The 55,768-nt window shown below is 70.4% G+C and carries 53 protein-coding genes (1 of these 53 cut by a window edge); 28 read left to right on the top strand and 25 right to left on the bottom strand.

What is annotated here, in order from left to right; translation table 11 throughout:
- Together ABIA32_RS24960 and ABIA32_RS24955 are read left to right on the top strand one after the other, a co-directional pair.
- Window positions 1-634: the end of a tetratricopeptide repeat protein gene (locus tag ABIA32_RS24960; protein WP_370099613.1), read on the top strand. Its footprint begins 1,823 nt before the window's first position; only the last 634 of its 2,457 coding nucleotides appear in the window; its start codon lies beyond the left edge, outside the window; its stop codon occupies window positions 632-634.
- Between the two features lie 62 nt (window positions 635-696).
- Window positions 697-2,691 (top strand): thioredoxin domain-containing protein, encoded by a 1,995-nt coding sequence (locus ABIA32_RS24955; protein WP_370099610.1) that lies wholly within the window; start codon window positions 697-699, stop codon window positions 2,689-2,691.
- A 15-nt stretch (window positions 2,692-2,706) separates the two neighbouring features.
- On the opposite strand, the gene ABIA32_RS24950 is transcribed toward ABIA32_RS24955, so the two are convergent.
- The 3 genes from ABIA32_RS24950 to ABIA32_RS24940 all read right to left on the bottom strand — a co-directional run bounded on the left by ABIA32_RS24950 (window position 2,707) and on the right by ABIA32_RS24940 (window position 5,678).
- Window positions 2,707-3,327, bottom strand: coding sequence for a TetR family transcriptional regulator (locus tag ABIA32_RS24950; protein ID WP_370099607.1), 621 nt, complete (start codon window positions 3,325-3,327; stop codon window positions 2,707-2,709).
- Complete coding sequence (locus tag ABIA32_RS24945; RefSeq protein ID WP_370099605.1) at window positions 3,324-4,949, bottom strand: MFS transporter; 1,626 nt, start codon at window positions 4,947-4,949, stop codon at window positions 3,324-3,326. Before ABIA32_RS24945 ends, ABIA32_RS24950 begins: the two co-directional genes overlap by 4 nt.
- Window positions 4,950-5,015: 66 nt before the next feature.
- On the bottom strand, window positions 5,016-5,678 hold the full coding sequence (locus ABIA32_RS24940) for a hemolysin III family protein (RefSeq protein WP_370099602.1): 663 nt from the start codon (window positions 5,676-5,678) through the stop codon (window positions 5,016-5,018).
- A gap of 200 nt (window positions 5,679-5,878) precedes the next feature.
- Between ABIA32_RS24940 and ABIA32_RS24935 the strand changes: the two genes are divergently transcribed.
- Entirely contained in the window at window positions 5,879-7,699 is a 1,821-nt protein-coding gene (locus ABIA32_RS24935; protein ID WP_370099599.1) for a phosphoenolpyruvate carboxykinase (GTP), read from the top strand.
- A gap of 33 nt (window positions 7,700-7,732) precedes the next feature.
- Here ABIA32_RS24935 and ABIA32_RS24930 read toward each other — a convergent pair whose 3' ends face one another.
- The 3 genes from ABIA32_RS24930 to ABIA32_RS24920 all read right to left on the bottom strand — a co-directional run bounded on the left by ABIA32_RS24930 (window position 7,733) and on the right by ABIA32_RS24920 (window position 10,162).
- Complete coding sequence (locus ABIA32_RS24930; RefSeq protein WP_370099597.1) at window positions 7,733-8,143, bottom strand: hypothetical protein; 411 nt, start codon at window positions 8,141-8,143, stop codon at window positions 7,733-7,735.
- An 82-nt stretch (window positions 8,144-8,225) separates the two neighbouring features.
- The gene (locus ABIA32_RS24925; protein WP_370099594.1) at window positions 8,226-9,440 is read right to left on the bottom strand and encodes a pyridoxal phosphate-dependent aminotransferase; all 1,215 of its coding nucleotides are present in this window, start codon (window positions 9,438-9,440) and stop codon (window positions 8,226-8,228) included.
- An 11-nt stretch (window positions 9,441-9,451) separates the two neighbouring features.
- Window positions 9,452-10,162: a hypothetical protein gene (locus tag ABIA32_RS24920; RefSeq protein ID WP_370099592.1), complete on the bottom strand. Its 711-nt coding sequence runs from the start codon at window positions 10,160-10,162 to the stop codon at window positions 9,452-9,454.
- A 131-nt stretch (window positions 10,163-10,293) separates the two neighbouring features.
- Between ABIA32_RS24920 and ABIA32_RS24915 the strand changes: the two genes are divergently transcribed.
- Window positions 10,294-11,685 (top strand): cellulase family glycosylhydrolase, encoded by a 1,392-nt coding sequence (locus ABIA32_RS24915; protein WP_370099589.1) that lies wholly within the window; start codon window positions 10,294-10,296, stop codon window positions 11,683-11,685.
- 129 nt (window positions 11,686-11,814) lie between these two features.
- Here ABIA32_RS24915 and ABIA32_RS24910 read toward each other — a convergent pair whose 3' ends face one another.
- On the bottom strand, window positions 11,815-13,428 hold the full coding sequence (locus tag ABIA32_RS24910; protein ID WP_370099586.1) for an amidohydrolase family protein: 1,614 nt from the start codon (window positions 13,426-13,428) through the stop codon (window positions 11,815-11,817).
- Window positions 13,428-14,687, bottom strand: a complete 1,260-nt coding sequence (locus ABIA32_RS24905) for an amino acid deaminase (protein WP_370099584.1) — start codon at window positions 14,685-14,687, stop codon at window positions 13,428-13,430. The genes ABIA32_RS24910 and ABIA32_RS24905 overlap by 1 nt, the downstream gene beginning before the upstream one ends.
- A gap of 111 nt (window positions 14,688-14,798) precedes the next feature.
- Between ABIA32_RS24905 and ABIA32_RS24900 the strand changes: the two genes are divergently transcribed.
- On the top strand, window positions 14,799-15,197 hold the full coding sequence (locus ABIA32_RS24900; protein ID WP_370099581.1) for a RidA family protein: 399 nt from the start codon (window positions 14,799-14,801) through the stop codon (window positions 15,195-15,197).
- A 63-nt stretch (window positions 15,198-15,260) separates the two neighbouring features.
- Here the strand turns inward: ABIA32_RS24900 and ABIA32_RS24895 are convergent, their stop codons facing one another.
- Together ABIA32_RS24895 and mgrA are read right to left on the bottom strand one after the other, a co-directional pair.
- The gene (locus tag ABIA32_RS24895; protein ID WP_370099578.1) at window positions 15,261-16,820 is read right to left on the bottom strand and encodes a chitinase; all 1,560 of its coding nucleotides are present in this window, start codon (window positions 16,818-16,820) and stop codon (window positions 15,261-15,263) included.
- Window positions 16,821-17,069: 249 nt separating this feature from the next.
- Window positions 17,070-18,110, bottom strand: a complete 1,041-nt coding sequence (mgrA, locus tag ABIA32_RS24890; RefSeq protein ID WP_370099576.1) for an L-glyceraldehyde 3-phosphate reductase — start codon at window positions 18,108-18,110, stop codon at window positions 17,070-17,072.
- A gap of 97 nt (window positions 18,111-18,207) precedes the next feature.
- Here mgrA and ABIA32_RS24885 point away from each other — a divergent pair, with 97 nt between their 5' ends.
- The 4 genes from ABIA32_RS24885 to ABIA32_RS24870 all read left to right on the top strand — a co-directional run bounded on the left by ABIA32_RS24885 (window position 18,208) and on the right by ABIA32_RS24870 (window position 23,336).
- Entirely contained in the window at window positions 18,208-18,999 is a 792-nt protein-coding gene (locus ABIA32_RS24885; protein ID WP_370099573.1) for an isoprenyl transferase, read from the top strand.
- Between the two features lie 394 nt (window positions 19,000-19,393).
- On the top strand, window positions 19,394-20,689 hold the full coding sequence (locus ABIA32_RS24880; RefSeq protein WP_370099570.1) for a PhoH family protein: 1,296 nt from the start codon (window positions 19,394-19,396) through the stop codon (window positions 20,687-20,689).
- A 405-nt stretch (window positions 20,690-21,094) separates the two neighbouring features.
- A complete protein-coding gene (locus ABIA32_RS24875; protein WP_370099568.1) occupies window positions 21,095-21,754 on the top strand; it encodes a transglycosylase SLT domain-containing protein in 660 nt (219 codons plus the stop codon).
- A 310-nt stretch (window positions 21,755-22,064) separates the two neighbouring features.
- Window positions 22,065-23,336: an AI-2E family transporter gene (locus tag ABIA32_RS24870; RefSeq protein WP_370099565.1), complete on the top strand. Its 1,272-nt coding sequence runs from the start codon at window positions 22,065-22,067 to the stop codon at window positions 23,334-23,336.
- Window positions 23,337-23,394: 58 nt separating this feature from the next.
- Here ABIA32_RS24870 and ABIA32_RS24865 read toward each other — a convergent pair whose 3' ends face one another.
- From ABIA32_RS24865 to ABIA32_RS24850, 4 genes are all read right to left on the bottom strand, one after another.
- Window positions 23,395-23,925 (bottom strand): alkyl hydroperoxide reductase, encoded by a 531-nt coding sequence (locus tag ABIA32_RS24865; protein WP_370099562.1) that lies wholly within the window; start codon window positions 23,923-23,925, stop codon window positions 23,395-23,397.
- 4 nt (window positions 23,926-23,929) lie between these two features.
- Window positions 23,930-24,484, bottom strand: coding sequence for a peroxiredoxin (locus ABIA32_RS24860; RefSeq protein ID WP_370099560.1), 555 nt, complete (start codon window positions 24,482-24,484; stop codon window positions 23,930-23,932).
- A 113-nt stretch (window positions 24,485-24,597) separates the two neighbouring features.
- Window positions 24,598-27,045, bottom strand: coding sequence for a hypothetical protein (locus tag ABIA32_RS24855; protein ID WP_370099557.1), 2,448 nt, complete (start codon window positions 27,043-27,045; stop codon window positions 24,598-24,600).
- A gap of 363 nt (window positions 27,046-27,408) precedes the next feature.
- Window positions 27,409-27,930, bottom strand: coding sequence for an acyltransferase family protein (locus tag ABIA32_RS24850; protein WP_370099555.1), 522 nt, complete (start codon window positions 27,928-27,930; stop codon window positions 27,409-27,411).
- 240 nt (window positions 27,931-28,170) lie between these two features.
- Between ABIA32_RS24850 and ABIA32_RS24845 the strand changes: the two genes are divergently transcribed.
- Window positions 28,171-29,106, top strand: coding sequence for a LysR substrate-binding domain-containing protein (locus tag ABIA32_RS24845; protein ID WP_370099838.1), 936 nt, complete (start codon window positions 28,171-28,173; stop codon window positions 29,104-29,106).
- Window positions 29,107-29,131: 25 nt separating this feature from the next.
- Complete coding sequence (locus ABIA32_RS24840; RefSeq protein ID WP_370099552.1) at window positions 29,132-30,100, top strand: pirin family protein; 969 nt, start codon at window positions 29,132-29,134, stop codon at window positions 30,098-30,100.
- A 156-nt stretch (window positions 30,101-30,256) separates the two neighbouring features.
- Here the strand turns inward: ABIA32_RS24840 and ABIA32_RS24835 are convergent, their stop codons facing one another.
- Window positions 30,257-31,264 (bottom strand): isopenicillin N synthase family dioxygenase, encoded by a 1,008-nt coding sequence (locus ABIA32_RS24835; protein WP_370099549.1) that lies wholly within the window; start codon window positions 31,262-31,264, stop codon window positions 30,257-30,259.
- Between the two features lie 250 nt (window positions 31,265-31,514).
- On the opposite strand from ABIA32_RS24835, the gene ABIA32_RS24830 reads away from it, so the two are divergent.
- Entirely contained in the window at window positions 31,515-31,844 is a 330-nt protein-coding gene (locus ABIA32_RS24830; RefSeq protein ID WP_370099546.1) for a tetratricopeptide repeat protein, read from the top strand.
- Between the two features lie 135 nt (window positions 31,845-31,979).
- Window positions 31,980-34,010 (top strand): glycosyl hydrolase family 18 protein, encoded by a 2,031-nt coding sequence (locus ABIA32_RS24825; protein ID WP_370099544.1) that lies wholly within the window; start codon window positions 31,980-31,982, stop codon window positions 34,008-34,010.
- A 7-nt stretch (window positions 34,011-34,017) separates the two neighbouring features.
- Here ABIA32_RS24825 and ABIA32_RS24820 read toward each other — a convergent pair whose 3' ends face one another.
- Together ABIA32_RS24820 and ABIA32_RS24815 are read right to left on the bottom strand one after the other, a co-directional pair.
- Window positions 34,018-35,445 carry a class II fumarate hydratase gene (locus ABIA32_RS24820; protein ID WP_370099836.1) on the bottom strand — a complete coding sequence of 476 codons (1,428 nt, stop codon included), beginning with the start codon at window positions 35,443-35,445 and terminating at the stop codon, window positions 34,018-34,020.
- Between the two features lie 165 nt (window positions 35,446-35,610).
- Window positions 35,611-37,269, bottom strand: coding sequence for a fumarate hydratase (locus tag ABIA32_RS24815; RefSeq protein WP_370099541.1), 1,659 nt, complete (start codon window positions 37,267-37,269; stop codon window positions 35,611-35,613).
- A gap of 196 nt (window positions 37,270-37,465) precedes the next feature.
- Between ABIA32_RS24815 and ABIA32_RS24810 the strand changes: the two genes are divergently transcribed.
- Complete coding sequence (locus ABIA32_RS24810; protein ID WP_370099539.1) at window positions 37,466-38,206, top strand: DUF1707 domain-containing protein; 741 nt, start codon at window positions 37,466-37,468, stop codon at window positions 38,204-38,206.
- 204 nt (window positions 38,207-38,410) lie between these two features.
- Window positions 38,411-38,770: a WhiB family transcriptional regulator gene (locus tag ABIA32_RS24805; RefSeq protein WP_370099536.1), complete on the top strand. Its 360-nt coding sequence runs from the start codon at window positions 38,411-38,413 to the stop codon at window positions 38,768-38,770.
- Window positions 38,771-38,914: 144 nt separating this feature from the next.
- Here the strand turns inward: ABIA32_RS24805 and glpX are convergent, their stop codons facing one another.
- Window positions 38,915-39,955 carry a class II fructose-bisphosphatase gene (glpX, locus tag ABIA32_RS24800; protein ID WP_370099533.1) on the bottom strand — a complete coding sequence of 347 codons (1,041 nt, stop codon included), beginning with the start codon at window positions 39,953-39,955 and terminating at the stop codon, window positions 38,915-38,917.
- A 152-nt stretch (window positions 39,956-40,107) separates the two neighbouring features.
- On the opposite strand from glpX, the gene ABIA32_RS24795 reads away from it, so the two are divergent.
- The gene (locus tag ABIA32_RS24795) at window positions 40,108-40,650 is read left to right on the top strand and encodes a DUF4245 domain-containing protein (protein ID WP_370099531.1); all 543 of its coding nucleotides are present in this window, start codon (window positions 40,108-40,110) and stop codon (window positions 40,648-40,650) included.
- 92 nt (window positions 40,651-40,742) lie between these two features.
- On the opposite strand, the gene ABIA32_RS24790 is transcribed toward ABIA32_RS24795, so the two are convergent.
- Together ABIA32_RS24790 and ABIA32_RS24785 are read right to left on the bottom strand one after the other, a co-directional pair.
- Window positions 40,743-41,345 carry a malonic semialdehyde reductase gene (locus ABIA32_RS24790; protein WP_370099528.1) on the bottom strand — a complete coding sequence of 201 codons (603 nt, stop codon included), beginning with the start codon at window positions 41,343-41,345 and terminating at the stop codon, window positions 40,743-40,745.
- 116 nt (window positions 41,346-41,461) lie between these two features.
- On the bottom strand, window positions 41,462-41,734 hold the full coding sequence (locus ABIA32_RS24785; protein ID WP_370099525.1) for an exodeoxyribonuclease VII small subunit: 273 nt from the start codon (window positions 41,732-41,734) through the stop codon (window positions 41,462-41,464).
- 58 nt (window positions 41,735-41,792) lie between these two features.
- On the opposite strand from ABIA32_RS24785, the gene ABIA32_RS24780 reads away from it, so the two are divergent.
- Entirely contained in the window at window positions 41,793-42,287 is a 495-nt protein-coding gene (locus ABIA32_RS24780; protein ID WP_370099522.1) for a GNAT family N-acetyltransferase, read from the top strand.
- Window positions 42,288-42,363: 76 nt separating this feature from the next.
- On the opposite strand, the gene xseA is transcribed toward ABIA32_RS24780, so the two are convergent.
- Window positions 42,364-43,578, bottom strand: coding sequence for an exodeoxyribonuclease VII large subunit (xseA, locus tag ABIA32_RS24775; RefSeq protein WP_370099518.1), 1,215 nt, complete (start codon window positions 43,576-43,578; stop codon window positions 42,364-42,366).
- Window positions 43,579-43,726: 148 nt separating this feature from the next.
- Window positions 43,727-45,106 carry an APC family permease gene (locus tag ABIA32_RS24770; RefSeq protein ID WP_370099515.1) on the bottom strand — a complete coding sequence of 460 codons (1,380 nt, stop codon included), beginning with the start codon at window positions 45,104-45,106 and terminating at the stop codon, window positions 43,727-43,729.
- Window positions 45,107-45,209: 103 nt separating this feature from the next.
- Here ABIA32_RS24770 and ABIA32_RS24765 point away from each other — a divergent pair, with 103 nt between their 5' ends.
- Window positions 45,210-46,199, top strand: a complete 990-nt coding sequence (locus ABIA32_RS24765) for a 4-hydroxy-3-methylbut-2-enyl diphosphate reductase (protein ID WP_370099512.1) — start codon at window positions 45,210-45,212, stop codon at window positions 46,197-46,199.
- Between the two features lie 37 nt (window positions 46,200-46,236).
- Entirely contained in the window at window positions 46,237-46,983 is a 747-nt protein-coding gene (gene ppgK, locus ABIA32_RS24760) for a polyphosphate--glucose phosphotransferase (RefSeq protein WP_370099509.1), read from the top strand.
- Window positions 46,984-47,035: 52 nt separating this feature from the next.
- On the opposite strand, the gene ABIA32_RS24755 is transcribed toward ppgK, so the two are convergent.
- Window positions 47,036-47,539: a DUF6542 domain-containing protein gene (locus ABIA32_RS24755; RefSeq protein ID WP_370099506.1), complete on the bottom strand. Its 504-nt coding sequence runs from the start codon at window positions 47,537-47,539 to the stop codon at window positions 47,036-47,038.
- Window positions 47,540-47,691: 152 nt separating this feature from the next.
- On the opposite strand from ABIA32_RS24755, the gene ychF reads away from it, so the two are divergent.
- Window positions 47,692-48,765 (top strand): redox-regulated ATPase YchF, encoded by a 1,074-nt coding sequence (ychF, locus tag ABIA32_RS24750; protein ID WP_370099503.1) that lies wholly within the window; start codon window positions 47,692-47,694, stop codon window positions 48,763-48,765.
- Between the two features lie 64 nt (window positions 48,766-48,829).
- On the opposite strand, the gene ABIA32_RS24745 is transcribed toward ychF, so the two are convergent.
- Entirely contained in the window at window positions 48,830-49,279 is a 450-nt protein-coding gene (locus ABIA32_RS24745) for an SRPBCC family protein (RefSeq protein ID WP_370099501.1), read from the bottom strand.
- Between the two features lie 51 nt (window positions 49,280-49,330).
- A complete protein-coding gene (locus tag ABIA32_RS24740; protein WP_370099498.1) occupies window positions 49,331-49,945 on the bottom strand; it encodes a TetR/AcrR family transcriptional regulator in 615 nt (204 codons plus the stop codon).
- A 122-nt stretch (window positions 49,946-50,067) separates the two neighbouring features.
- On the opposite strand from ABIA32_RS24740, the gene ABIA32_RS24735 reads away from it, so the two are divergent.
- The 8 genes from ABIA32_RS24735 to ABIA32_RS24700 form a co-directional block, all read left to right on the top strand.
- Window positions 50,068-50,532, top strand: a complete 465-nt coding sequence (locus tag ABIA32_RS24735) for a nuclear transport factor 2 family protein (protein ID WP_370099495.1) — start codon at window positions 50,068-50,070, stop codon at window positions 50,530-50,532.
- Window positions 50,533-50,573: 41 nt separating this feature from the next.
- Window positions 50,574-51,017 carry an RpiB/LacA/LacB family sugar-phosphate isomerase gene (locus ABIA32_RS24730; protein ID WP_370099492.1) on the top strand — a complete coding sequence of 148 codons (444 nt, stop codon included), beginning with the start codon at window positions 50,574-50,576 and terminating at the stop codon, window positions 51,015-51,017.
- The gene (locus ABIA32_RS24725; protein WP_370099489.1) at window positions 51,014-51,217 is read left to right on the top strand and encodes an SPOR domain-containing protein; all 204 of its coding nucleotides are present in this window, start codon (window positions 51,014-51,016) and stop codon (window positions 51,215-51,217) included. The genes ABIA32_RS24730 and ABIA32_RS24725 overlap by 4 nt, the downstream gene beginning before the upstream one ends.
- Before the next feature lie 93 nt (window positions 51,218-51,310).
- A complete protein-coding gene (locus ABIA32_RS24720; protein ID WP_370099487.1) occupies window positions 51,311-51,883 on the top strand; it encodes an RNA polymerase sigma factor in 573 nt (190 codons plus the stop codon).
- 1 nt (window position 51,884) lies between these two features.
- Entirely contained in the window at window positions 51,885-52,496 is a 612-nt protein-coding gene (locus ABIA32_RS24715) for a hypothetical protein (protein ID WP_370099484.1), read from the top strand.
- Between the two features lie 36 nt (window positions 52,497-52,532).
- Entirely contained in the window at window positions 52,533-53,039 is a 507-nt protein-coding gene (locus ABIA32_RS24710; protein ID WP_370099482.1) for a winged helix-turn-helix domain-containing protein, read from the top strand.
- Window positions 53,040-53,135: 96 nt separating this feature from the next.
- Window positions 53,136-53,576, top strand: coding sequence for a (deoxy)nucleoside triphosphate pyrophosphohydrolase (locus ABIA32_RS24705; RefSeq protein ID WP_370099480.1), 441 nt, complete (start codon window positions 53,136-53,138; stop codon window positions 53,574-53,576).
- 203 nt (window positions 53,577-53,779) lie between these two features.
- A partial coding sequence (locus tag ABIA32_RS24700) for a PAS domain-containing protein (RefSeq protein ID WP_370099477.1) occupies window positions 53,780-55,768 on the top strand: 1,989 nt, incomplete at its 3' end.

Here is a 55,768-nt window from a genome sequence, read left to right as displayed (position 1 = left end):
GGGGAAGCTGTACGAGGCGGGCGGTTGCCCGACGGGCGTGGCCCACGCGGCCGCGTCGGAGGCATGGGCCATGCTTCAGCTGGGACACCGCGAGGAGGCGGCGCAGCGGGCCCGCGAGGTGCTGGGCTTCCCGCACGCCGACCCCTCATGGCCGCCCACGCTGACAGCTCGGATCACCCTCGGCGTGGCGATCGCCCACGAGGCGCCCGACGAGGCGGTTGCGCACCTGAACCAGGCGCTGGCACTGGCCCGCGAGGACGGGCACGTGAACAACGAGGCGTGGTGCCTCAACTGTCTGGGCGTCGCGCTTCGGCAGATGGGCAGGTACGAGGAGGCGCTGGCCAGCCATCGGCAGGCGTTCGTGCTGCTGGACGAGCTGTTCGAGGAACACTGGAAGATTCGTTTCCTCAACGCTTACGCCGAGACCTGCCGGCTCGCCGGCCTGCCCGACGAGGCCCTCCGGCTGTACCGACAGGCGCTGGAGCTGGCCCCGAAGCTGGGATACCGGAACGAGGAGGCGCTGGCTCACGAGGGCATCGCGGTCGTCCTCGCCGAGACGGACCCGACCGCGGCCGCCGTGCACCGCGCGGCGGGCCAGACCCTCCTGCACGAGCTCAACCCCGTGGCGCCCTGATCCCGCTGTACGGTGTGCGGCGGTTTCGGGGCGGGGGTGTGCCGTGTGAGAAGCTGGAGGGCGTGAACCGGTTGGCTGGTGTGACCTCTCCCTATCTGCTTCAGCACGCCGACAATCCGGTCGACTGGTGGCCCTGGAGGCCGGATGCCTTCGAGGAAGCCCGGCGTCGGGACGTGCCGGTCCTGCTGTCCGTCGGGTATGCCGCGTGCCACTGGTGCCACGTCATGGCCCACGAGAGCTTCGAGGACGCCGAGCTCGCCGCGTATCTGAACGAGCACTTCGTCGCGGTGAAGGTGGACCGCGAGGAGCGGCCGGACGTGGACGCCGTCTATATGGAGGCGGTGCAGGCGGCCACCGGGCAGGGCGGGTGGCCGATGACGGTGTTCCTGACGCCCGAGGGCGAGCCCTTCTACTTCGGGACGTACTTCCCGCCGGAGGCGCGGCACGGACTCCCGTCGTTCCGGCAGGTGCTGGAGGGCGTGGCCGAGGCGTGGCGGGGTCGGCGCGGCGAGGTTGCCGAGGTCGCCGCACGGATCGTCCGGGAGCTCGAGGGTCGCGCGGGTGTGTACGCCGGACTGGCCGGGGCGGAGGTGCCCGGGGCGGAGGCGACGCGGCGGGCGGTCGCGCAGCTCGCGCGCGAGTACGACGAGCGGCGGGGCGGGTTCGGCGGGGCGCCGAAGTTCCCTCCGTCGATGGTGCTGGAGTTCCTGCTGCGTCACCACGCCGCGACCGGTTCGCGCGCGGCGCTCGGAATGGCCGAGCACGCCTGCGAGGCGATGGCACGCGGCGGGATCCACGACCAGCTCGGCGGAGGCTTCGCCCGCTACTCGGTCGACGCCGCCTGGGTGGTGCCGCACTTCGAGAAGATGCTCTACGACAACGCGCTGCTGCTGCGCGTGTACCTGCACCTGTGGCGGGCCACGGGCAGTCCCCTCGCGCGCCGGGTCGCGGAGCGGACCGGTGACTTCCTGCTGCGTGAACTGCGCACGCCCGAAGGTGGTTTCGCCTCCGCGCTGGACGCGGACAGTGAGGGGCGCGAGGGCGCCTTCTACGTCTGGACGCCGGAGCAGCTTCGCGAGGTGCTCGGCGAGGATGACGCGGCGCGGGCGGCCGAGCTCTACGGGGTGACCGAGGGCGGCACCTTCGAGGAGAGAGCCTCAGTCCTGCAACTGCCAGGCGAGGGGCAGGGGGACGAGGAGATCCGGACCCGACTCTTCGCGGCCCGCGAGGCGCGGCCGCGTCCGGCCCGCGACGAGAAGGTGGTCGCCGCGTGGAACGGGCTGGCCGTCGCCGCGCTCGCGGAGGCGGGCGCACTGCTGGAGCGTCCCGACTTCCTCGACGCCGCGGTCGTCGCCGCGGCGCTGCTGCTGAGCGTTCACCGCGACGAGGACGGCCGTCTGCTGCGGACCTCCCGTGACGGCACGGCCGGGCCGAACGCCGGTGTGTTGGAGGACTACGGGGACGTTGCGGAAGGTCTGCTGACCCTGCACTGTGTCACCGGTGACGAGCGCTGGCTGGACGCGGCCGGTCAACTGCTCGACGTTGTGTTGACCCAGTTCACGGACGATTCGTCAGGAGCGCTGTACGACACCGCCGCCGACGCGGAACGCCTGATCCGTCGCCCGCAGGACCCGACCGACAACGCCGCGCCCTCGGGCTGGACCGCCGCCGCGGGCGCGTTGCTCTCGTTCGCCGCGCTCACCGACTCCGAACTGCATCGCACCGCCGCCGAGCGCGCGTTGACCGTGGTGACGCCGCTCGCCGGTCAGGCGCCCCGCTTCATCGGCTGGGGCCTGGCGGCGGCGGAAGCCCTCGTCGACGGTCCGCGCAAGGTCGCCCTCGCGGGCGCGCCCGACGATCCGGCCACGCTCGCCCTGCGTGCCGCCGCCCTGGCGGCCACCGCGCCCGCCCTCGTGGTCACGCCCGACGCCGAGAAGCCGCTGGTGGAAGGCGCGCCCGCCGCGTACGTCTGCCGCCGGTTCAGCTGCGACGCCCCGGTCACGGATCCCGAGTGGCTGCGCGAAGGGCTGAGCACGCCACCCGACGACAAGGACTGACGCACCCCCATACCCCTATCGGAGGGATGTCGCCAGCGCGGTGAGGGCCGCGTCGAGCAGGTCCGCGACGTCGTCCACGCCGTCCCGTTCCGCCCAGTAGATGACGGTCTCCGACGAGGCGGCCAGGATGCCCGCCACCACGGCGCGAAGCTCCAGGCTGCGGGGATCGTGGCCGGTCCGCTCCGCGAGGAGCCCGCACATCATGTCGGAAGTGCGCTGCTGCTCCGTCATCGCCCGCGAGCGGATCGCCGGGACCTCGCGGTACAGGCGCATGCGCAGCAGCATGTCGTCGCGCTCGGCCGCGAGGATCTCCCGCAGCGGCTTGATCATCGCCGCGCGGAGGGAGTCGATCAGCGGCTCGTCCTGCGGGCGGGCCCGGAAGGCGGCCTCCAGCAGCGGGTCGTAGTCGTCGCTGATGACCAGGTCTTCCTTGGTGGGGAAGTAGCGGAAGAAGGTGCTCGGCGACACCTCCGCCGCCGCGGCGATCTGGTCCACCGTGGTGGCCTCGTAGCCCTGGTCCGCGAAAAGGCCGAAGGCCGCCGCGCGGATCGCGCGGCGGGTCTTCAGCTTCTTGCGTTCCCGCAGGCCGAGGGGGGCGGCGAGGAGCTCTTCCAGAGCGGAACCGGTGGCACTCATGCCTCGGATTGTCCCTCACCGACCTGCACCGGCGCCGAACCGCCCGACTCGACGACGGTCGCATCGGCGATCGCACGGGCACGCTCGGCGCTCGCTCCGCGTGTCGTCGACCCGGGCATCCGCCAGGCGATCAGCACCGCGGACAGCGCCGAACCGATGCCGCAGACCAGCAGCACGAGATCCATCGCGTGCACGAACGCGCCGTGCGCGGACGCGGCCAGCGCCGCGTCGTGGAGCCGGTCGGCGACGGCCTGCGCCGCCGAGACCGAACCGCGGGCGGTGTGCGCGAGCGGCTCGGGGAGTCGGCCGGTGTCCAGCCGTCCCGTGTACGCGCCGGCCAGCAGGCTGCCCAGCAGCGCGACGCCGATCGCGCTGGCGGACTGACGCAGCGTCTGCAGCAGTCCGGAGCCGACGCCGGCCCGGTCGTCCGGCAGCGCGCTCATCGCCGCGCCCATGGCCGGGACCATGGTGAACCCCATGCCGACGCCGAGCAGGCTCAGCCAGACCGCCGTCCGGCCGTAGCCGTCACCGGTGCCCGTCGTGGCGCCCAGCAGCATCGACGTCGCGACGACCAGCATCCCGCCGGCCACCACCCAGCGCACCGACAGCTTCGCGACCAGCCGCTCCGCCACCCGCGCGGCCACCAGCAGGCCGCCCATCAGCGGCATCAAGCGGATGCCCGTGCCGAACGCGTCGTGGCCGAGCACGGACTGCAGGTACTGCGGCAGCACGAAGAGTGCGCCCATGAGCGAGAAGGAGACCAGGACCGCGGCGATCGTGCTCCACCGGTAGATCCGGTCGGCCAGCAGGGTGAAGTCGACCATCGGGTGCGGCTGCGTGCGCTCCCGCCGGACCAGGCCGCCGAGCAGCAGCACCGAGGCGACCAGTGAGGAGACGACGACGGCCGAGCCCCAGCCATCGGTCGGGCCCTGGATGATGCCGAAGGTCAGCGCGGCCAGGCCGAGGACGCCGATCGTCGCGCTGAGCAGATCGATCCGCGGCACCGAGGGGTCGCGGGACTCGGGCACCAGCCACAGGCAGGCCGCGATGCCGATGACGATCAGCGGGATGTTGATGAGGAAGATCGATCCCCACCAGAAGTGGTTCAGCAGCAGCCCGCCCAGCATCGGGCCGAGCGGCATGCCGATCGCCATGCCCGCCGTCATCACGGCGACGGCGCGCGGACGTTCGGCGGGTGTGAACAGGCTCGGCAGGATCGCGATGCCGAGCGGCATGATGAAGGCGCCGCCCAGACCCATCACCGCGCGCACCGCGATCAGCGTGTCCGCCGAGTTCGCCAGCGTGCCGACGAGTGAGGCGAGACCGAAGAGGACCAGGCCGCCGATCAGCAGTCGGCGCCGGCCGAAGCGGTCGCCCAGCAGTCCTGCCGGGAGCATCGCGGCGGCGAAGACCACGAGGTAGGCGTCGACGATCCACTGCAACTGGCCGGTGGTGGCGTGCAGTTGCACCGCCAGGTCGGGCAGGGCGACGTTGAGGATCGTGCCGTCGAAGCCGAGCACGAGCACGCTCAGGCAGACGGCGGCCAGCGCCCACCAGCGGCGCTTGCCGGGTGGCGGCGAGTCGATCAGTGCGGTGGTGCTCACGGATGCGTCCGTGGTCATGGCAGCCCCCTAGAGAGTTACTGTCTTATGACAGTAACTCTCAAAATCTAGGAGCTGTCAATATCCTTACATCGCGACCAGCGACACCCCGACGAACTGAACCGTGAACGCGGCCAGCGTGCAGGCGTGGAAGACCTCGTGGAAGCCGAACCAGCGCGGCGAGGGGTTGGGTCGCTTCAGGCCGTAGATCACGCCGCCGACGCTGTAGAGCAGGCCGCCGATGATGATCAGAACGGTCACGGCGACGCCGCCGGTGTGCAGGAAATCGGGCAGGAAGAAGACCGCGGCCCAGCCGAGCGCCAGGTAGCAGGGGGTGTAGAGCCAGCGCGGCGCGCCCACCCAGAAGACCCGGAAGGCGATCCCGGCCAACGCCCCGGCCCAGACCAGCCAGAGCAGCAGCTCCCTGCGCGCGCCCTGGAGCAGCAGGATCGTGATGGGCGTGTAGGTGCCGGCGATGATCAGGAAGATATTGCTGTGGTCCAGCCGACGCAGCACCGCCTCGCCGCGCGGGCCCCAGTTGAAGCGGTGGTAGAGCGCGCTGATGCCGAAGAGCATCCAGGCGCTCGCGGCGTAGATCGCGCAGGCGATGCGCGCCGAGGTCGTGGTGGCGAGACAGATCAGCACGATGCCGGCGGCGACCGTCGCGGGGAACATCCCCGCGTGTAGCCACCCTCTCAGCGCCGGCTTGCGAGGGGTTTCCTGGTCCGTCTGTGCCACCTGAGCGCTCATGAAGCGAAGCATAGCTACGGAACCGTAGGTTACCTACTGGTAGGTCTGTCTGATTTCTCGTCACTATGACGCTGACCTGCGTTGTTGTCGTTCTCACAGAGGGGGCGGTATGTCGCTCCGGTGGCTTCCGGGTTACGCTGCCAGAACCCTCAACCCCTCACCATCCGGTCAAGGACGATCGGATGTGAAACGGAGCGATCGTGCCGTACGAGAACTCTGCCCTGGTCAGTGCTGCCCCGACCCGGCACAAGAAGTTGCTGGCGTGGGTCCAGGAGATCGCAGAGCTCACCCAGCCGGATCGGATCGAGTGGTGCGACGGCTCTGACGCCGAGTACCAGCGTCTGTGCGACCTTCTGGTCGAGAAGGGCACCTTCCGGAAGCTGAACCCCGAGAAGCGTCCCAACTCCTACTACGCTGCATCCGACCCGCGCGACGTCGCGCGCGTCGAGGACCGGACCTACATCTGCTCCGAGAAGGAGCAGGACGCCGGTCCGACCAACAACTGGAAGGCTCCGGCCGAGATGCGCGCCCTGTTCGGCGACATCTTCCAGGGCTCCATGAAGGGCCGCACCATGTACGTGGTGCCGTTCTCCATGGGTCCTGTGGGCTCCCCGCTCGCCGCCTACGGCGTCGAGATCACCGACTCCGCCTACGTCGCCGTGTCGATGCGCACCATGACCCGCATGGGTCAGGCCGTGCTCGACTACCTCGGCGAGGACGGCGAGTTCGTCAAGGCCGTGCACACCCTCGGAGCGCCCCTTGCGGAGGGCGAGGCCGATGTCGCGTGGCCGTGCAACGACACCAAGTACATCTCGCACTTCCCGGAGACCAAGGAGATCTGGTCCTACGGCTCCGGCTACGGCGGCAACGCGCTGCTGGGCAAGAAGTGCTACGCGCTGCGTATCGCCTCGACGATGGCGCGGGACGAGGGCTGGCTGGCGGAGCACATGCTGGTGCTCAAGCTGACCCCGCCGAGCGGCGAGGCCAAGTACGTCACCGCGGCGTTCCCCAGCGCCTGCGGCAAGACCAACCTGGCCATGCTCCAGCCGACCATTCCGGGCTGGAAGGTCGAGACCATCGGCGACGACATCGCCTGGATGCGGTTCGGTGCGGACGGCCGCCTCTACGCGATCAACCCTGAGGCCGGCTTCTTCGGCGTCGCGCCCGGTACCGGCCGCGACACCAACGCGAACGCCATCGACTCGATGTACGCCAACACGGTCTTCACCAACGTGGCGCTCACCGACGACGGCGACGTGTGGTGGGAGGGCATGACCGAGGAGAAGCCCGCGCACCTGATCGACTGGAAGGGCAACGACTGGACCCCCGAGTCGGAGACCCCGGCGGCGCACCCCAACGCCCGGTTCACCGTCCCGGCCGCCCAGTGCCCGACCATCGCTCCCGAGTGGGAGGACCCGGCGGGTGTGCCGATCTCGGCCATCCTCTTCGGCGGTCGCCGCGCCAGCGCGGTTCCGCTGGTGACCGAGTCCTTCGACTGGCAGCACGGCGTCTTCCTGGGCGCGAACGTCGCCTCGGAGCAGACCGCCGCGGCCGAGGGCACGGTCGGCAAGCTGCGTCGCGACCCCTTCGCGATGCTGCCGTTCTGCGGCTACAACATGGGTGACTACTTCGCCCATTGGCTGGAGGTCGGCGAGAAGGCGGCCGACGCGTCCAAGCTGCCGAAGATCTACTACGTCAACTGGTTCCGGAAGAACGCCGACGGCAAGTTCGTCTGGCCGGGCTTCGGTGAGAACAGCCGGGTGCTGAAGTGGATCGTCGAACGCCTGGTCGGCGAGGCCGAGGGCGTCGAGACGCCGATCGGCACGCTGCCGACCCAGGACGCGCTGGACCTGGACGGCCTCAGCATCGACCAGGCCGACCTGGACCTGCTGCTGAGCGTCGACCCGGCGATCTGGAAGCAGGAGGCGGCGCTCATTCCCGAGCACCTGGAGCTGTTCGGCGAGCACACGCCGAAGGCGCTGTGGGACGAGTACGAGAAGCTGACCGGCCGCCTGGGCTGAGCTGCTCCTCGCTGACGAACAGCTGATCAGGCCTCAGGCCTGGATCGCCTCGCGTGCCGCCGTGTGGAAGTCCATACGGCGGCACGCGAGCATCGCCGTCCGGGTGTCCTGCTGCGCGGCGGCGACCACGAGCACGCGCCCCGCCAGGTCGAAGGCGAGCGAGTGGAGCGCGGCGAGGTCGTTCGTGTAGGGGATGGCGGCGCGCGGCGGCAGGCCCGCGCCGAGCTCGGCTATCCGCGCTGTGAGCGCGGCGGCGGCGTCCTGCAGAGCGGGGTCGCCGGTGCGCGCCTGCAGCTCGCGGGTGACATCGAGCAGCGCGGTGAGGTGACCGGCCAGCTGGCCGAGTTGGCCGCTGCGGGCACGCGGGGGCAGGGCGGCGTCGGTGCGCGGACGTGCGGCGTAGGCGCGCCGCGGCACGGGTCGGGTCTTCGGCTGCTCGTACATGGGAACAGCCTAGCTTGGACTTTGTCTAAAACACGTTTCCGTCTCGCACTGCGAGCGTTCCGGATCGGTTACGGCCGGCCGGTCACGGCTGTGAGTAGCCGTCCAGGAAGACGCCGATCTTGTGGATCGCCTCGGTCAGGTCCTCTGCGTGCGGGAGGGTGACCAGGCGGAAGTGGTCAGGGTCGGGCCAGTTGAAGCCGGTGCCCTGGACCACGTAGATGTGCTGCTGCTTGAGCAGGTCCAGCACCATCTGGGCGTCGTCCTTGATCTTGTAGACCTTCGGATCGAGCCGCGGGAAGGCGTAGAGCGCGCCCTTCGGCTTGACGCAGGAGACGCCGGGAATCTCGTTCAGCAGCTTCCAGGCGATGTCGCGCTGCTCGCGCAGCCGGCCGCCGGGGAGGATCAGGTCCTTGATGCTCTGCCGCCCGCCGAGCGCCGCGGCGATCGCGTGCTGCGAGGGCATGTTGGCGCACAGCCGCATGGTGGCCAGCGTGGTCAGGCCCTCGATGTAGCTGCGGGCGTCCTCGCGCGGGCCGGAGATCGTCATCCAGCCGGAGCGGAAGCCCGCGACGCGGTAGGCCTTGGACAGGCCGTTGAAGGTCAGGCAGAGCAGGTCCGGCGCGAGCGTGGCCGTGGAGGTGTGCTCGGCCTCGTCGTAGAGGATCTTGTCGTAGATCTCGTCGGAGTAGACGATCAGATCGTGCCGGCGGGCGATCTCGACCAGGCCTTCGAGCAGCTCGACCGGGTAGACGGCACCGGTCGGGTTGTTCGGGTTGATGATCACGATGCCGCGGGTCCGGTCGGTGATCTTCGCCTCGATGTCGGCGAGATCCGGATACCAGTCGGACTGCTCGTCGCAGCGGTAGTGCACGGCCGTCCCGCCGGAGAGGCTGATCGACGCCGTCCAGAGCGGGTAGTCCGGGGAGGGGACCAGGATCTCGTCCCCGTCGTCCAGCAGGGCCTGCATGGCCATCTGGATCAGCTCGGAGACGCCGTTGCCGATGTAGACGTCCTCGACGGACAGACCGGGCAGGCCGCGCTCCTCGTAGTGCATCACCACGGCGCGGCGGGCGGAGAGCAGGCCCTTGGAGTCGCCGTAGCCGTGAGCGCCGGCGAGGTTGCGCAGGATGTCCTGGAGGATCTCCGGGGGTGCCTCGAAGCCGAAGGGCGCCGGGTTGCCGGTGTTCAGCTTGAGGATGCGATGCCCCTCGTCCTCCAGGCGCATGGCCTCGTCGAGGATCGGGCCGCGGATGTCATAACAGACATTGGCGAGCTTGGAAGACTGGATCACCTGCATACCGATGCACCCTAACGCCTTGCCATCCAGCCCGCCCGGTGATTTTCGCCATGCCGGACATTGACGAGGGCCAGCGTGAGGCCGACCGTCCAGCCCAGCACCAGGCCCCAGCCCGCCCCGGCGAGCGCCCCGGTCACCGGATAGCCGGTCCAGCCCAGCGGCCCGGCCGCCACCATGCGCGCCTCCGTCAGCCCACGGAACACCCCGGCGACCGCCCCGCCGAGCACCACGGCCCGCCAGCCGGTGAAGAGGCGGTGGGCCCGGGAGGAGGAGGGGTGATACAGCACGTGCTTGCGCAGGACGAGGGCGACGGTGGCCAGTAGCAGCAGCGCGGCGAAGTCCTCGCACCAGGTGTAGGCCCAGGTCGTCTCCCCACGCGGGTTCGGCCGCAGCCCCGGCAGGAAGAGTGGTGCGCCCAACGCGGCGGGCCGCAGCGTCCCGCCGAACGCGGCCGTCAGTCGGAGCCACACGCTGTCCGTGCCGAGTGCCAGCACCAGCAGCGAGGCCGCGGTGACGCCGGCCGGCAGGACGGCGCGGAGACGGCCGAGGCCGAGCCGGCCGAGGCTGGAGCGGACAAGGCTGAGGCGAGTGAGGTTGAAGCGATCGAGGGTGAGGCGATCGAGACGGAGGGCGTCTGGCCGGAGGGCGTCGAGCCGGGGGCGCGGGAGGCGGTCGAGGCGGAGGCTGTCGAGTCGCGGACGGGAGGCATCGGGAGCGGCCATGGGCGGACTGTAGTCGCGCTGCTGAACGGGCGTTCCAGCTCGGTGATGTTGATACAGAATCAGGACATCACCCCTCTGTGTACGCCCGCGTCGACGATCTACGATCGGCAGGGTCTCAGGGGGAGGGCCTAGTGCGGCGTCGTCTACGTCGGTGGCTGGTGGGTCTGGTGGTGCTCGCGTGTGCGGCGGGACTGCTGGTGAAGGTCGGCACTCCGGCGGCGCACGGGGTGACCGGGCAGCGCTTCCTGACGGACGCGCAGGGCCGGGCGCTGATGCTCTACGGCCTGGACGCGGACGGCACCAGCGCGGTCTCCTCCCCACGCGCCGCGTCGGCGGAGTACGGGCTACTGGGCGACAACCTCACTCGCATCACGCTGAGCTGGAGCCGGGTCGAGCCGAAGCCGGGACGGTACGACGACGCGTATCTGGCCGGCGTCGCGCAGCGGATCGCCTGGTACGCCGGGCAGGGCTTCCACGTCGTGCTCGCGATGCAGCAGGACGCCGTCGGTCCGCCGGGCACCCCGATCGCGGCAGCACCGACGAACGAGGCGCGCACCCGCGCGACGGACGAGTTCTGGCGCACCCGAGGCGACGACCCCGGCCTGCAGGACCGCTTCACGGCGGCGTGGGCGCATGTCGCACGCTACTTCGGGACCTACGTCTCGCGGCACGGGCTGAAGCCGGACCCGATCCTCGGCTTCGACCTGCTGGACCGCCCGTGGGGCGGCTCGGTCGAGGGCGCGGCCTTCGAAACGGGCCCGCTGGCGCGGCTCTACGAGCGGCTGATCAACGGACTGCGGACTGTTGACTCGGTTCACTGGCTCTTTGTGGAGCCGGAGGCTGTCACAGCGGAATGGGGCCTGCCGAGTTCACTCCCGTACTTGGTCGATCCGCGGCGCGGCGAGGCGAGGATCGGCTACGCGCCGCAGCTCTACCCGGCGCCGCTGGATCCCGGCGGCCGGTACACAGGCGGGAGCGTCTTCCCGACGGACCGCGCGCTCGCCTCCTGGGCGATCCAGGTCAGGCGCACGGCGAAGCGGCTGGACGCGCCGGTCCTGCTGGGTGGCTGGGGCCTGGACACCACCGCCCCCGGCGCGCACCTGTACGTGGACCACGTCCAGCAGTTGATCGACCAGCTGATGATCGGCGCGGCGTTCTACAGCGCGGCGCCGGGCGCGTGGTCGCCCTGGGAGCACGCCGGAAAGCCGGCGGAGATCGCCGGAGTCCTGGAGACCGCGTACCCGCGGGCGGTGGCGGGAGTCCCGGTGGAGTTCGACTACGACAAGGGCACGCTGGTCTTCACCCTGCAGTTCCGCGACGCGGCGGGCGTGAGCGGCCCGACCGAGATCTACCTCCCTCCGTCGGACTTCCCGCGCGGCCCACAGGTCGACTTCGACGCGGAGATCACCAGCTCCTGGGACCCTGTCCGCCACGTGCTCTCCCTGACGGTGAACCACCCCCAGCCAGGCACGGTCCACACGCTCCACCTGACACCAGCGGTGCCGGCCCGAACGTTCGCTTGAGACAGCTGCCGCAGGTAGTTGCACCACCAGGGGCGCGGGGAACTGCGCGACAAGCCACCCTGTGCGGATGGCCCTGCGCGTTCGGGGCTCTACCTCGCAGGGTGGCTTGTCGCGCAGTTCCTCGCGCCCCTATGGTTCCCGTCGGATCGAGTGGCCAGGGACGGCGTCGGTGCGCTTGCCGTCGTCGATCACCGGCACACCGTTCACGAAGACGTACGGAATCCCGCGCGGCAAGCGTCTCGGCTCGGTGAACGTCGCCTCGTCCGTCACGGACGCGGGGTCGAAGAGGACCACGTCCGCGTGCCAGCCGACACGGATCTGACCGCGGTCGCGCAGACGCAGGCGGCGGGCCGGCGTCGCGGAGAGGTGCCGGACGCACTCCGCCAGGCCGAGGACGCCCTGCTCGCGTAGGTACCTGCCGAGGTAGCGCGGGAACGTGCCGTACGCGCGTGGGTGCGGGCGGTCGCCCGTCAGCAGGCCGTCGCTGCCGCCGCAGTGCGCGTCGTGGCGCATGATCGCGCGGACGTTCTCCTCGTGGCCGACGTGCTGCAGGATCGTCGTGCCGAGCCCGTCCCGCGTCAGCAGCCCCGTGAACGCGGCGAAGGGATCGACGCCGTCCCCTGCCGCGACCTGGCGGACCGTCAGCCCCACGGTCCACCGTAGGGTCGGCTCGCGTACGCCGCTGATCTGCACGGTGTCCCAGTCGGCGACCACGCCGTGGCAGCCGTCGGAGCCGTGCACCTCCAAGTCCTCGCGGATGCGAGCCAGCGCGGCCGGGTCGGACAGCCGGCGCAGCGTCTCCTCCGGGCCGCCGGCCGCCGCCCAGCCGGGCAGCAGCGCGGCGAGCGTCGTGGAGCCGGGGAGGTAGGGGTAGCTGTCCAGGGTGAGGTCGACGCCGGCGGCTGCCGCCGCGTCCAGCAGTGCCAGCAACTCGCCTGCACGGCCCCGGTTGACCTCGAAGTTCATCGTCGCGTGCGCCAGGTGCAGCGCGCAGCCCGAGGCCCGAGCCACCGCGATCATCTCCGCGTAGGCCTCCAGCGCACCCGCGCCGTAGGAGCGGTGGTGCGGGCAGTAGTAGGCGTCGTGTGCGGCCAGTACCTCGCAGAGCGCGATGAGTTCGGCGGTGTCGGCGTACATCCCCGGTGTGTACGTCAGCCCGGAGGACATGCCGACCGCGCCCTCGGCCAGGCCCTGCGCGAGCAGCCGCCGCATCCGCTCCAGCTCGTCCGGTGTCGCGGCGCGGTCCTCCCAGCCCAGGACGAGGGCGCGCAGCGTGCCCTGCGGGACCAGGTAGGCGGCGTTCACGGCGATGCCCTGGTCCAGCCGGTCGAGGTACTCGCCGACGCTGCGCCAGTTCCAGTCGAAGTCCCCGCCGCCAGGTCCACCCGGGTCGCCGTTCCAGCCGGCGATCTGGCGGCGCAGACCGGCGAGCGTCGCGTCGTCGACCGGCGCGTAGGAGAGACCGTCCTGGCCGAGCACCTCCAGCGTGACACCCTGCGCGACCTTGGCTTCGTGTGACGGGTCGGTCAACAGGGCCAGGTCGGAGTGCGCGTGCATGTCGATGAAGCCCGGCGCGAGCGCCAGCCCGTCGGCGTCGACGACGCGTCCGCCGCCGGGCCGCGGCCCGCCGGACGTCTCCTCGTGCAGTGCCGTGACCCTCCCGCCGTCGAGGACCACGTCCGCGCGGTACGGTTCGCCACCGCTGCCGTCGACGACGAGCGCGCCGCGCAGGACCGTGCGCATCAGAAGAAGGTGCGGATGTAGTCGACGACCGTGCCGTCGTCGCTGACCTCGGGGATCAACTGCCACTTCTCGAAGGCCGTGCACGGGTGCGAAAGACCGAGGCAGACCCAGTCGCCGACCTCCACCCGCGCGTCGGGACCGACCGTCACGAACGCGTGCTGGTCCGACAGCTTGCTGACGCTGAGGTTCCCCGCGTCGCGGACGACGCCGGTCCTGGCCTCGCGGATCTGCAGCGGCAGCGGCAGGCCCAGGTCGTAGGGGACGTCCCGCTTGCCCGCGTTCACGAGGGCCAGGCCAGGCTCGGGGCGGGAGACGACCTGCGTCCACAGCTCCAGGGCGGGGACGAAGTGTTCGGCCTCGTCGGTCAGCGGCGTGATCCGGGCGTAGTGCAGGTGGTCGTGGGTGACGTAGGCGCCGGATCGGAGCTGCCGCAGGACCGGGCGGGAGAGCTCCAGCGCCTCCTCGGTCAGCGCGGCCGCCACCAGGTCGAAGTGCTCGCTGCCGCCCGCGCTCACGATGATCTCGTCCGCACGGTCGAAGTAGCCCAGGGTGTCGAAGAGGTGGGCGGTTTTCACCAGCTCGGAGAGCCAGCCCTTCACGGCCGTCCGCGCCGCGTCGACGTCCGGCAGTGTGCCCTCGTAGCCGGCGACGCCGACCAGACGCAGCTGGGTCGAGGCCAGGACGGCCTGGGCGACCTCGTCGGCCTCGGCCCAGGAACGCACGCCGGTGCGGGAACCGACCGCGCCCAGTTCCACCACGACGTCGACCCGGTGGGTCAGCGCCGCGTCCATCAGCTCGACGCCGCGCACCGAGTCGACGTAGCAGACGAAGCGGAAGTCGGGGTCCGCCGCCAGCTCGGTGCCGAGCCAGCGCAGCGCGGGCGCGTCGACCAGCTCGTTGGCGAGGAAGATCCGCTGGACCCCGAAGTGCCGGTACATCCGGACATGGCTCGGCGTGGCCGCGGTAATACCCCAGGCGCCCAGCTCCAGCTGGCGCTGGAACAGCTGCGGCGCCAGCGGCGTCTTGCCGTGCGGGGCGTGGGCGAGGCCGTGGCGTCGGGCCCAGGCAGCCATCAGTTCGAGGTTGTGCGCGAGCGCCCGCGAGCCCAGGGTGAGCAGGGGAGTGGAGAAGCCGTCCTCGAAGAGGTTCAGCTTCGCGGCGCGCATCGCGCTGACGGTCGCGTCGGTCGCGGGCGGCATGCCCTTGAAACGCCAGTCGACGGCGGTCTTGTCCAGCGCGTCGAGCGCGGCCCGGTCCATGGACGGACTCCTCTGCTCACGTGAGCTCTTCTGCAATTGCACGGCTTGCAACGCTGATTGCATATCCTGCCCGACGGCAGCACGTCGGAGAACCCCAAGGAGCGAGCAACCGTGAGCAAGAACGTGATCCGCACCGATCAGGCACCCACTCCTGTGGCCAGCTTCTCGCAGGGCGTCGCCAAGGGCGGGCTGCTGCAGGTCGCCGGGCAGGTCGGCTTCGACCCGGCCACCGGAACCCCTGTCGGCCCCGGCCTCACGGAGCAGATCGAGCAGACGCTGCGCAACGTCGAGGCCGTGCTGACGGCGGGCGGCGCCGGCTGGGGGGACGTGCTGATGATGCGGGTCTACCTGACCGACACCGCGCACTTCCCCGAGCTGAACGCGGCCTACGACGCCTGGTTCGCGAAGGCGCTGCCGGAGGGCGGCTTCCCGGCCCGCACCACTGTGTACGTCGGTCTGCCGGCCGGCCTGCTCGTCGAGATCGACGCCCTGGCCGTCACCGCAGGCTGACATGCCGTCGCCCGCCGCCTCCCTCGAAGGGAAGCGGCGGGCGAGGCGCTTTCGAGGTGCCGACTACGGCATGGCGTTCGTGAACGCGCCCTCGTTGTTGGCGAACTCGTTGCCGTTGCTCGCGTCCCAAGCGGTCGACCAGGTCATCACACCGCCGATGGTGGGCCAGGTGGTGCTGGGCTTGAAGGTGCCGCAGCCCGTTCCCTTGGCGAGGCAGTTCAGCGCGTTCTCCACGACGGAGGGGGAGACGTAGCCGCTGCCCGCCGCCCGGCTGGACGCCGGGACGCCGATGCCGACCTGGTTCGGGCTGAGGCCCGCCTGGATGGCGGTGCAGGCGAGGCTGGTGATGAAGTCGACGTTGCCCTCGGAGTAGACGCCGCCGTCACACCCGTTCATCGAACCCGAGTTGTAGTACTGGGTGTTCATGATGGTGAGGATGTCCTTCACCTGCAGCGCGGTGGCCAGGTAGTCGGACGAGGCGCTGAGCACGTCGATCGTCTGCGGGGCCATCGTCAGGATGAAGCCCGAGCCGGCCTTCGCCGCCAATTGGTGCAGCGCGGAGGCCATGTAGGTGGGGTTGAGGCCGTTCTCCAGGTCGATGTCCACGCCGTTGAAGCCGTACTGCTGCATGATCGCGTACGCGCTGTTGGCGAAGGCGGTGGCCTGTGCCGCGTTGGTGATCGAGATCGTGCCGTTCTGGCCGCCGACCGAGAGGATCACCTTCTTGCCCTGCGCCTGCTTGGCGGCGATGTCCGCCTTGAACTGGGCGTCGGTGTAACCACCGAGCTTGCCCTGCAGCGTGCTGTCGAGCGAGAAGGTGATACCGCCGTCACCGGCCGCGTCCGCGTTGGCGAAGGCCACCGCGATGAGGTTGTATTGGCCGTTGACGTCGCTGATCTTCTGGTCGGTCGCGCCGTTGTCGAAGTCCTGCCAGTAGCCGGTGACCCAGTGCTTCGGCTTGCCGCCCGTGCCGCCGGTCGAGGTCGCCGTGGGGGAGGGCGAGGAGCTCGACGAGGCGGACGGGCTCGACGAGGCGCTCGCGCTGGGGGACGCGGAGGCCGAGGCGCTCGCGCTCGGCGAGGACGAGCTGCTCTGCGTCGGGCTCGGGCTGGAGCCGGCCGCGCCGCTCAGCACCACGTCGTCCGCGTAGTAGGTGGACTGCCCGTACCAGCCGTGCAGGTAGATGGTCACGCTGGTGGTGGACGCGCCCGTCTTGAAGCTGGTGGTCAGCTGGTTCCAGGCGTTGGTGCTGGACCAGGTGCTGACGTCGGTCGTGCCGTCGCCCTGGGTGCCGAGGTAGACGTAGGGGCCGTTGACCCAGGCGCTCAGCGTGTAGGACGAGTTCGGCTGGACGCTGATCGTCTGCGTGCACTGCGCGTCGTCGGAGCTGGTGGGGGTGGCAGCGAGCGCGTGGGAGCCGGAGTGGACCGTCGTCGTGCTGACGGTCGCGGTACCGGCGGCGCAGTTCCAGTTGGCCAGCGAGCCGGTCTCGAAACCGGGATTGACCACGAGGTTGGTGGTGTCGGCACTGGCGCCGCCACCGAGGGCGACCAGGCCGGTGAGGCCCAGGCCCAGCGCGGCCACGGAGGCCAGCGCGGCGTTCATGAGACGGGGGGATGGCATAAAGGTCTGTCCTCAACTGTGGGGGAAGCGGGGAAAGACGAGAAGTGAAGCCCGCCACACAAGTTGGACTAGACCAGTAGGCATGTCAAGAGGCCGGTTCCAGCCTTAAGGTCGAGTTAAGGTGTTGCCGCACAGGGAAGTTGGCTGATCAGAGCGGTACGTACGCTCCCCAATGGCGCCGAACTGGTCCAGACCGCAAACGGAAGCTTCGCTTCAGTCGCGATCCGGACCAGCTGCCGCTCGTGTCGCTCAGTCCTCGCTGGACTTGGCCCAGAGATTGAGATCGGCGTCGGTCGCGTACCGCTCGATTTCAGCCAGCTCCTCGTCCGTCAGCGGGGCGCCCTGCACCGCGGCGACGTTGGTCTCCAGCTGCGCCACGGACGAGGCGCCGATCAGCGCAGAGGTCATCCGCGGGTCGCGCAGCAGCCAGCTCAGCGCCAGCTGCGCCATCGACTGGCCCCGGCCGGCCGCGATCTCGTTCAGCCCGCGCAGCTTGGCCAGCGTCTGCTCGTCGATCGTCGCCGGGTCGAGCGACTTGCCCTGCGCGGCGCGCGAGTCCGCGGGGATGCCGTGCAGGTAGCGGTCGGTGAGGATGCCCTGCGCCAGCGGCGCGAAGCCGATGCAGCCGGCGCCCTCCTCCTCCAGCACGTCGAGCAGGCCGTCGTCCTCGATCCAGCGGTTCAGCATCGAGTAGGAGGGCTGGTGGATCAGCAGCGGCACGCCCAGTTCGCGCAGGATCGCCGCGGCCTCGCGGGTCTTCTCCGCGCTGTAGGAGGAGACGCCGACGTAGAGCGCCTTGCCCTGCTGGACGGCGGACGCGAGCGCGCCCATCGTCTCCTCCAGCGGGGTCTCCGGGTCGAAGCGGTGCGAGTAGAAGATGTCGACATAGTCCAGACCCATCCGCGTGAGCGACTGGTCCAGGCTCGCGGTCAGGTACTTCCGTGAACCCCACTCGCCGTACGGGCCGGGCCACATGTCATAGCCGGCCTTGGTCGAGATGACCAGCTCGTCACGGAAGGGCCGGAAGTCGGCGGCCAGGTGCCGTCCGAAGTTCGCCTCCGCCGAGCCGTAGGGCGGGCCGTAGTTGTTGGCCAGGTCGAAGTGGGTGACGCCCAGGTCGAACGCGCGGCGCAGGATCGTGCGCTGGGAGTCGAGGGTCCGGTCGTCGCCGAAGTTGTGCCACAGGCCGAGCGAGATCTCGGGCAGCTTGAGTCCGCTGCGGCCGGTCCGGCGGTACTTCATCGAGCCGTCGTACCGGGTCTCGGCAGGCCGATAGGGAGCGGGGATCATGGGGGCCTCTCCATCAGGAATTTGTCTCCTGGCTGAACATTAACCGGCGGGGAGTATGGTGACCCCGCACGGGCGAGCACATGGAGGGGCCGACGTCATGGATCTCGGGAAGTTGGTCCGGCGCACGCCGCTGCTCCGGAACGCCGTCTACGGTCTCTACGGCTACCGCGTCGAGGCCCACCTCGACCGTGCCCGCGTCCCGCGCCACGTCGGCGTCATGCTGGACGGCAACCGTCGCTGGGCCCGCGCCGCGGGCATGTCCACGAAGGACGGCCATCAGAGCGGCGCGGACAAGATCCCCGAGTTCCTCAGCTGGTGCGAGGAGACCGGCGTCGAGGTGGTCACCCTCTGGCTCCTCTCCACGGACAACCTGACCCGACCGGCGGACGAGCTGGTCCCGCTGCTCGGCATCATCGAGGAGGCCGTCCGCGGCATGGCGGCCGAGGGCCGCTGGCGGGTGCATCCGGTCGGCGCGCTGGACCTCCTCCCCGAGTCGACGGCGGCGGTCCTCAAGGCGGCCGACCAGGAGACTTCGGACCGTGACGGACTTCTCGTCAACGTCGCTGTCGGTTACGGCGGTCGGCACGAGATCGCGGAGGCGGTCCGGAAGCTGCTCCAGGAGCAGGCAGCGGCGGGGACGCCGCTGGAGCAGGTCGCCGAGATGATCGACGTGGAGCAGATCGCCCGTCACCTCTACACGTCCGGCCAGCCGGACCCGGACCTGGTCATCCGCACGTCCGGAGAGCAGCGGCTCTCCGGCTTCCTGCTGTGGCAGTCGGCGCACTCGGAGTTCTACTTCTGCGAGGCGTACTGGCCGGCCTTCCGCAAGGTCGACTTCCTCCGCGCCCTCCGCGACTACGCCGCGCGGAACCGTAGGTACGGCGGCTGACGCCCACTCTGGGCAAGCGGGGCCGTTGCACCATCCAGGGGCGCGGGGAACTGCGCGAGAAACCACCCTGTGCGGATGGCCCTGCTCGTTCGGATCAGTCCCTGGGTGGGAGGGGGCACCCCCGGCCGAAGGCTGGGGGATTGTCGCTCAGTTCCCCGCGCCCCTGATGGTGCAACGGGTCGTCTGAGCGCACAGTTCTCCTCGCGCCCCTGACGGGTCGCCCCGTGAACATCCGTCGGCAAGATTCTGACTTCTGCATGGCTTTGGCGATCGAGGGGAATACCGGAGTCAGACCGTGACCTCGGCCATCGGGGCTGGGGGGCACGGCGACCGCGGGTGGCAGCGGGCCACTCGCCCGGGAGGCCCTGTGGTCAGTTCCAAGAGCCGCCGGAGCATGCACGACCGGCGCACGTACGTCCTCGACACCAGTGTCCTGCTGGCTGACCCGAGCGCCATGACCAGGTTCGAGGAGCACGAGGTCGTGCTGCCCGTGGTCGTGGTGACCGAGTTGGAAGCCAAGCGGCACCACCCGGAGCTCGGCTACTTCGCCCGGCAGGCCCTGCGGCTGCTGGACGACTACCGAGTCCGCTACGGCCGGCTGGACGCGCCCATTCCCGTGGGCGACCTCGGCGGCACGATCAGGGTCGAGCTGAACCACACCGATCCTTCCGTTCTCCCTGCCGGCTACCGGCTGGGCGACGCCGACACCCGGATCCTCGCGGTGGCGAGGAACCTGCAGGCCGAGGGGTACGACGTCACGGTCGTCTCCAAGGACCTGCCGCTCCGTGTGAAGGCCTCGTCCGTCGGCCTGTTGGCCGAGGAGTACCGGGCCGAGCTGGCCGTCACGTCCGGCTGGACCGGAATGTCCGAGTTGGCCGTCAGTGCCGAGGAGGTTGACGGACTGTTCACAAGCGATGTCGTCGATATCGCGGACGCGCGCGAGCTCCCGGTTCACACCGGCCTGGTGCTGACATCCGAGCGCGGCCGCGCGCTGGGACGCGTCACCGCCGACGGACGTGTCCGGCTGGTGCGCGGGGACCGTGAGGCCTTCGGGCTGCGCGGGCGCAGCGCCGAGCAGCGCGTCGCGCTGGACCTGCTGCTGGACCAGGAGGTCGGCATCGTCTCGCTCGGCGGGCGGGCCGGCACCGGCAAGTCCGCGCTGGCGCTCTGCGCCGGCCTGGAGGCCGTGCTGGAGCGGCGGCAGCACCGCAAGGTGATGGTCTTCCGGCCGCTCTACGCGGTGGGCGGGCAGGAGTTGGGATACCTGCCCGGCTCCGAGTCCGAGAAGATGAGCCCCTGGGCCCAGGCCGTCTTCGACACGCTCTCCGCAGTGACCACCCCTGACGTGATCGAGGAGGTGCTCTCCCGCGGAATGCTGGAGGTGCTGCCGCTCACCCACATCCGCGGCCGCTCGCTCCACGACGCCTACGTGATCGTGGACGAGGCGCAGTCGCTCGAGCGCAACGTGCTGTTGACCGTGTTGTCCCGAATTGGCCAGGGATCGCGGGTTGTTCTGACCCACGATGTCGCCCAGCGGGACAACCTGAGGGTCGGTCGGCACGACGGCGTGGTCGCGGTCGTCGAGAAGCTGAAGGGACATCCGCTCTTCGCGCACGTCACGCTCACCCGTTCGGAGCGCTCGCCGATCGCCGCACTGGTGACCGAGATGTTGGAGGACATTAACCCCTGAGACGTCCCGAATCGACCCTGCGAGCCGGAAGGGCACAGCATCGTAACGATTCGTCAGACGATAGGCGAGTGACTCGCGAGAATTAGCGGCCCACTGAGCCGTGTGAGCTTCGCCACTCAATGGGGAATTGCGCTTGCGCGCCGCCGTGCGGCAGTCTGTGGGGTCTGTCAGGCCCTGCGTGCGGCATGGCGTGCAAGCGCTCCACCCACTGAGCACCACCCAGCTTGCGTTCCACTCAATACAACTGAACAACGTGAGGCCGCACGCCGCCCGATCAGTAGGCGCTCCGGGAGACCGGAGTGTCGCGGGCCCGCGTCTTCCGTGACCAGTGCACCGGGGAGGCCAGCGTCAGGGGCGGGGTTCGTCCGTTCGGTCACCAGGCGGGCGACGCTGGAAGGAAACCATGTGAACCGGATTTCGGTTCGGGGGATGGCCGTGGCCTCCGCCACCGCCGTGACTGCTGTTGGCGCCGTCGTCGGTGTCGCCTCGGGCGACGCGAAGCCGACCCAGGTGTCCGATGTCGCAGGATCCACCCTTCTTGCCGACATCCCGGCGGGCTCCTCGTCGCAGATCGTCGCCGACAACCTGGCGCGCCAGAGCGACGCGCAGCAGTCCGCCGCGCTCGTGACCGCGCAGAAGGCCGCCGCTCAAGTCGCCCGCACCAAGGCTGCCGACGCCGCGCACGCCAAGGCTGCGGCGGAGCAGCGGACCCGGCAGGCGGCCGCGGCCTCGCGTGCCGCTGCTCAGCAGCGGCAGCAGCTGGTGTCCTACAGCCCCGGAACGGTCCAGGCCCTGGCCGCGTCCATCATCGGGGACAACGTCCAGTTCTCGTGCTTCAGCCACATCGTCACCCGTGAGAGCGGGTGGAACTACCGGGCGGTCAACGCCGGCTCCGGTGCCTACGGTCTGGTCCAGGCTCTGCCGGGCGACAAGATGGCCTCGGTCGCTTCGGACTGGCGGACCAACCCCGCGACGCAGATAAAGTGGGGCCTGAACTACATGAACTCCCGCTACGGCAGCCCCTGCGGCGCCTGGTCCTTCTGGCAGGCCCACAGCTGGTACTAGGACTGGAGCCGGTCCGAGCAGAATCTGCTCCAAGCGCGTGGAAGCCCCCGATCCCTGTCCGATCGGGGGCTTCCTACTTCTCCCACGGAGAGGCCGCGTGTGCGGGACGGCCTCGTGGAGGACAGTCCCCGGCGTGGGGGAGCCGTAAACCTGTTTCTTCCGTTTTGCCCAAAAGATGCTGATCTGCTCACCCAGGGTCGACCCGGGTCATCCCTGAGTCACGGCGCGAATCGGTGGGGCTGCCGACGGCGGCCCCGGACCAACCGGTAGCGTTCGAGCCCGAAGCTGGATGAGCGAAGGGGCGGACGGCATGGCAGGCGAGGGCAGCGGCTGGGCGGCGTGGCGCGGGCGGATGGCCCGGCAGCGCGCCGAGGTCGCGCAGGCGGCACCGCCCGACCCGGTGGTCCACGTCCCCGCCGAGCCCCGCCCGGTCGCGCCGCCGCCCCCCGGGCCGGGCGGTGAGCCGATCTACCCGGCCCGTCCCGCCCACGCCTCGGAGGCCGTGCCGTGGACGCTCCGGGTCGCCGCGGAGGGCATGTGGCGGCTGCTGGTCGTCGGCGCGGGGCTCTGGGTGCTGTTCCAGGTGGTCGGCACGCTCAGGATCGTGGCCCTGGCCTTCGTCGCGGCGCTGCTGATCAGCGCGCTGCTGCAGCCGACCGTCTCCTGGCTGCGCCGTCGCGGTGTGCCGCGCGGGCTCGCGACGGCGTTGACCTTCCTCGGCGGCCTGGCCGGCATCGCACTGGTCGCCTGGTTCGTGGTCTGGCAGGTCAGCACCAACCTGAACCAGGTCACCGACCACGTGCAGCAGGGCATCGGGCAGATCCGGCACTGGCTGGAGACCGGGCCGATGCACCTCACCGACAAGCAGATCAACCAGTTCGCGAACCAGCTGACCAAGGTCGTCGGGACCAACAGCGACCAGATCACCTCGTTCGGCTTCTCCACGGTCGGCGTGGTGGTGGAGATCGTGACGGGCGTCTTCCTGGCCGCCTTCTGTACGTTCTTCCTGCTCTACGACGGCGAGCGGATCTGGGGCTGGGTGCTCAAGCTGCTGCCGGTCCGTTCCCGCATCGCCGCGACCGGGGCCGGCCCGCGCGCCTGGGCGACGCTGACCGCGTACGTACGGGGCACGGTGCTGGTCGCCTTCATCGACTCGCTGTCGATCGGCATCGGGATCTACGCGCTGGGCGTGCCGCTGGCGATGCCGATTGCGGTGATCATCTTCCTGGGGGCGTTCGTCCCGCTGGTCGGGGCGCTCGTCACGGGGACGATCGCGGTGCTGATCGGCCTGGTGACCCAAGGGGTCGTCACCGCGGCGCTGGTCCTGGCGGTGCTGCTGGGCGTCCAGCAGATCGAGGGCCACGTCCTGCAGCCGCTGATCCTCGGCCGCGCGGTCCGGATCCACCCGCTGGCGGTGATCCTCGCGGTGGCCTGTGGCTCGATCGTCGGCGGCATCGGCGGCGCGATCGTGGCGGTCCCGCTGGTCGCGGTGACCAACACGGTGGTCGGGTACCTGCGCCAGCGCTACCAGGTCGACGAAAACGTCCGCGCGGCGCTTGCCGCGGCGTCCGTACCTGAATGACTTGCAGGACCTAGGGGCGCGAGGCGCCTCGCGCCCCTGAGGTGTGTACTCGTATGCCTCAGGCGATGCGGCCCTCGGCCTCGAGCGTCACGCCCACGGCCTGGATCACCGCGGCGATCTTGACCGCGGCCTGGACGACCTCGCGGTCGACGCCCGCCCCGCGGAGCACCTGCTCGTGCGAGTCCAGGCACTGACCGCAGCCGTTGATCGCCGAAACCGCCAGCGACCACAGCTCGAAGTCGACCTTCTCCACGCCCGGGTTGCCGATGACGTTCATCCGCAGGCCGGCCCGCATCGTGCTGTACTCCTTGTCGGAGAGCAGATGCAGCGTCCGGTAGTAGACGTTGTTCATCGCCATGATCGCCGCCGCGGCCTTCGCCGCGTCGTACGCCTCCGGCTTCAGGTTCGCCCGCGCCTCCGGCTCCAGCTCCGCCAGCACGCGCTCGCTGCGCGAGGCGATCGCACAGGCCAGAACCGTGCCCCAGAGCTGCTGCTGCGGCAGGTCCACGTTGCCGATGACCGAGCCCAGGTTGAGCTTGAGGTCCTTGGCGTAGTCCGGCAGGGCCGCCTTCAGTTCGTCGAGGGCCATGCGGTCACTCCCCCGAGAGCAGCGCGACCGCGTCCAGGGTCTGCTCGCCCTTGTTCCAGTTGCACGGGCACAGCTCGTCGGTCTGCAGCGCGTCGAGGACCCGCAGGACCTCCTTGGGGTTGCGGCCCACGGAGCCCGCGGTGACCATCACGAACTGGATCTCGTTGTTGGGGTCCACGATGAAGACCGCGCGCTGGGCGGTGCCGTCCGCAGCCTCGACGCCGCAGTCGCGCATCAGCTCGTGCTTGATGTCGGCCAGCATCGGGAAGGGCAGGTCGCGCAGGTCCTTGTGGTCCTTGCGCCAGGCGTGGTGCACGAACTCGGAGTCGCCGGAGACGCCGAGGATCTGGGCGTCGCGGTCGGCGAACTCGTTGTTGAGCTTGCCGAAGGCCGCGATCTCGGTGGGGCACACGAAGGTGAAGTCCATCGGCCAGAAGAAGACCACCGACCAGCCCTTGGAGTCCTCGGACGAGAACTCCTTGATTTCCAGCTTGTCGTCGGAGGGGCCGACGACGCCGTTGAGCTTCCAAGCCGGGAACTGGTCACCGATCGTAAGCACGTGCTGTCTCCTGTGAGGGTTGGGGAGTGTGCCCCTCAATCTCACACAGTGGACACTGATCGGGGAAATTGGTGTTGCCGCTGGTACTGATAGGCCATTCCGATCAGTGCTGATCAGTTGAGCGGGAACGCCAGCCGTAGCAGGTGGCCGTTGAGCGGCCATTGGGCCTGTTCGAGCCAGAGCGCGCCGTCGGAGGTGACGATCGGAGCGCCGGATCGGGTGGGTTGGAGCCACTGGCCCCGGTCGGACGCGGGCATGTCGAAGCCGCGGGCGGCGGCGGCCCCGAGCGGGGTGATCTCGTAGTAGTAGCTGTGCCCGATCGGCACCGCGCCGCTGGTCGAGCCGTTCACCAGGGTCCAGAAGTTGCCGGACTTGTCGAGTACGGGGGCGCCCCACTCGCCGGTGTCGGGGCTGGGCAGGGTGCCCAGCTGCTTGAATCCGCCGCCGGGCCCGATCGCGAGGTAGCACGACTTCCCATTGCTGCCGACGCCGCAGATCGCGTCCTCGACGAAGTGCCCGGTGCCGTTGCCTGCGAGGTAACGGCCGGACACGCCGACGGGATTGGTGAAGAGCGTGGCCTGGCCGTCCGTGCCGATCTCGACGACGTCGGAGTGGAAGTTCCCGCTCCCCAGCGCCCACATGGACCCGTTCGCCCCCGGTACCAGATCGGTGAGGTCGGGGGCGCCGGAGGGGGCGTGGTAGGTGGTGATCGTTCCCCCGGAGGAGATGCGGGAGACCACGGTGTCGCTCGCGTAGCCGGCGCAGCTGGCCCAGACGTAGCCGTCCGTCGCGGCGGAGAGGTCGTTGGGCGGGGTCAGGCAGGCGGCAGGGTTGGCGAAGGAGGCGAAGAGCCCGCTCGACGGAGTGAAGCGGATCAGCACCGGGCCGGTGAGGGAGCCGCCGGTGCTGTCTCCCTCCAGCCACAGGTCACCGGCGCCGTCGAAGGCGAGTGGGCCGGTGAAGCTCAGTGGGCCCGTAGTTCCCGGTGCTGCCTGCCGGTAGGTCTGGATCGCCTGTGTCTTCGGGTCGACCGCCTCGATTTCCGTGTGCAGTCCCGAGGTGTCCCAGCCGACCAGCGAGAGGCGCCCGTCCAGGCCGAGGACCGGGCCGTCCGCCGCGTTCCCCCGCGTCGGCACGTCGGTGACCGCGAACGGCGGGAAGGGTCCGGCTGCGTGGGCGAGCGGGAAGCGCTTGCTGATGATCTTGCTGTTCGAGGCGTTGATGCCCAGGGCCGGGATCTTGAGCGTCCCGCCCGCGTCGAGCGTGCCGTCCAGCGTCCACCACGGGTTGGCTTTGACGTCCGCGGAGAGGTCCAGTCCGGGGTCGAGATTCACGGTCGGGCCGGTCAGCCCGTACAGGGCCAGTGTCAACCGGGCGCTGACCGAAACGGCCACGTGCGCGGTGCCTGTGACCATGGGCGGTTGGAAGGTGGCGCTCTCCACCGCCGATGCGATGGGCGAGACGGCGCCGTTCGCGTAGGACAGCCCGGCCGTCGCGGTGAACGACTGGCCCACCGACGTGTTCACACCGGCCTTGCCGCTGAACGCGCCCTGCACGAAGAAGCTGAGGCGCGGCACGACGACCACCGGGATCGGGCCGATCTGCACGTCGAACACGCCCAGCGTGCGCGGGGTCCCCAGCTCGACGGGCGCCAGCGTGCACTGGGCGTTGGCGTCCACGGCGGCGGTGAGGGAGGACGACTCCCGCGCCGTGGCCGTGGCCGAGGCCGTCACGCCGCCCAGCAGGGACCAATGGGTCTGCATGGCCGTCGACAGTGATGCGGTCAGCGTGCCGGTCAGGTGGGCGTTCGCCGTGTTGCCGCACTTGAGGGTCTTGATCCAGGAGGGCAGTCCGACCGCGGGCGTAGGCGAGGCGGCCGGCGAGGTGGCCGGTCCCGCGCCGCTGGTCCCGGGGTCGGCGCCGGGGCTCTGCGAGGCGAAGGCCGCCGCGAAGTTCAACTGCCCCTGGGGAAAAGCCTGACGCAGGGTCGCCGGTACGGCGGTGACGGTCTCGCCGCCGGGCACGATGCGCACCGCGGTGACCTTGGCGAGCAGGCCGTCGGGCGTGTGCGGTCCGATGCCCGCAGCGAGGATCTGACCGGGCGCGTAGCGGGCCGTCCCCCGCACCGCGACGGTCAGTCGGCCGGACGCTCCGGCGACGACCGCCGCGACCGCGGACGCCGCGACCGGGCGGGTCGTCGCAGGGACGCGGGTGAAGTAGTCGACCGTGCGGAGGGTGCTGCTGCCTGCTGCGAGGGTGAGCGTGCCCGGGCCGGGGTTGGGGACGTACGCGGTGCCGTGCGTGTCCTGGACGCTGAGGGCGCTGATCGCGTACGTGCCGGGCAGCAGGTTCGACAGCACCGTCGCCCCGGTCACGGTGCGGTGGTAGCCCGAGGGTCCGGTGAGGTGCACCGACGCCGCGAGTCCGGCGGGCAGATCGGTGATGCGAATGCGCAGCACGGCACGCTTCGCCGCGATTCCTGTGCCGGCGCCCGAGGGGGCCGACTCGGCGCGCGTCGTCGCCGCAGCGGCCGGGACCGCCCCCACGAGTGCCAGGGCCATGACCATCGCAGCCCCGACCGAGGGAGTCAGCGACCGCCGAATGTCCGGGCCCGGCCTGCGGCGTGGCCCGCGGCTCACCGGTTCTGAGGGAAGATCAGTGCCTCGCATCCCGCACCCCCACAGGCCGCGCCCCACGGCCGACAGAAGACCACCCGGAGTCTGAGCCGTCCGAATCCCATCGGGCCCGGCCAGGTTCTGGTGAACCCGCCACGCTCACAAGGAGATTGGACAGACCGACAGCGGCGGTGCGCCGCTGCCCCGAGTGTGAGGACTCCGTGAACACCTCCATCGGATGTTCACGGACTTCGAGACCGAATCGAGACTGGGCAGCGAGGCCGGAGTTGCACGTGCGGCGCGCGGTGCCTACCTGCTCGCGCGCGCGACCTCTGCGGCCTTCAGGCCACGGGTGAGTCCGCGACGCAGCAGGCGGCCGAAGGGCTTCTCGACGAAGCGGTAGATCAGCCAGGAGAGCCCGAGCATGGCGGCGACGGTGACCGTCAGCCGGCCCCACACGCCCAGCCACGCCACGTGCAGCGTGAGTTCCTCTCCCAGCGGGACGCCGATGCTCTGGTGCACCAGGTAGAAGGGGTACGTGAGCGCCCCGGCGACCACCAGCCAGCGCCAGCGGACGCGGGCCAGCGGACCGATCGTGGCGAGCATCAGCATGGCGAGGAAGCCGGTGAGCAGCAGGGCGCACAAGGTCCAGGAGGTCAGCCGGGTGGTGCCGTAGTCGGCGGGGTGGCCGTTGATCCGGATCTGGAGCATGACCATCTCGTACGCCCAGGCCGAGCCCAGCAGGGTCCAGAGCATGAGGTTCTGACCGAAGCGGTACATCAGGTAGACGGCCATGCCGGCCACGAACAGCCCGGCATAGCTGCTGAGCACGAACGTGCCAGGCAGGACCCTCGCACTATTGGCAGGTGTACGACCGTCGCGGAGGCGACCCAGGCCGGTCATCTGCATGCGAAGAGGGAACGCAGGCCGTCGGCAGCTTCCCCTTTCCTGTGGTTTCTGTCAATGCGCGCCCGCGACGTCTGCACTTACCCCGTGAGTGCGCGTTGCGGGCGATAGATCCGGAGATGCCCGTTTGACAGCTACACTCGAAGACCTTGATCGGAGGAAGTTATCAGTAAGGCCCGCGCCACCCGTACCCCCAGCGTCGCCCAGCTCCGCGCCTTCGCGGCCGTCGCCGAGCACCGCCATTTCCGGGAGGCGGCAGCCGGCCTGCGGATCAGTCAGCCTGCGCTGTCCGGCGCGGTCGCCGCACTCGAGGAGTCGCTCGGGGTCCAGCTCGTCGAGCGGACAACCCGAAAGGTGATCATCACGTCGGTGGGGGAGCGGGTGGCCGCGCACGCGCGTGCCGTTCTCGGCGCGCTCAGTGCGCTGACGGAGGAGGTCGACTCGTCCCGGCGGCCGTTCACCGGGCCCCTGCACCTCGGGGTGATCCCGACCATCGCGCCCTACCTGCTGCCGACCGTGCTGCGTCTGGCCCGGGACTGCTATCCCGATCTGGAGCTGCACGTCCACGAGGAGCGGACCCACCAACTCCTGGACGGGGTGGCCACCGGCCGCCTCGACCTGCTGCTCCTCGCCCTCCCCGCAGGCGCGGGACTGGTGGACATCCCCCTCTACGACGAGGACTTCGTCCTGGTCACCCCGCCCGACCACGAGCTGGCCGGCCGCCTGGACGTCCCCCGCGACGTCCTGCTCGACCTGGACATCCTGCTGTTGGAGGAGGGCCACTGCCTCCGCGACCAGGCGCTCGACCTCTGTCGCGAGGTCGGCGCAGAGCCGGGCGCCACGCGGGCGGCCGGACTGTCGACGTTGGTCCAGCTCGTCGCGGGCGGCCTCGGTGTCACGCTGCTGCCGGCGACGGCGGTCGCCGTCGAGACCGGGCGTGCGGCGGGCCTCGCGGCCACCCGCTTCTCCGCCCCGCCGCCCGGCCGCCGCATCGGCCTTGCCCACCGTCCCTCCTCCGCGCGGACCGCGGAGTACGAGCGCTTCGCGGAGTCGCTGCGCGAGGCCGTGGGAGAACTGCCGGTGCGGATCATCCACCCGTGAGCCGACGCGTCCTACGCTGAGCGTCATGAGCAACCTCGACCTGAAGCCCCAGCCGAGCATCTGCGGCGGCCGTGACGGTGTCTCGGCCCAGCCGGTCCGCGAGCTGTTGACGGGGAAACAGGTCCCGCTGGGTGAAAGCACGGTTGTCAGGCGGCTGCTGCCGAACCTGGGTCGCCGGATGGTGGGCGCCTGGTGCTTCGTCGACCACTACGGGCCCGACGACATCGAGAGCGAGCCGGGCATGCGGGTCGCCCCGCATCCGCACATCGGTCTGCAGACCGTGAGCTGGCTGCATGACGGCTTCGTCGAGCATCGCGACAGCCTCGGCACGGTCCAGACCGTGCGCCCGCGTGAACTCGGCCTGATGACGGCGGGCCGCGCCATCGCGCACGCGGAGCAGTCGCCCGCCTCGCACGGCAAGTGGCTGCACGGTGCGCAGCTGTGGGTCGCCCTCCCCGATGCGCACCGCTTCACGGACCCGGCCTTCGAGCACCACGCCGAACTGCCCCGGGTCCAGGGCCAAGGCGTCGACGCGACGCTCATCCTTGGCTCACTTGACGGCGCGACCTCCCCCGGCCACGTCTTCAGCCCGTTGATGGGCGCCGACCTCACCCTCGCCGCAGGCGCGAACGCCCGCCTGCCGCTCCACCCGGACTTCGAGTACGCCGCCCTCGCCATGACCGGCGCGGCGGTCGTCGACGACGTCTGCGTGGAACCCGGCTCTCTCCTGTACCTCGGCTGCGGCCGCCGCGAGCTCCCGCTCCGCGCGGACGACGGCCCCGCGAGCGTGCTGCTGCTCGGCGGCGAGCCTTTCGAGGAGAAGCTGGTCATGTGGTGGAACTTCGTGGCCAGGACCCACGAGGACATCGAAGCGGCGCGCGAGGCATGGATGCACGGCACGGCCTTCGGCACCGTCCACGGCTACGACGGCGCCCCGATCCCGGCTCCGGAGCTGCCGCCGCTGCGGCTGAAGCCGCGCGGCCGCGAACGCTGACCGAGCGTTGCGCGCCGATGGGGAAGTCAGTTGGCGCTCAGCCGATGGTGCCTGATGCCTGATGCCTGATGCCTGATGCCTGATGCCTGATGCCTGATGCCTGATGCCTGATGCCTGCATGTCCCCAGCCTTGTTCGTCCTGACCGGAGCGTTCGGTCAGGCGGCCGGCGCCGGAGCCGCGAGCAGTTCCGGGTGTTGGCGGGCCGTGACTTCGGGGTGGGCGCGCACCCAGCCCTTGAGTTCGTTCCAGCCGAACTCCGCGTGGAGCGGGTTGTCCGGGTCCTGGGTCACGCCGGAGGCCTCGGCCGCGTGCGGGAACGGGAGCGGTGCGATGTGGGCGTCCAGGCGCGGGTTGTAGAAGAACGGCGCGGAGTAGCGCTCACGCGCTCCCGGCGGGCTGACCACGCGGTGGTTGGTGGCCTTGAGGTAGCCGTTGGTCGCGACCTCCAGGAGCTCGCCGAGGTTGACTACGAACGCGCCGGGGATGTGCGGAACGTCGATGAATCCGCCCGGCGCCTCGACCTGGAGCCCGCCGACTCCGTCGGTCAGCAGCAGAGTCAGGAAGCCGTAGTCCTTGTGCACGCCCACCCCCTGGTCGTTCCCCACCGGGGCCCGCCCCGGATAGCGGATCAGCTTCAGATGGCTGCGCGGGTGCCCAGCGAAGGCGTCGTCGTAGAAGTCGGCCGGCGCGCCGATCGAGGCCAGCAGCTCGTGCAGCAGATGGTCGGCCACCGCGCTCAGCCGGGCGATCCAGCGCAGCGCGACCTCGCGCAGCTCCGGTTGGGCTGCGGGCCACTGGTTCGGACCCTCCAGCCACCAGTAGGCGGGCTCGTCCGGGCCCGGGGCGTGTGCGGGCAGTTCCTCGCCGATGTCGAGCTGGTCGCGCCAGTCGCGCCTGCCCCGCGTCAGCTCCTTGCCGGTGCGGGTGTAGCCGCGGAAGTGCGGTGAATTGCGGTTGTCGAGCGCGACCCGGTCCGCCTCCGGCAGGGCGAAGAACGCCCGGGAGGCGGCGAGCAGCCCGTCGATCTCGGCCTGGCTGATGCCGTGGCCGATGAGCTGGAAGAAGCCCACGTCGCGGGCGGCGCGGTGCAGCGCCTCGCGGTCGAGGTGCGCGAGGTCGATGACGGGAAGGGAGGTGGGAGCAGGAAGGGTCTGGACGGACATGACGGTCCTCGGGGGTGCGCGGCAGGGAGGGGGACGCTGGGGTCAGGCCTCGGCGCGACAGGACATGCTCGTGACGCGGACGAAGTCCACGTGGCGGCGGGAGACAAGCAGTGTCATGCCATCGAGCGTAACTCCGTCCGGGCGGGATTCGGGGGGTGAGCAAGGCGACACTTCGGAGGGAATGCCCGCCTATGGCCTTGTGTTACACGGGCGAACACGTCACATGGGCCACGAATCGAAAGGGGTGCCCGTGAACGACCACACGCTTGCCGAGGAGTACGCCCGCGCACAGCTCTTCTTCGAGTCCAAGGCCTACAGCGACGCCGCGCAGATTCTCGCGCCGATCGTCGAGGCCGAGCCCGCGCACGGCGCGGCCCGGCTGCTGCTGGCCCGCTCCTACTACCACTCCGCGCAGCTGGGTCGCGCGGAGGCGGAGCTGGAGCGCGTGCTGGAGCGCGACCCGGTCGACGGCTACGCCCGGCTGCTGCTGGGACGCACCCTGGAGCGGCGGGGCGGACGGGCTGCCGAGGCGGCGACGCAGCTGCGCATGGCGGAGTCGCTGGGTCAGAGTCTGTCCTGACAGATATGCCAAGGAGCCGTCCGACGAGGGGTTCTGACTTAACGTCACCTTAAATTGGTCCAGACCCTTGACGGCCGTATTGGTATGTACCAACGTGATGGAGTGTCGGGTACACGACCATGCGGAGGTTGCACCATGCCAGGCTCCAGACGGATCGGACTCACGCTCGCGGGGGCGGCCACAGCCTTGCTCGGCTTGGCCGCCTCCATGCTCGGCGGCACCGCCGGTGCCGCCGCGGCGAGCAATACGACAGGTGCCGCCGCCACCAGCGGCGGACTCAAGGTCGCCTACTACGACCAGTGGTCGATCTACCAGAACGCCTTCTACCCCAAAAACCTCGACACCGAGGGGCTCGCGGGCAAGCTCGACTACCTGATCTACGACTTCGAGAACATCGATCCGACCAACCTCACCTGTTTTGAGACGACCAAGGCCACCGACCCCGATCCGGCCGGTGAGAACGACCCGAACGCGGGCGACGGCGCGGGGGACTCCTTCGCCGACTACCAGAAGTCCTACGACTCCAGCATCAGCGTCGACGGCACCTCGGACGTCTGGAACCAGCCCATCGCGGGCAACTTCCACCAGCTCCAGGAGCTGAAGAAGAAGCACCCGAACCTCAAGATCATGCTCTCGCTCGGCGGCTGGACCTACTCGAAGTACTTCTCCGACGTGGCGGCCACCGACGCGTCCCGCAAGAAGTTCGTCTCCTCCTGCATCGACATGTTCATCAAGGGCAATCTGCCCTCCCAGGGCGGATACGGCGGCGCGGGCACCGCGGCCGGGATCTTCAGCGGCTTCGACATCGACTGGGAGTACCCCGCTTCCAGCGGCGGCCACCTCGGCAACCACTACTCGGCCGCTGACACGGCCAACTACACCGCGCTGCTGGGTGAGTTCCGCAGCGAACTGAACGCGCAGGGAGCCGCCGACGGCAAGACCTACGCGCTCTCCGCCGCGCTGCCGTCCGGCCAGGAGAAGATCAACAAGATCCAGACCGGCCAGATCGCCCAGTACCTCACCTTCGGCGACGTCATGACCTACGACATGTACGGCGCCTGGAACGCGACCGGGCCGACGGACGAGCAGGACCCGCTCTATGCCAACCCCAACTCGCCGGAGGGGAAGGTCGCGCCCGGCAACGAGACCTACAGCATCGACAACGCGGTCAGAGCCTGGACCGTCGGCGACTCGCAGTACGGGATAGCGGGCGGCTTCCCTGCGAACAAGCTGACACTGGGGATCCCCTTCTACTACCGCGGCTGGACCGGCGTGCCGGCCGGGACGAACCACGGCCTCTACCAGAGCGCGACCGGAGGATCGGCCGGGCAGACGCTCTCCGGCAACGTCCCTGGGGTGGCGATGTACAAGGAGCTCAGCGGCACCGTGAACAATGCCGCTGACACCTACTGGGATCCGATCACGCAGTCCGCGTACTTCTACGACGGCAACAACTTCTACGGTGGCGAGTCGAGCCAGTCGATCCAGGTCCGCGCGGACTACGCGCACTGCAACGGTCTGGGCGGCTTCATGATGTTCTCGCTCTACGACCTGGATCCGGCGACGACGCTGTTCAACGCCGCGGTCAACGACATCAACGGCTCGGCGGGCAGTTGCCCGGCGCCGTCGACGAGCCCCAGCGCGAGTGCGAGTGGGTCCGGCTCGCCGTCGTCCAGCCCGTCGGGCTCGCCGTCGGCCTCGCCGTCCTCGTCTCCGTCGGGCTCGCCCTCGTCGTCGCCGTCGAGCAGCCCGTCGAGCTCACCCTCGTCCAGCCCGTCCGGCTCGTCGGCCCTGGCCAACGGCGGTTTCGAGAGCGGCAGCCTGAGCCCGTGGACCTGCCAGAGCGGCAGCGCGGTCGTCAGCAGCCCGGTCCACTCCGGTAGCTACGCGGCGCTCATCGTGCCCAGCAGCGGCACCACCGGAGAGTGCGACCAGACGGTCACCCTGTTGCCCAACCACAGCTACACGCTCACCGGCTGGGTGCAGGGCCCGTACGCCTACATCGGTGTGAACGGCGGTGCCTCGGCCAGCACCTGGTCCAGCTCGACCAGTTGGAACAAGCTGACCGTGCCGTTCACGACCGGCGCCAGCGGGACGGTGACCGTCTTCGTCCACGGCTGGTACGCCCAGGGCGACGTCAACGCCGACGACTTCGCCGTCAGCTAGTGCGCCCCTAGGCCGAGCCCTCGGGGCGGGTCATCCGCAGCACGTCCAGGACTTCGTCCAGCTGCTGCTCGGTGATCCGCCCCGACTCGACGTGTCCGCGCTCCAGCACGACCTGGCGGATCGTCTTCCGCTCCGCCAGGGCCTGCTTGGCGATCTTCGCCGCCTCCTCGTAGCCGAGGAAGCGGTTGAGCGGCGTGACGATCGCGGGGGAGGACTCCGCGTACTCGCGCAGCCGGTCCGCGTTGGCGGTGATGCCGTCCACCGTCCGGTCGGCCAGCAGCCGGGCCACGGAGGAGAGCAGCCGGACCGACTCCAGCACGTTCCTGGCGATCACCGGCAGCATCACGTTGAGTTCGAAGCTCCCGCTGGCGCCGGCGATCGCGACCGTCGCGTCGTTGCCGGCCACCTGCGCAGCGACCATCAGTGTGGCCTCGGGGATCACCGGATTCACTTTGCCCGGCATGATCGAGGAGCCGGGCTGGAGGTCGGGCAGGTTGATCTCGCCGAGCCCGGTGCGCGGCCCTGACCCCATCCAGCGCAGATCGTTCGCGATCTTGGTGAAGCTGACGGCGATCGTGCGCAGCTGTCCGCTCAGCTCCACGAGCGCGTCGCGGGCGCCCTGCGCCTCGAAGTGGTCGCGCGCCTCGGTCAGCGGCAGCCCGGTGGTCCGGGCAACCTCGGCGATCACGGCGGCGGAGAAGCCGGGCGGGGTGTTGATACCAGTGCCGACGGCCGTGCCGCCCAGCGGCAGCTCGGCGACGCGCGGCAGGACCGCGCGCAGCCGCTTGACGCCGTAACGCATCTGGGCGGCGTACCCGCCGAACTCCTGGCCGAGGGTGACCGGCGTGGCGTCCATCAGGTGGGTGCGGCCGGACTTCACGACGGTCGCGAACTCCTCCGACTTGCGCGCGAGCGCGTCCGCGAGGTGGTTCAGCGCCGGGATCAGGTCGTGCGTGACCGCGGCGGTGGCCGCGATGTGGATCGAGCTGGGAAACACGTCGTTGGACGACTGGCTCGCGTTCACCTGGTCGTTGGGATGCACGGGACGGCCGAGACGCTCGCCGGCCAACGTCGCGATGACCTCGTTCGTGTTCATGTTCGACGAGGTGCCGGAGCCGGTCTGGAAGACGTCGATGGGGAACTCGTCGTCCCAGCGCCCCTCGGCGACCTCCGCCGCAGCGGCCCGGATCGCGCCGGCGGTCTCCGCATCCAGCACGCCGAGCTTCGCGTTGACCTTGGCGGCAGCCGCCTTGATCCGCGCCAGCGCGGCGATGTGTGCGCGCTCGAGTCGCTGCCCGGAGATGGGGAAGTTCTCCACCGCGCGCTGTGTCTGTGCGCCCCACTTGGCGGCGGCGGGCACACGGACCTCGCCCATCGAGTCGTGCTCGATCCGGGTGTTCACATCGTCTCGCACGTCACTGTCCCGACCGGCCATGTCCCGCTCAGCGTCCATGTCTTGATCAGCGTCGCAGCCGCACCGTCTGTTCCCGGCGTTCCCGGGGTCTGACACGCCGACGGAACTCTCTGGGGGAGACGCCGGTGGCCTCCGTTCACGAGGGAATCGGAGGCCACCGGCGTTCACAGCCGTTCAGTTCTGAACTCAGGCCCTCGGGCCGACCGGGATGTTCGTGATCAGCGGCTGGACCGGGCCCGGGTCGACGAAGAAGTCGTTCCCCTTGTCGTCCACGACGATGAATGCAGGGAAGTCCTCGACCTCGATCCGCCAGACCGCCTCCATGCCCAGCTCGGCGTACTCCAGCACCTCGACCTTCTTGATGCAGTCCTGGGCCAGCCGCGCCGCCGGGCCGCCGATCGAGCCGAGGTAGAAGCCGCCGTGCTTGCCGCAGGCGTCGGTGACCTGCTGCGAGCGGTTGCCCTTCGCCAGCATCACCATCGAGCCGCCGGCCGCCTGGAACTGGTCCACGTAGGAGTCCATCCGGCCGGCCGTGGTCGGGCCGAAGGAGCCGGAGGCGTAGCCCTCGGGGGTCTTGGCCGGGCCCGCGTAGTAGACCGGATGGTCCTTGAGGTACTGCGGCATGCCGTCGCCCGCGTCCAGCCGCTCCTTGATCTTGGCGTGCGCGATGTCGCGGGCCACGACCAGCGTGCCGGTGAGGGAGAGGCGGGTCTTGACCGGGTGCTTGCTCAGCTCGGCGCGGATGTCGGCCATCGGCTGGTTGAGGTCGACGCGGACGACGTTGTCACTGAGGTGCTCGTGCGTGGTGTCCGGCAGGAAGCGGGCCGGGTCGCGCTCCAACTGCTCCAGGAAGACGCCCTCGGGTGTGATCTTGGCCAGCGCCTGGCGATCGGCGGAGCAGGAGACGGCGATCGCCACGGGAAGGGACGCGCCGTGGCGCGGCAGCCGGACCACCCGCACGTCGTGGCAGAAGTACTTGCCGCCGAACTGCGCGCCGATGCCGAGCTTCTGGGTGAGTTCGAAGACCTGTCGCTCCAGCTCGACGTCCCGGAAGCCATGGCCGCTGGGGGAGCCCTCGGTGGGCAGGCTGTCCAGGTAGTGGGCGGAGGCGTACTTCGCGGTCTTCAGCGCATACTCGGCGCTGGTGCCGCCGACGACGATGGCCAGGTGGTACGGCGGGCACGCGGCCGTGCCGAGGGAGCGGATCTTCTGCTCAAGGAAGGCCAACATCGAGGCCTCGTTCAGGACTGCCTTGGTCTCCTGGAACAGGTAGGACTTGTTGGCCGAGCCGCCGCCCTTGGCCATGAAGAGGAACTTGTACGCGTCGCCGTCGGTCGCGTAGAGCTCGATCTGCGCGGGCAGGTTGGAGCCGGTGTTCTTCTCGTCCCACATGGTCAGCGGGGCCATCTGCGAGTAGCGCAGGTTGAGCTTGGTGTACGCGTCGTAGACTCCGCGGGACAGGGCCTCCTCGTCGCGGCCGGAGGTCAGCACGGACTGGCCGCGCTTGCCCATGACGATCGCGGTGCCGGTGTCCTGGCACATGGGCAGCACGCCGGCGGCCGCGATGTTCGCGTTCTTGAGCAGGTCGAGTGCGACGAACTTGTCGTTCGGGCTGGCCTCGGGGTCGTCCAGGATCCGGCGGAGCTGGGCCAGGTGGGCCGGGCGGAGGTAGTGCGAGATGTCGTGCATGGCCTCGGCGGCCAGCAGCCGCAGGGCCTCGGGCTCGACCTGGAGGAAGGTCCGGCCGTTCGCCTCGAAGGTGCTGACGCCCTCGGCGGTGATGAGCCGGTACGGGGTCTCGTCCGACCCCAGCGGCAACAGATCGGTGTAGGCGAACTCGGGCATCAGCGGGCAGTCCTTCACGGTCGGGCGTCGTCGTCGGCGCGCCTTCCAGGGTATCGACCGCCGTCGCGGGACCGGTCGGCGGTGCGGGCGAGGGTGCCGGGGATCACAGATCACCGGCACCCCGGCCCGTGGTCGGGGGATCTCCGGGCCGGCGGATCTCTGGTCCGCGCGCGGGCGGGCTGACTATTCTCAGCCTGTGGACAACTCCTCGTCGTCGCAGTCGCAGTCGCAGTCGTCGCCGTCGCCCGAGCCGGACCGTCTGCCGCAGACGGCCCAGCCGGCGCAGTCGCCCTCGCTGCAGAAGCCCTATGCGGATCCCTCCGACGAGCTGCGCGCCTCGGACGCCGACCGCGAGCGCGTCGCCGAGGCGCTGCGCGACGCCTACGCGGAGGGCCGCCTCGACGTCGAGGAGCACGGGCAGCGCCTGGACGCCGCCTACGCGGCCAAGACGATGGGCGAGCTGGCCCCGCTCACCAAGGACCTCCCCGCAGCGGCCGGCACCCCGCCGCGCCCCGCGCCTGCCGCGGCCGCAGGCCCGGCGGGGGAGGGCTACGTCACCCCTGACTCCAACGAGCTCGTGGCGATCTTCGGCGGGGCGCAGCGCAAGGGGCGCTTCCGTGCCGGTCGGTGGCTCAAGGCGCACGCGGTCTTCGGCGGCGTCGAGATCGATCTCACCGACGCGGTCTTCGACGGCCCGGAACTGATCATCGAGTGCCGTGCGGTCTTCGGCGGCATTGACATCAAGGTCCCGGAGACGGTCGGCCTGCGCGGTGGCGGAGCGGGCATCTTCGGTGGCTTCGACGTGGCCGAGTCGCCGGGCACCGACCCGTCCGGCCCGGTCGTCACCGTGCGTGGCAAGGCCATCTTCGGCGGCGTCTCCGCCAGCCAACGCCGCGGCAGGCTGGACGGCGCGCCGGACCGCGCATCTCTCGACTGACCCGGAGCCTGCTGTCGCAGCGTGCCGGTGCACGAGATCTGACGTTGCGTCAAGGGAGTTGAGGTATGACGATCCGGCGATCGGATTGTGTGCCGTGTGCATGAATCGGCTTGAGGCGGGGTAGATCCCGGTTCACATCGACTCGCCGCGGAGTTGCCGCGAGTGAGCGTGTACCCTCCCCCGGCCCGTCGTCAGGAGTGCGCCGTGCTGCATCCGATCGAAGCCAGTCAGGATGTCTTCCGCCCCCGCGTCGCGGGGAGTGCAGTGCCCGCGCAGCGCGGCCCGGACGCGGAGGACAACCCCTGGCACACGGGTGCCGCGTGCCGGCGTGACGAGGCGGGGCTTTTCTTCGCCCCCTCCAAGGAGCCGACCGCTGCGCGGCTCGCCCGCGAGGAACAAGCGAAGCGCGTCTGCGCGCGCTGCCCAGTGCTGCTGGAGTGCCGCGAGCACGCGTTGATCATGCCCGAGCCCTACGGAGTGTGGGGTGGCCTGACCGCGGCGGAGCGCCGCGTCGTCCTCGCCCGCCGTCGCCGTCACGACCAGGACCTCCGCATAGCCGGCTGACGCCGGTCAGTTGCACCTCAGGGGCGCGGGGATCTGCGCGACAAGCCACCCTGTGTGGTGTGTCGCTGAGCGAGCAGGGCCATCCGTAGTGGGTGGTTGCTCGCGCAGTTCCCCGCGCCCCTGAGGTGTTGCAACTTCCCCAGGTCAGTTGGCCCGGTCGAAGTCCACCGCGCTGTAAGCGCGGAGCTTCGACAGCTTGTGCACGCTGTCGATCTGTCGGATCGTCCCGCTCTTCGAGCGCATGACCAGCGAGCTTGTCGTCGCCGTCTCCTGGCGGTAGTGAACCCCGCGCAGCAGCTCGCCGTCGGTGATGCCGGTCGCCACGAAGAACACGTTCTCGCCGCTGACCAGGTCGTCGGTCAGCAGCACGCGGTCCAGGTCGTGACCGGCCTCGAGGGCCTTGATCCGCTCGGCCTCGTCCTTCGGCCAGAGCTTGCCCTGGATCACGCCGCCCAGACACTTGATCGCGCACGCCGCGATGATGCCCTCAGGCGTGCCGCCGATGCCGAGCAGCAGGTCGACGCCGGTGCCCTCGCGGACCGCCATGATCGCGCCCGCGACGTCGCCGTCGGTGATGAACTTGATCCGCGCGCCGGCGGCACGGATCTCCTGAGCCAGCTTCTCGTGGCGGGGGCGGTCGAGCAGGACGACCGTGACGTCCTCCGGCCCTATCCCCTTCGCACGGGCGACCGCCTGCACGTTGTGGGCGACCGGGGCGTTGATGTCGACGAGGCCCGCCGCTTCCGGGCCCGCGACGAGCTTGTCCATGTAGAAGACCGCGCTCGGGTCGAACATCGTGCCGCGGTCCGCCACCGCGAGCACCGCTACGGCATTGGGCATGCCCTTGGCCGTCAGCGTGGTGCCGTCGATCGGGTCCACGGCGACGTCGCACTCCGCACCGGTGCCGTCGCCGATCCGCTCGCCGTTGAAGAGCATCGGGGCCTCGTCCTTCTCACCTTCACCGATGACGACGATGCCGTTCATCGAGACGGTGTGAACGAGCGTGCGCATGGCGCGGACGGCCGCGCCGTCCGCTCCGTTCTTGTCGCCCTTGCCGACCCAGCGACCGGCGGCCATGGCGGCGGCCTCGGTCACGCGCACAAGTTCGAGGGCAAGGTTGCGATCAGGCGCCTCTGGGGCGACCTCCAGAGACGAGGGCAGACGGTGCTGGTGCTGGTCGGTCATCGAATTTCGTACCTCTCTGTACGCCGACGGCCGGAATGAGGGTGCTGCGATCGTATCTTCGACCTGGGAAAATGTCTGTGGCGCCGGGCACGTGCCCCGCTGTGGGGGACCCGGTGGCGGGGTGGCCGGGAGTGATGGGTCACCATGGTGGGGTGGCAACCGAGAACGTGACAGTACGCAAGCGGCCGGGGATGGCCGCAAAATCCGTGCGCGACATGGTGCTCTCGCTGGCCGCGGTGCTGGCGGCGGGGATAGTCATCTACTTCTTCATCCCGCACAGCGGCGGCGACGGCGTGCATGCCGTTCCCTACCAGGACTCTGTCCTGTCGGCCCGCCGGGCAGCGCCGTACCCGCTGCTCGCGCCGCAGGGCCTGCCGTCCGGCTGGAACGCGACGGCGGTGAGCTACGACGGTCCGAAGGACGCGGTCTGGACCCTGGGGTTCATCGACCCGGACAAGCAGTACGTCGCGCTCAAGCAGAGCAGCGGTGCCGCAGACGCGTTCATCCGCGATGCGACCATCGACGGCGTCAAGCAGGCCGCGACGACGCAGGTCAACGGCGTCGCCTGGACCCAGTACCAGGGCAGTCGCTATCAGGCGCTGGTGCTGAAGGGCGCGAAGGGCACGACGGTCGTCTTCGGCACCGAGGGCTTCGCCAAGCTCGGCGAGTTCGCCGCGACGCTCACCGATCACTGAGACAGGTCGGTCGGCGGCTCCGTCGGCGGACACGGGAAGGCCCCGACCGGGCGGTGCGCGGTCGGGGCCTTCCTGGTGTTGGGGCCGTCCGGTCAGACGGTGGTGACGACCTCGTCGTAGGCGAGGCGCGGGCTGCGCGGGAACCAGGCGTTCTCGCCCGGCTTGCCGATGTTCACAACCGCCAGCACGGAGTGCTCGCCGTCGGTGAAGAACTCCTTGTTGATCGCCTCGGCGTCGAAGCCCGTCATCGGGCCGGCGGCCAGACCGGCGGCGCGGACACCGATGATGAAGTAACCGATCTGGAGCGCGGAGTTGAAGGATCCCGCCGCCTCGCGAACCGGGCGCTCGCTGAAGAACGCGTCCTTGGCCTGCGGGAAGTGCGGGAACTGCGCGGGCAGCTCCTCGTGGAACTCGTGGTCGGTGGCCAGGATGGCGACCAGCGGGGCGTTGGCGGTCTTGTCCTTGTTGCCGTCCGACATGTGCGAGACCAGACGCTCGCGGGCCTCAGCGGAGCGGACCAGGACGATGCGCAGCGGCTGCATGTTCAGCGAGGTCGGCGCGTACTTGACCAGGTCGTAGATCGCCTGGATCTGCTCGTCGGTCACCGGCTCGTCCGTGAACGTGTTCGCCGTGCGGGCGTCACGGAAGAGCAGGTCCTGGGCGGCGGGGTCGAGAGCGAGGACGTCGGCGGTCATGGTTCACACCTCTGGAGAGATCCGGGATGAAGGCGGCTCGGGGGCGCCGCCTTCGGAATCCAACATAGGTGATGCTTCAACTAATGCCAAAGCAGATGTTGAAGAAGTGACTTGTTTCACGCCTCCTCGCGCGCCTCCGGCTCCTCGCCCTCGGACAGCGCCGCGTCCAGCCGGGCCCGAGCGCCGTCGAGCCAGCGCTCGCACACCTTGGCGAGCTGCTCGCCCCGCTCCCAGAGGGCCAGCGACTCCTCCAGCGTGCCGCCCCCGGTCTCGAGCCTGCGCACGACATCGAGCAGCTCGTCCCGAGCCTGCTCGTAGCCCAGCGCGTCCTCGGCTGCGCCGTCCGCCGCGCCGTCCGCCGGGAGCCCCTGCTTTGCCTGCTTCGCCATGTGCCCAGCTTATGAAACCGGACTGACATTCCGTGAGGGCGCGGCTATCGTCCGCGCCATGATCTCCGTACGCGCAGCAGTGCCCGACGACGCCCCCGAGTTGGTCCGCCTCCGTGAGGTGATGTTCGCCTCCATGCAGGGCGGCATGCTGGACCCGGACGCACCGGGTGACTGGAAGCCGCTCGCCGAGAGCATCCTGCGGAAGAGCCTCGCCGAAGGGGGTGACGGGAGTCCCGTCTTCGGCATCTTCGTCGTGGACGACGAGGAGCGGCCGGGACGGCTCGCGGCCTGCGCCGTCGGCACCCTGGAGCTGCGCCTGCCGGCACCGGGGCACCCCGACGGCCTCTTCGGCTTCATCTTCAACATCTGCACCGACCCCGACCGGCGCCGCCGCGGCTACGCCCGCGCCTGCACGGAGGCCCTGCTCGCCTGGTTCGACGCCAAGGGAGCCACCCGACTCGACCTCCACGCCAGCGAGCTCGGCCAGGACCTCTACCGCAGCCTCGGATTCCACGAGCACTCCGTCGCGCTCTCCCGAACCACGATGCACTGAGCCCCGGCCACAGGCAGGCTCTGCCCGCCGGCTCCCAACTCACCGGCTCGGAACTCACCGGCTCTCAACCACCGGCTCAGCCCTCCGCGACGGTCACCGTGAACGCGCCCTCCGCCACCCGGGCGCGCAGGGTCTCGCCGGCCGTGACCTCGTCCGCCGCGCGGACCACCGCGCCGTCCTCGGTGCGCTGCAGCACCGCGTAGCCACGCTGCAGCGTCGCCGCGGGCGAGAGCGCGACGACCCGCGCCAGCGTGTGGTGCAGCTCGCTTGCGGCGCGGTCCAGTCGGTGCCCGAGCGTGCGTCGGGAGCGTTCGACCAGCGACCGGACCTCCGCCGCGCGATCGTCGACCAGGCGGTGCGGCGTCGACATCACCGGGCGGCTGCGGACGCTCGCCAGGCCCGCCTCCTCTCGGTGCAGGCGGCCCTCTATCGTCCGCCGCGCCCGGTCGCGCAGCGCGTGCACGCGGGCGAGCTCCTCCCGGACGTCGGGGACGACGCGCTTGGCCGCATCGGTCGGCGTCGAGGCGCGCAGGTCCGCGACGAAGTCCAGCAGGGGCTGATCGGGCTCGTGCCCGATCGCGCTGACGAGCGGCGTGCGGGTTTCGGCCACCGCGCGGATCAGCGCCTCGTCGGAGAAGGGCAGCAGATCCTCCACGCTGCCGCCGCCGCGCGCGACGATGATGACGTCGACATCAGGGTGGGCGTCCAGCTCCTTGATCGCGCCGATCACCTCGGGCACCGCGTAGACGCCCTGCACCGGCACGTTGCGCACCTCGAAGCGGACCGCAGGCCAGCGTCGGCGGGCGTTCTGCAGCACGTCGCGCTCGGCCGCGCTCGCCCTGCCGGTCACCAGCCCGATGCACTGCGGCAGAAAGGGCAGGGGCCGTTTCCGCTCGGCGGCGAACAGGCCCTCCGCCGCGAGGCTGCGCTTGAGCAGCTCCAGCCGGGCGAGCAGATCGCCCAGCCCGACGAGGCGGATCTCGGCCGCGCGCAGCGAGAGCGTGCCGCGCGGGGCGTACCACTCGGGCTTGGCCTGGACGACGATGCGCGAGCCCTGCTGCACCAGGCCGGCCACCGGGTCGAAGACCGAGCGGTAGCACGTGACGGAGATCGAGACGTTCTCCGAGGGGTCACGCAGGGTCAGAAAGACCACGCCCGCGCCCGGGCGGGGGTTCAGCTCGGTGATCTGGCCCTCGACCCATACTGCGCCGAGACGGCTGATCCAGCCGCCGATCAGCTGGGAGACGCGGCTGACCGGGATCGGGGCGTCGGGGGAGGTGTCGAGAGCCATGCCCCGAGCCTACGGCCAGGCACCGACAAGGCGCGGAACGAAACCGACGCAGCGTCAGCCCTGGTTCGGCGACTGTTTTCGCGACACCCTCGCCGGTCCAGCCCACGGCCCGGTCCGCCGGCGCGCCTTACGGGTCAGCAATCGGTACTCAGCTCGCGGCCGGTCGCCGCAGGCGGCCTTGGAGGAAGAGCACCGTCAGCCCGGAGGCCAGCCAGACCGCGCCGACGATCTGCGCCGTGTGCGTCGCCGCGATCAGCACCCAGACGATCACGACCCCGCCCAGCACCGGCACCACCTGGTGCTGGAACCACAGCGGGCTGCCGTGCCGGAATCGGTACCAGCCGACGACGGACGCGTGCAGGAGCAGGAACGCGGTGAGCGCGCCGAAGTTCACGACGGAGGTCAGCTGGTCGAGACCGTCCGAGCGCGACGCCGACCAGACCGCCGCGATCAGCGTGATCGTCGCTGCCACCAGCAGGGCGCCGCGCGGCACACCGGTACGGGCGTCGACCCTGGAGAGCGGACGGGGCAATCGGCCGTCGCGCGCCATCGCGAAGATCAGCCGGCCTGCCGCCGCCTGCCCGGCCAGCGCCGCGAACGCCGCGCCGATCGCCTTGCTGACCGCGACCAGCACGTGCAGCCAGTGGCCAAGCGCTGATTCGACGGTGTCGTAGAAGGCGCTGCCCTGCGCCTCCGGGTGCGCCGCCAGGTACTGCGGCGAATCCGGAGCCAGCACGCCGGCCAGGTAGGACTGCGCGACGAAGAGGACGCCGGCGAGCGCCAGGCAGAAGAGCACGGCCTTGCCCACCCGCGCCGAAGGCCCCTCGTGCTCCTCGGCGAAGGACGCGATCGCGTCGAAGCCGAGAAAGGAGAGAACGGCGACCGACACCGCCGACATCACCGCGGCGAGCGAGAAGCCGCCGATTCCCGTGAACGGCGAGAGCAGTGGCTGGTGACCGGTGCCGGTCGCCAGCGCCTCGACGGCGACGGCAATGAAGATCACCAGCACCAGCAGCTCGAAGGCCAGCACCAACAGGCCGACCTGTGCGGCCAGCCGCACTCCGGCGAGGTTCAGCCCGGTGGTCACGACGACGGCGATCGCCGTCCACACCCACTGGCCGACGCCGGGGACGAGCGAGTGCAGCGCGATACCGGAGAAGACGTAGGCCACGGCGGGAATCAGCAGGTAGTCCAGCATCGCCATCCATCCGGCGATGAAGCCGGGCCCCTCGCCGAGCCCGGCCCGCGCGTACGCGTACACAGAGCCCGCCTGCGGTACCACGCGCAGCATCTGCGCGTAGGAGAAGGCTGTGAACGCCATCGCCACGGTGGCGACGATGTAAACCGTCGCCACGGCTCCGTGGCTCTTGGCGTCCAGCACGCCGAAGATCCCCACCGGGGCCATCGGCGCGATGAAGAGCATCCCGAAGACCACGAGCTCGCGAAAACCGAGGCTGCGGCGGAGCGTGGAGAGGTCGTCGGCGACCTCGACCGGCGAACCGGGGGCGGGCGGCGGAACTGCTTCCATGGACCGATCATCAGGGAGTCCCGCCACCGCACGCCGTCGGGCGCGCCGGTGCGCCTGCGGCCGGCCCATGATCGGAGCGAGGTCGGACGGTAGGCTGGGGCACATGTCTGCTACCGCTGCACGCCGTGTCCTGCTCGCCGCTCCGCGCGGCTACTGCGCGGGTGTCGACCGCGCCGTCATCGCCGTGGAGAAGGCCCTTGAGCAGTACGGGTCGCCGATCTACGTGCGCAAGGAGATCGTCCACAACAAGTACGTGGTGCAGACGCTGGAGAAGCAGGGCGCGATCTTCGTCGACGAGACGGAGGAGGTGCCGGAGGGAAACATCGTCGTCTTCTCCGCGCACGGCGTCGCCCCGTCGGTCCACGACGAGGCGAAGGCCGGCAAGCTCGCGACGATCGACGCGACCTGCCCGCTGGTGACCAAGGTCCACAAGGAGGCCGTGCGCTTCGCCGAGGAGGACTTCGACATCCTGCTCATCGGCCACGAGGGCCACGAAGAGGTCATCGGCACCATGGGCGAGGCGCCGGAGCGCACGCACCTGGTGGATGGCGCCGAGGACGTGGCGAAGGTCAAGGTCCGGGACGAGTCCAAGGTCGTCTGGCTCTCGCAGACCACTCTTTCGGTCGACGAGACCATGGCCACGGTCGACGCCCTCAAGGAGCGCTTCCCGCTGCTGACCAGCCCGCCGAGCGACGACATCTGCTACGCGACGCAGAACCGCCAGGTGATCATCAAGCAGATCGCGGCCGAGTCGGACCTGGTCATCGTGGTCGGCTCGAAGAACTCCTCCAACTCGGTCCGCCTGGTCGAGGTCTCGCTGGAGGCCGGTGCCAAGGACGCCCACCTGATCGACTTCGCCGACGAGATCGACGAGTCCTGGCTGGAGGGTGTCGCCACGATTGGCGTCACCAGCGGCGCGTCGGTGCCGGAGATCCTGGTCAAGGGCGTGCTGGAGTGGCTGGCCGAGCGCGGCTTCGGCGACGTCGAGCAGATCCGCTCGGTGGAGGAGCACCTCCAGTTCTCGCTCCCCAAGGAGCTGCGCCGCGACCTGCGCGCGGAGCTGGACGCGACCTCTGGCAGTCTGCCCGAGTAGCGGGCGCGCCGCGGGCGCCCGTCGTAGCGTGGAGCGCGTGAATGTCTTCGGAGTGGACATCGGCGGTTCCGGCATCAAGGGCGCTCCCGCGGATCTCGACCGCGGTGAGCTGGCGAGTGAGCGGTTCAAGGTGCTCACCCCTCAGCCCTCCGAGCCCAAGGCGGTGGTCGAGACGGTCCGCGAGGTCGTGACCCACTTCGACTGGAGCGGGCCGGTCGGGCTCACCTTCCCCGGCGTCGTCGTCGACGGGCGCACGCTGACGGCGGCCAACGTCGACAAGGGCTGGATCGGCGCGGACGCGGCCTCGCTGTTCAGCGAGGCGCTGGGCGGCCGCCCGGTCGCCGTCGTGAACGACGCGGACGCGGCCGGCCTGGCCGAGATCCGCTACGGCGCGGGCCGCGGGCGCGACGGTGTGGTGCTGATGCTGACGCTCGGCACGGGCATCGGCAGCGCGCTCTTCGTCGACGGCGAGCTGGTGCCCAACACCGAGCTGGGGCATCTGGAACTGCACGGCAAGGACGCGGAGCGGCACGCGAGCTCGGCGGCGCGTGACAAGCACGGCTGGGCCTGGCCGGAGTGGGCCGAGAGGCTGGACGATTACTTCGGCATGGTGGAGATGCTGTTCTCGCCAAAGCTGATCATCATCGGCGGCGGCGTCAGCCGGAAGGCGGACAAGTTCCTGCCGCTGCTGAAGCCCCTGCGGGCGGAGATCGTCCCGGCTCAGCTCCAGAACGACGCCGGCATCATCGGTGCCGCGATGCAGGCGTCCAAGCTGGCCGCGTAAGCGGCTTTCGTCAGGGCCTCGCGCCCCCAGATGGTGCAACCTGGCCGGTTGCCTACGAAGCCGCCTTGCGACGCGCGTGTGCCAGCGAGAAGTGGCGGGCGAGCGCGATCGTGACGCTGAGCGCCGTGCCGGCGAAGAGCCAGCCCGCGTCCAGGGCGAGCGATTCGGCCAGGCCGATCAGGTGGCCGCCCCAGCCCGGCCCCGCGTTCTTGCCGAACAACAGCAGCGCCAGAGCGAAGCAGATGGGCCCGCTGATCGGCGCCGCGGCCAGATCCGAGGACCGTACCCGCACCGAGGCCCGGAAGCAGACCGCGAGGTAGGCCAGGCCCAGCAGCACGCCGGAGCTGTCGAACATCAGCTTGTCCAGGCCGCCGCCTGCCAGCACGCCGAGCAGGACGAGCAGGCCGCAGCCCACAGCGGTGAGCCGCTGCGGGGTCCGGGCGGTGCCGGCCTGGGAACGGGCCGCGCGAGCCGCGGCCTCGGGGGAGCGCGCAGGCTTCGGCAGGGCCACGTTCCGCTCCCGCTCGGGCTGGGTGCTGCTGCTTCGGTACTCCACAACACCAACGTAAGGTCGGATTAATGCCACATAAGCGGACGGACACGCCGGGACTTCGTTCCGGTCACGCGATTGAGCCGTTCGGGCGGCATCCCGGCGAACCGTAGACTGGGGGGCTGTACGCCCGCCCCTCGAACCCGGGACTCCGCCACATGTCGCTCTCGATCGGAATCGTCGGCCTGCCGAACGTCGGCAAGTCGACCCTTTTCAACGCCCTGACCAAGAACGATGTGCTCGCGGCCAACTACCCCTTCGCCACCATCGAGCCCAACGTCGGCGTGGTCGGCGTGCCGGACGCCCGGCTGGCCGTGCTGGCCAAGATCTTCGGTTCACAGCGGCTGCTCCCGGCGACGGTCGACTTCGTGGACATCGCGGGCATCGTGCGTGGCGCGAGCGTGGGCGAGGGCCTGGGCAACAAGTTCCTGGCGAACATCCGCGAGTCGGACGCGATCTGCCAGGTCATCCGGGCCTTCGAGGACCCGGACGTGGTGCACGTGGACGGCAAGGTCTCGCCGAAGGACGACATCGAGACCATCAACACCGAGCTGATCCTCGCGGACCTGCAGACGATCGAGAAGGTGATCCCCCGACTGCAGAAGGAGTCCCGCCTCAAGAAGGAGTCGGGCGTGCTGCTGGCCGCGGCCGAGGCGGCGCAGAAGGTCCTGGAATCGGGCAAGACCCTGTTCGAGGTCGGCTTCGACAAGGAGTCCATCCGCGAACTGCACCTGCTCACGGTGAAGCCCTTCCTCTACGTGTTCAACGTCGACGAGGACGAGCTGACCAACGAGGAGTTCAAGGACGCCCAGCGCGCGCTGGTGGCCCCGGCCGAGGCGATCTTCCTCAACGCCAAGATCGAGTCCGAGCTGATCGGCATGGACGAGGACGACGCGCTGGAGCTGCTCCAGTCGATGGGCCAGGAGGAGGCCGGCATGGCCACCCTCGGCCGCGTCGGCTTCGAGACCCTCGGCCTGCAGACCTACCTCACCGCCGGCCCGAAGGAGGTGCGCGCCTGGACGATCAAGAAGGGTGCGACCGCCCCGGAGGCGGCCGGTGTGATCCACACGGACTTCCAGAAGGGCTTCATCAAGGCCGAGGTCGTCTCCTTCGACGACCTGGTCGAGTGCGGCTCCATCCCCGAGGCCCGCGCCAAGGGCAAGTCCCGCATCGAGGGCAAGGACTACGTCATGCAGGACGGCGACGTGGTGGAGTTCCGCTTCAACGTGTGACGATTCGTCGGCGCGACGGCCCGGCCTGTCTGGCGACAGGTCGGGCCGTTTCTGCGTGGCGGGGCTATGCGGTGCCGCTTTCGAGCAGGTGCTTGAGCGTCTGCTCGTTCTTGGGCATTTCCTTGCGTGCGTGCGGGCGGACCACCAGTGGGACGAGCAGTTTGCCCATGCCGTGGGCTTCGAAGTCGAGGTCGATGGTCACGCGCGAGCGGTCGCCGTTGCCCAGCGGTTCGATCCTGCTGAGGACGTTGCCACGCACGGGCCCGTCGATGCCGTGCATGCGCCAACTGCGCGGAGCGTCGACCTCGGTCACCTCCATCGTCATCGGGAACTCCCGGCGGCCGACGCGCCGGACCACGCGCATCCGGGAGCCCACGGCCATCGTGGCGTCGCCGAGGGGCTGGACGGAGACGGCGCTCTCCTGCCATTCGGTGAGGTGGGAGGGGTCGGTCATGTACGAGTAGACATCTTCTGGGCGACGCGAGATGTCGACGCTCTCCTTGATGGCGGTCATTTTGCCTCCTTCGTGGAGCTTTCGCCCTCATCGTCCCACCGGCGGACCGACTCACCAAGCTTTCGGATCGCCCGAGGCCCGGGGTGGCCGCAGCCCGTCGAAGACGACGGCGAACGTGCGTTCGCGGGCGGCGGAGTCGTCGCCGAGGTGCTCCATCATGCGATGGGTGCCGACCAGGAGAGCGGTCAACTCCGGCACGCCGAGATCCGGGCGGACGGCGCCGGCGCGCTGGGCGTCGGCGAGCAGGGAGGCCAGCGCCTTCCGCAGGGTCTGGCCGACGTCGGACGTGGCCTGGCGGACGTCGACGCCGGCGGCGGACAGGGCTTCGGCGAAGGCGTTCTTCGTCGAGGAGTGGTCCACGACCTGCGCGAAGAACGCGAAGAAGGCGTCGCCGGGCGTCTCGTCGGCGGCCAGGCGGGTCGCCTCTTCGGCGAGGCGGTCCAGTCGGCTGAGCAGGACTGCTTCCAGCAACGCCTCCTTCGTAGGGAAGTGGCGGAACAGGGTCCCCACGCCGACGCCCGCCTCGCGGGCGATCTCCTCCGTGGGCACCGTGGTCCCCCGGGCGGTGAACACCGCCTCGGCGACCTCCAGCAGTCGCGCGCGATTGCGACGTGCGTCGGCGCGTAGGGGTCGTGCGGGGGGCTGCTCGGCCGGCCGGGTGGGCATGGACGCTTCCCTCCGGGAATCAATAGACAAGCGGACTGGCTAGTCCGTATCGTTGTATTCGGAGTCGCCAGTCCGATTCTAGGCGGCCCTGGCTGAGTACGTCCTGCCAACTGGGGGTCAGCATGTCCGGAACCGGAACGCTCACGCCGCGCGAGGTCTTCGCGCGCCTGCTCGACGCCATCTCCACGAGCCGCTGGGAGGAGATCGCCGATCTCTACGCCGAGGACGCCGTGGTCGAGATTCCCTTCTCGCCGTTCCCGCCGAAGCGGATCGAGGGCCGCGAGCAGCTCAGGGCGCGCTTCGCTGAAGTAGGTCGGAGCAACATGATCGAGCTCCAGGCCAAGAACGTCACGGTGCGTCAGACCGAGGACCCGGAGGTGATCGTCGCCGAATTCGACTACGTGGGCCGCTATCCCGAGACCGGTCGCACCTTCGAGGCGCCCAACATCCAGGTGCTGCGCGTCCGTGGCGGTCGGATCGTGCACACCCGCGACTTTCACGACCACCTCACCCTCGCCGCAGCCGGCGGCGGCTTGGCCAACCTCGTGGCCGCGTACGAAAGTCAGGACGGAGTCGCCGACCACTGACCTGGGCTTGATTGTCGTGGCTCGGTCGATACGCTTTCGCCATGCGGATCTCGGTCTCCTCGGACATGGACGAGGGTGTCGCCCGACAGCTGGTCACAGAGCTGCGACGCAGAGGGCACTCGGTCATCTCCCATGGGGTGCTGCAGCCCGATGAGAAGGACGACTGGGCCTACTGCTCCGAGAGGGCGGCGCGCGACGTCGTCGACGGGCGCGCCGATCAGGCCGTCGTCTGCTGCTGGACCGGAACCGGCGCGTCCATCGCCGCCAACAAGCTGCCCGGCATCCGGGCCGCACTCTGCGCCGACGCGTACACAGCCGCCGGCGCCCGCCGCTGGAACGACGCGAATGTGCTGGCCTTGAGCCTGCGGCTGACCTCGCCTGCCCTGCTCGCCGAGATCCTCGACGCGTGGTTCGACGGCACGCCCAGCCAGGAGCCGGGAGACCAGGAGAACATCCGCCACCTGGGCCGGATCGGCCTCGGATGACAGGCGCCGGGCGAGCCGCGACCTGGACGCTGATGCGCCAGGATGACAACGGTAATCGCTACGAGGTCGCCCGATACGGGGATCGCGCCGAGGCGGAGGCCGCCGCCGCCGAATTCGAAGGGCGGGGGCACAAGCAGCTGTACTGGGTCGCGCGGACCGAACCTGTGCAACGGGTGGAGCCGCCGGAAGAGCTGGGCTAGCATCCTGATCTGATGCCTGATCAGCAGAATTGCGGGTAGCTGTGACCGTGGGCCGGGGGAGCGGTCGGCCCTTGGGGGGAACTGTGAGGCGCCTTGGATCTTGCTGCGGCTCTCGACGACGCCCGACTCGGCGACGAGGAAGCCTTTCGCGCCCTCTACCGGGCCGTCCACCCCGCGCTGCTTCGCTACCTGCGGGTACTCGTCGGTGAGGACGCCGAGGACGTCGCCTCCGAGGCCTGGCTGCAGATCGTCAGAGATCTGGCGCGGTTCCGAGGCGACGGCGACGGCCTGCGGGCGTGGTGCCTGACCATCGCCCGGCATCGCGCCCTCGACCACCTGCGCGGCGCGCGCCGCCGCCCGCTGTCCGTGGCCGTACCCGAGTCGCTACTGCAGCGCCCCGGACCTGACGACACCGCCGCCTCCGCGCTGGACGCGCTGGCCACCGTCTCCGCACTGGAGCTGATCGCCGCGCTGCCCGCCGACCAGGCCGAGGCCGTCTACCTCCGCGTGGTCCTCGGGCTCGATGCCCGGCACGCCGCGCAGGTGCTCGGCAAGCGCCCCGGCGCCGTTCGCACGGCCGCCCACCGCGGCCTGCGTCGGCTCGCCGACCTGCTCGCTGAGTCCGGGAGTGACACTTTTCGGGCCTGCGGCGCTGAAAGAGAGTGACATGGACGACGCCAGGGGTTCCAGGGAAAGCGACGCGGGCGTGGCACGGCTGCTCGCCGCCGCCCGCGCGCCCGCGCACGAGAGCGAGTGGGGTGGCGAGGACGACGCGCTCGCCGCGTTCCGCCGTGTTCACGGGGGTGTTCACGCGAGAGCGGCGTTCACAGGGAAGGCGTCCCGGCGATGGCTGCGAGTGACGCTGGCGTCGGTCGCGGTCGGCGGGATCGCCGCGGGGGTCGCGCTGTTCGGGTCCGATCTCGGCGGCGGGTCCGCGCCGGCGCCAGGGGTCTCGGTGGTGGGCCCGCAGTCGGGTTCACCAGGCGTGCCCACCCGCACCGGCGCCTCGCCGCAGCCGACGCCGGATGCGGCCCAGCCGCAGCTTCCGGGGGGACAGCCGGGTCCGACCCCTCCTGCCTCGGCCACGCCCGACTCGACCCCGACCACGGTCGGCACGAGCAGCAGCAGTGGCGGCGGAAACGGCAGCAACAGCAACGGCCGTGCGAAGGGCCATGGCAAGGCGCTCGGCAAGGGCAATGGGAACGGCGGGGGCAACGGGAACGGGAACAGCAGCGGACAGGGGAACGGCAGCGCAGGCGGGAACGGTCAGGGCAACTGAGCCTGCCGGCCGCCCGTGGTCAGGAAGCGAGGCAGCATGGCAACGTCTGAGCAGCCGGCGATGATCGGCATTCTGCTGCTGGTCTCCGCGGACCAGTTTTCCGACGAGTTGCTGGCGAGGCTGCGGGCCGGCGAACTCGTCGGCCTCGGCGACGCGTCCCGTGGCACCGGGCTCTCGGAGCTCACCGGTCTTGCGCTGACCACCCCTCAGGCCGGCCCCCCACAGCCGGGACCGCTGCGTCCCACGGCCGGCCTGCGGCTCGACCCAGACCACCGCACGGTCGTGCTGGACGGCCGGGCGCAGCCGTTGACCTTCCTGGAGTACCAGCTGCTCTCGCATCTGATGGCACATCCGCGCCAAGTACAGAGCCGCGCCCGGCTGATCACCAAGGTCTGGGACTTCGACCCGATCGGGTCCGGCCGCTCCGTCGACGTCCTGGTGGCCCGGCTGCGCCGCAAGCTCGGTCCCACCTATCGCGCATCCGTCGAAACGGTCCGCAGCGCCGGCTACCGCTACGTCCCGCCGGGGGAGTGGGACCGCTAGGCATGGTCGGACGGGACCCAGGACGATCACCGGAACGACGACAGAGCGACCGCAGAGCGACCGCAGAGCGACCACCAGGACGTAGGCTCGGCGGACGTGAGCGAGTCGAGTCGGATCAAGCGCGTCGTTGTCGGCGCGGCGCTGTTGCGCGACGGGCTGGTGCTCGCCGCGCGCAGGTCGGCGCCTGCGGCGTTGGCCGGGCGCTGGGAGTTCCCCGGCGGGAAGGTCGAGCCGGGCGAGACGGTGCCGGCCGCGCTGGAGCGCGAGCTCCGGGAGGAGTTGGGCGTCGAGGCGCGGGCCCGGGACCGGCTGCCCGGCGCGTGGGAGGTCAGGGACGGTCTGGAGCTGCACATCTGGTCCGCCGACCTGCTCGCCGGCGAACCGCACCCGCTCCAGGATCATGACGAGCTCCGCTGGCTGGCCCGCGCCGACCTGTACTCCGTCGACTGGCTGACCCAGGACCGCTTCGCGCTTCCCCACGTCGCCGCGCTGCTCACGCCGCCCGTGCCGCTCGCGCCGCCCGCGTCCACGCCCTGATCCGCTCGTCCGGATGATCATCTGCAAATGGCGAAGATGACCCGAACGGCGGGGTACGCCGAGGTTTAGGTGGGTATGTCAGTATCCGGCCGCCTTCCCGAGCAGGTGGCCGGGACTGGGGAGACGTGAGGCAAGCTGACGCGCGTGCGCGCCTGCGGCGGAGGCCGACGACGGTTGGCGTCAGAGGACCGGCCGCAGGCGGGATGGCGTCGCGCAGTCAGCGGACGGAGAGGTTCCCCGATCCGCTCGCCGTCGGGCCCGAGCTCGAGGAGGCGACCGAGCGCCGGGGCGGAAGTCTGCTCGACGTCGTACGTGTCGCGATCGCACTCCTGGACGAGCAGGGACGCGTGATGCTCTGGAGCCAGGCGGCCGAGGAACTGCTCGGCTGGCCGAGCGACACCCTGGTGGGCCGCGGGCTGGACGCGCTGTTGGGGGACGACCCCGAGATGATCAAGGCGGCCCGCGAGGCCATCGCCGGCGTCCTGCGCGACGGCGAGCCCTGGGGCGGAATCGCCCTGCTGCGGCACCGGGACGGGCACGGCGTCCGGCTCGAGGCGCGGCTCTCCCTCCTGGAGAACGGCGACGGTGTCCCCTACCTCCTGTGCCGGCTGGCCGACGCCGCCGCACTGGTCGACGTCGAGCAGGACCTCGCGATCCAGGACGCCCTGTTCGAGCAGTCGCCGCTCGGGCTGGCGATCTTCGACCGGGACCTGCGCTACGTGCGGATCAACGAGACCCTGGCCCGGATGAACGGCCTGTCCGTCGACGCCCACCTCGGCCGGACCGCGGGGGAGGCGCTGCCTGAGCTGGCAGCCGACGAGGTGATGGCGATCCAGCGGCAGGTCCTGGCCACCGGCGAGCCGGTGATCGACCTGACCATCACCAGTGCGAACCCCGCCGAGCCCGGCTACCGCTCCGCCTCCTACTCCCGGCTGCACGACAGAGCCGGCCGCATCCTCGGGCTGACCGGCATGATCATGGACGTGACGGACCGCTACCGCGCCGTCGCCAAGGTGGAGCGCGCCCGCCAGCGCCTCGCCCTGCTCAACGAGGTCGGCAGCCGGATCGGCGACCTGCTGGACGGCGAGCTGATCGCCCAGGAGCTCGCCGACGCGATCGTGCCGCGCCTGGCCGACCACTCAGGGGTCGCGCTGCTGGAGGCCGTCCTCGACGGCGCGGAACTGCCGCGCCATCCGCACACGCGGCTGACGCCGCTGATCATGGCCGCCACCGCGGCCATCAATCCCGGCCCGGACGCCGAGGCGATGCAGACGCCGGGCGCGCGGATCAGCATGACCGAGGAGTCGATGTTCGGCCGGGTGCTGCGTACTGGGCTTCCGCAGTCGCTCGACGCGGCGACGCAGTTGGACGATATCAGCGGCGAAGGAGACCCACGCGTGCGCGCGGCCTACCGGCTGGGCGTGCACTCGGTGCTGGCGGTGCCGTTGCGGGCCCGCGGCATCGTGCTCGGGCTGCTGGTCCTGGACCGGGCAGGCCGCCGCGAGGGCTTCGACCACGACGACGTCGCCTTCGCGACCGAGCTGGCCGACCGCGCCGGGGCCTCGCTCGACAACGCCCGGCTGTACGCCCGTGAGCGCGCGGCGGCGCTGATGCTGCAACGCAGTCTGCTGCCGCAGACGGTGGCGCAGCCGCCGGGCATGGAGGTCGGCTACCGGTACGTCCCCGGCAGCAGCGGCACGGAGGTCGGCGGCGACTGGTTCGACGTCATCCCGCTGCCGAACGGCCGCACCGCGCTGGTGGTCGGCGACGTGATGGGCCACGGCCTGCGCGCCGCGGCGACGATGGGTCGGCTGCGCACGGCGGTCCGCACGCTGGCCGGACTCGACCTCCCGCCGGACCGCCTGCTGCAGCACGTCCACGACCTCGCGGACGACCTCGCCCAGGGCCCCGAGGAGGCCCTGATCGCCACCTGCGTCTACGCCGTCTACGACCCGGCGACCCGCAAACTCCTCCTCTCCAAGGCCGGCCACACCGAGCCCCTCCTGATCACCCCCGGCCCGGCGAACGGCCCGGACGCTACGCCCACTCCGGGCACCGCGGGTTCCGGAGCTGTCGCGGGTGGTGCGGTCCCGGGGCGAGCGTCTGAGGGGCTCGGCATCGCGGGCCCGGGCCGGGAGGCTGGCCCGAGCGCGGCGGGTGCCTTTGGCGCCTCGGGCAGCGAGTCCGCCTCC

Source organism: Streptacidiphilus sp. MAP12-20, from assembly GCF_041262525.1.
In the GTDB taxonomy this organism is placed as follows: Bacteria; Actinomycetota; Actinomycetes; order Streptomycetales; family Streptomycetaceae; genus Streptacidiphilus.
The sequence above is the reverse complement of the archived record's forward strand: the minus strand, read 5'-3'. Positions and strand labels throughout refer to the sequence as shown.

What these genes read in the sequence shown, in the direction of transcription:
- ABIA32_RS24950 (WP_370099607.1), bottom strand. Translation starts at nt 3,327, where the DNA reads ATGAGTGCCACCGGTTCCGCTCTGGAAGAGCTCCTCGCCGCCCCCCTC.
- ABIA32_RS24945 (WP_370099605.1), bottom strand. Translation starts at nt 4,949, where the DNA reads ATGACCACGGACGCATCCGTGAGCACCACCGCACTGATCGACTCGCCG.
- ABIA32_RS24940 (WP_370099602.1), bottom strand. Translation starts at nt 5,678, where the DNA reads ATGAGCGCTCAGGTGGCACAGACGGACCAGGAAACCCCTCGCAAGCCG.
- ABIA32_RS24930 (WP_370099597.1), bottom strand. Translation starts at nt 8,143, where the DNA reads ATGTACGAGCAGCCGAAGACCCGACCCGTGCCGCGGCGCGCCTACGCC.
- ABIA32_RS24925 (WP_370099594.1), bottom strand. Translation starts at nt 9,440, where the DNA reads ATGCAGGTGATCCAGTCTTCCAAGCTCGCCAATGTCTGTTATGACATC.
- ABIA32_RS24920 (WP_370099592.1), bottom strand. Translation starts at nt 10,162, where the DNA reads ATGGCCGCTCCCGATGCCTCCCGTCCGCGACTCGACAGCCTCCGCCTC.
- ABIA32_RS24910 (WP_370099586.1), bottom strand. Translation starts at nt 13,428, where the DNA reads ATGCGCACGGTCCTGCGCGGCGCGCTCGTCGTCGACGGCAGCGGTGGC.
- ABIA32_RS24905 (WP_370099584.1), bottom strand. Translation starts at nt 14,687, where the DNA reads ATGGACCGGGCCGCGCTCGACGCGCTGGACAAGACCGCCGTCGACTGG.
- ABIA32_RS24895 (WP_370099578.1), bottom strand. Translation starts at nt 16,820, where the DNA reads ATGCCATCCCCCCGTCTCATGAACGCCGCGCTGGCCTCCGTGGCCGCG.
- mgrA (WP_370099576.1), bottom strand. Translation starts at nt 18,110, where the DNA reads ATGATCCCCGCTCCCTATCGGCCTGCCGAGACCCGGTACGACGGCTCG.
- ABIA32_RS24885 (WP_370099573.1), top strand. Translation starts at nt 18,208, where the DNA reads ATGGATCTCGGGAAGTTGGTCCGGCGCACGCCGCTGCTCCGGAACGCC.
- ABIA32_RS24880 (WP_370099570.1), top strand. Translation starts at nt 19,394, where the DNA reads ATGCACGACCGGCGCACGTACGTCCTCGACACCAGTGTCCTGCTGGCT.
- ABIA32_RS24870 (WP_370099565.1), top strand. Translation starts at nt 22,065, where the DNA reads ATGGCAGGCGAGGGCAGCGGCTGGGCGGCGTGGCGCGGGCGGATGGCC.
- ABIA32_RS24865 (WP_370099562.1), bottom strand. Translation starts at nt 23,925, where the DNA reads ATGGCCCTCGACGAACTGAAGGCGGCCCTGCCGGACTACGCCAAGGAC.
- ABIA32_RS24855 (WP_370099557.1), bottom strand. Translation starts at nt 27,045, where the DNA reads ATGGCCCTGGCACTCGTGGGGGCGGTCCCGGCCGCTGCGGCGACGACG.
- ABIA32_RS24840 (WP_370099552.1), top strand. Translation starts at nt 29,132, where the DNA reads ATGAGCAACCTCGACCTGAAGCCCCAGCCGAGCATCTGCGGCGGCCGT.
- ABIA32_RS24835 (WP_370099549.1), bottom strand. Translation starts at nt 31,264, where the DNA reads ATGTCCGTCCAGACCCTTCCTGCTCCCACCTCCCTTCCCGTCATCGAC.
- ABIA32_RS24825 (WP_370099544.1), top strand. Translation starts at nt 31,980, where the DNA reads ATGCCAGGCTCCAGACGGATCGGACTCACGCTCGCGGGGGCGGCCACA.
- ABIA32_RS24820 (WP_370099836.1), bottom strand. Translation starts at nt 35,445, where the DNA reads ATGGCCGGTCGGGACAGTGACGTGCGAGACGATGTGAACACCCGGATC.
- ABIA32_RS24815 (WP_370099541.1), bottom strand. Translation starts at nt 37,269, where the DNA reads ATGCCCGAGTTCGCCTACACCGATCTGTTGCCGCTGGGGTCGGACGAG.
- glpX (WP_370099533.1), bottom strand. Translation starts at nt 39,955, where the DNA reads ATGACCGACCAGCACCAGCACCGTCTGCCCTCGTCTCTGGAGGTCGCC.
- ABIA32_RS24790 (WP_370099528.1), bottom strand. Translation starts at nt 41,345, where the DNA reads ATGACCGCCGACGTCCTCGCTCTCGACCCCGCCGCCCAGGACCTGCTC.
- ABIA32_RS24785 (WP_370099525.1), bottom strand. Translation starts at nt 41,734, where the DNA reads ATGGCGAAGCAGGCAAAGCAGGGGCTCCCGGCGGACGGCGCGGCGGAC.
- ABIA32_RS24780 (WP_370099522.1), top strand. Translation starts at nt 41,793, where the DNA reads ATGATCTCCGTACGCGCAGCAGTGCCCGACGACGCCCCCGAGTTGGTC.
- xseA (WP_370099518.1), bottom strand. Translation starts at nt 43,578, where the DNA reads ATGGCTCTCGACACCTCCCCCGACGCCCCGATCCCGGTCAGCCGCGTC.
- ABIA32_RS24770 (WP_370099515.1), bottom strand. Translation starts at nt 45,106, where the DNA reads ATGGAAGCAGTTCCGCCGCCCGCCCCCGGTTCGCCGGTCGAGGTCGCC.
- ABIA32_RS24765 (WP_370099512.1), top strand. Translation starts at nt 45,210, where the DNA reads ATGTCTGCTACCGCTGCACGCCGTGTCCTGCTCGCCGCTCCGCGCGGC.
- ychF (WP_370099503.1), top strand. Translation starts at nt 47,692, where the DNA reads ATGTCGCTCTCGATCGGAATCGTCGGCCTGCCGAACGTCGGCAAGTCG.
- ABIA32_RS24745 (WP_370099501.1), bottom strand. Translation starts at nt 49,279, where the DNA reads ATGACCGCCATCAAGGAGAGCGTCGACATCTCGCGTCGCCCAGAAGAT.
- ABIA32_RS24740 (WP_370099498.1), bottom strand. Translation starts at nt 49,945, where the DNA reads ATGCCCACCCGGCCGGCCGAGCAGCCCCCCGCACGACCCCTACGCGCC.
- ABIA32_RS24735 (WP_370099495.1), top strand. Translation starts at nt 50,068, where the DNA reads ATGTCCGGAACCGGAACGCTCACGCCGCGCGAGGTCTTCGCGCGCCTG.
- ABIA32_RS24730 (WP_370099492.1), top strand. Translation starts at nt 50,574, where the DNA reads ATGCGGATCTCGGTCTCCTCGGACATGGACGAGGGTGTCGCCCGACAG.
- ABIA32_RS24725 (WP_370099489.1), top strand. Translation starts at nt 51,014, where the DNA reads ATGACAGGCGCCGGGCGAGCCGCGACCTGGACGCTGATGCGCCAGGAT.
- ABIA32_RS24715 (WP_370099484.1), top strand. Translation starts at nt 51,885, where the DNA reads ATGGACGACGCCAGGGGTTCCAGGGAAAGCGACGCGGGCGTGGCACGG.
- ABIA32_RS24710 (WP_370099482.1), top strand. Translation starts at nt 52,533, where the DNA reads ATGGCAACGTCTGAGCAGCCGGCGATGATCGGCATTCTGCTGCTGGTC.